This is a genomic window from Rhizobium sp. CB3090 (assembly GCF_029714285.1).
Taxonomy (GTDB): Bacteria; Pseudomonadota; Alphaproteobacteria; order Rhizobiales; family Rhizobiaceae; genus Rhizobium.
The window spans coordinates 620,776-675,765 of sequence record NZ_CP121662.1; the positions used below are offsets into that span (position 1 = coordinate 620,776).

The 54,990-nt window shown below is 60.0% G+C and carries 59 protein-coding genes (2 of these 59 cut by a window edge); 38 read left to right on the top strand and 21 right to left on the bottom strand.

Going from position 1 to position 54,990, the window contains the following annotated elements:
- A protein-coding gene (locus QA646_RS03040) for a cytochrome c (RefSeq protein WP_283057517.1) crosses the window boundary here: on the top strand, positions 1 to 433 show its 3' portion. It extends 11 nt beyond the left edge of the window; 433 of the gene's 444 nt are visible here — the last part of the coding sequence; the start codon falls outside the window, past its left edge; its stop codon occupies positions 431 to 433.
- A 208-nt stretch (positions 434 to 641) separates the two neighbouring features.
- Complete coding sequence (locus QA646_RS03045; protein WP_283057519.1) at positions 642 to 1,556, top strand: cytochrome c; 915 nt, start codon at positions 642 to 644, stop codon at positions 1,554 to 1,556.
- Positions 1,557 to 1,571: 15 nt separating this feature from the next.
- Here the strand turns inward: QA646_RS03045 and QA646_RS03050 are convergent, their stop codons facing one another.
- Complete coding sequence (locus tag QA646_RS03050) at positions 1,572 to 2,351, bottom strand: class I SAM-dependent methyltransferase (RefSeq protein WP_283057521.1); 780 nt, start codon at positions 2,349 to 2,351, stop codon at positions 1,572 to 1,574.
- A 116-nt stretch (positions 2,352 to 2,467) separates the two neighbouring features.
- On the opposite strand from QA646_RS03050, the gene QA646_RS03055 reads away from it, so the two are divergent.
- Positions 2,468 to 3,085, top strand: coding sequence for a C39 family peptidase (locus tag QA646_RS03055; protein ID WP_283058955.1), 618 nt, complete (start codon positions 2,468 to 2,470; stop codon positions 3,083 to 3,085).
- Between the two features lie 37 nt (positions 3,086 to 3,122).
- Here the strand turns inward: QA646_RS03055 and QA646_RS03060 are convergent, their stop codons facing one another.
- Complete coding sequence (locus QA646_RS03060; protein ID WP_283057522.1) at positions 3,123 to 3,611, bottom strand: GNAT family N-acetyltransferase; 489 nt, start codon at positions 3,609 to 3,611, stop codon at positions 3,123 to 3,125.
- Between the two features lie 340 nt (positions 3,612 to 3,951).
- Between QA646_RS03060 and dmeR the strand changes: the two genes are divergently transcribed.
- From dmeR to bla, 3 genes are all read left to right on the top strand, one after another.
- Positions 3,952 to 4,224, top strand: a complete 273-nt coding sequence (dmeR, locus tag QA646_RS03065; protein ID WP_283057525.1) for a Ni(II)/Co(II)-sensing transcriptional repressor DmeR — start codon at positions 3,952 to 3,954, stop codon at positions 4,222 to 4,224.
- Positions 4,225 to 4,261: 37 nt separating this feature from the next.
- Positions 4,262 to 5,239, top strand: coding sequence for a CDF family Co(II)/Ni(II) efflux transporter DmeF (gene dmeF, locus QA646_RS03070; RefSeq protein WP_283057526.1), 978 nt, complete (start codon positions 4,262 to 4,264; stop codon positions 5,237 to 5,239).
- Between the two features lie 85 nt (positions 5,240 to 5,324).
- Positions 5,325 to 6,350 (top strand): class A beta-lactamase, encoded by a 1,026-nt coding sequence (bla, locus tag QA646_RS03075; RefSeq protein ID WP_283057527.1) that lies wholly within the window; start codon positions 5,325 to 5,327, stop codon positions 6,348 to 6,350.
- A gap of 90 nt (positions 6,351 to 6,440) precedes the next feature.
- On the opposite strand, the gene QA646_RS03080 is transcribed toward bla, so the two are convergent.
- Both QA646_RS03080 and QA646_RS03085 read right to left on the bottom strand, forming a co-directional pair.
- Positions 6,441 to 6,968, bottom strand: coding sequence for a hypothetical protein (locus tag QA646_RS03080; RefSeq protein ID WP_283057528.1), 528 nt, complete (start codon positions 6,966 to 6,968; stop codon positions 6,441 to 6,443).
- A 73-nt stretch (positions 6,969 to 7,041) separates the two neighbouring features.
- A complete protein-coding gene (locus tag QA646_RS03085) occupies positions 7,042 to 8,550 on the bottom strand; it encodes a protein adenylyltransferase SelO (protein WP_283057530.1) in 1,509 nt (502 codons plus the stop codon).
- A 103-nt stretch (positions 8,551 to 8,653) separates the two neighbouring features.
- On the opposite strand from QA646_RS03085, the gene QA646_RS03090 reads away from it, so the two are divergent.
- On the top strand, positions 8,654 to 8,914 hold the full coding sequence (locus tag QA646_RS03090) for a type II toxin-antitoxin system ParD family antitoxin (RefSeq protein WP_283057535.1): 261 nt from the start codon (positions 8,654 to 8,656) through the stop codon (positions 8,912 to 8,914).
- Between the two features lie 3 nt (positions 8,915 to 8,917).
- On the top strand, positions 8,918 to 9,229 hold the full coding sequence (locus tag QA646_RS03095) for a type II toxin-antitoxin system RelE/ParE family toxin (RefSeq protein ID WP_283057537.1): 312 nt from the start codon (positions 8,918 to 8,920) through the stop codon (positions 9,227 to 9,229).
- On the opposite strand, the gene QA646_RS03100 is transcribed toward QA646_RS03095, so the two are convergent.
- Positions 9,226 to 9,747 carry a DUF1697 domain-containing protein gene (locus QA646_RS03100; RefSeq protein ID WP_283057538.1) on the bottom strand — a complete coding sequence of 174 codons (522 nt, stop codon included), beginning with the start codon at positions 9,745 to 9,747 and terminating at the stop codon, positions 9,226 to 9,228. The genes QA646_RS03095 and QA646_RS03100 overlap by 4 nt on opposite strands.
- A gap of 23 nt (positions 9,748 to 9,770) precedes the next feature.
- Positions 9,771 to 11,864 carry a S9 family peptidase gene (locus QA646_RS03105; RefSeq protein WP_283057539.1) on the bottom strand — a complete coding sequence of 698 codons (2,094 nt, stop codon included), beginning with the start codon at positions 11,862 to 11,864 and terminating at the stop codon, positions 9,771 to 9,773.
- A gap of 291 nt (positions 11,865 to 12,155) precedes the next feature.
- On the opposite strand from QA646_RS03105, the gene QA646_RS03110 reads away from it, so the two are divergent.
- On the top strand, positions 12,156 to 12,545 hold the full coding sequence (locus QA646_RS03110; RefSeq protein WP_283057540.1) for a DUF930 domain-containing protein: 390 nt from the start codon (positions 12,156 to 12,158) through the stop codon (positions 12,543 to 12,545).
- Positions 12,546 to 12,550: 5 nt separating this feature from the next.
- Here QA646_RS03110 and QA646_RS03115 read toward each other — a convergent pair whose 3' ends face one another.
- Together QA646_RS03115 and QA646_RS03120 are read right to left on the bottom strand one after the other, a co-directional pair.
- The gene (locus QA646_RS03115) at positions 12,551 to 12,883 is read right to left on the bottom strand and encodes a chaperone modulator CbpM (protein ID WP_283057542.1); all 333 of its coding nucleotides are present in this window, start codon (positions 12,881 to 12,883) and stop codon (positions 12,551 to 12,553) included.
- Positions 12,884 to 12,886: 3 nt separating this feature from the next.
- Positions 12,887 to 13,798, bottom strand: a complete 912-nt coding sequence (locus QA646_RS03120) for a DnaJ C-terminal domain-containing protein (protein WP_283057543.1) — start codon at positions 13,796 to 13,798, stop codon at positions 12,887 to 12,889.
- 271 nt (positions 13,799 to 14,069) lie between these two features.
- Here QA646_RS03120 and QA646_RS03125 point away from each other — a divergent pair, with 271 nt between their 5' ends.
- Complete coding sequence (locus QA646_RS03125; RefSeq protein ID WP_283057544.1) at positions 14,070 to 14,864, top strand: polysaccharide deacetylase family protein; 795 nt, start codon at positions 14,070 to 14,072, stop codon at positions 14,862 to 14,864.
- Between the two features lie 27 nt (positions 14,865 to 14,891).
- Here QA646_RS03125 and QA646_RS03130 read toward each other — a convergent pair whose 3' ends face one another.
- The gene (locus QA646_RS03130; RefSeq protein WP_283057545.1) at positions 14,892 to 16,064 is read right to left on the bottom strand and encodes an AI-2E family transporter; all 1,173 of its coding nucleotides are present in this window, start codon (positions 16,062 to 16,064) and stop codon (positions 14,892 to 14,894) included.
- A gap of 99 nt (positions 16,065 to 16,163) precedes the next feature.
- A complete protein-coding gene (locus QA646_RS03135) occupies positions 16,164 to 17,030 on the bottom strand; it encodes a VOC family protein (protein WP_283057546.1) in 867 nt (288 codons plus the stop codon).
- Positions 17,031 to 17,355: 325 nt separating this feature from the next.
- Here QA646_RS03135 and QA646_RS03140 point away from each other — a divergent pair, with 325 nt between their 5' ends.
- Positions 17,356 to 18,018 (top strand): hemolysin III family protein, encoded by a 663-nt coding sequence (locus tag QA646_RS03140; RefSeq protein WP_283057548.1) that lies wholly within the window; start codon positions 17,356 to 17,358, stop codon positions 18,016 to 18,018.
- Here QA646_RS03140 and QA646_RS03145 read toward each other — a convergent pair.
- Positions 17,993 to 18,508 carry a hypothetical protein gene (locus tag QA646_RS03145; protein ID WP_283057549.1) on the bottom strand — a complete coding sequence of 172 codons (516 nt, stop codon included), beginning with the start codon at positions 18,506 to 18,508 and terminating at the stop codon, positions 17,993 to 17,995. The genes QA646_RS03140 and QA646_RS03145 overlap by 26 nt on opposite strands.
- 205 nt (positions 18,509 to 18,713) lie before the next feature.
- Between QA646_RS03145 and QA646_RS03150 the strand changes: the two genes are divergently transcribed.
- The 9 genes from QA646_RS03150 (at position 18,714) to QA646_RS03190 (ending at position 26,374) form a co-directional block, all read left to right on the top strand.
- Positions 18,714 to 19,220: a GNAT family N-acetyltransferase gene (locus QA646_RS03150; RefSeq protein WP_283057550.1), complete on the top strand. Its 507-nt coding sequence runs from the start codon at positions 18,714 to 18,716 to the stop codon at positions 19,218 to 19,220.
- Between the two features lie 262 nt (positions 19,221 to 19,482).
- Entirely contained in the window at positions 19,483 to 21,858 is a 2,376-nt protein-coding gene (locus QA646_RS03155) for a putative monovalent cation/H+ antiporter subunit A (RefSeq protein ID WP_283057551.1), read from the top strand.
- A complete protein-coding gene (locus QA646_RS03160) occupies positions 21,855 to 22,274 on the top strand; it encodes a Na+/H+ antiporter subunit B (RefSeq protein WP_283057552.1) in 420 nt (139 codons plus the stop codon). The genes QA646_RS03155 and QA646_RS03160 overlap by 4 nt, the downstream gene beginning before the upstream one ends.
- Positions 22,274 to 22,651: a Na+/H+ antiporter subunit C gene (locus tag QA646_RS03165; protein WP_283058956.1), complete on the top strand. Its 378-nt coding sequence runs from the start codon at positions 22,274 to 22,276 to the stop codon at positions 22,649 to 22,651. Before QA646_RS03160 ends, QA646_RS03165 begins: the two co-directional genes overlap by 1 nt.
- A 4-nt stretch (positions 22,652 to 22,655) precedes the next feature.
- Positions 22,656 to 24,218 (top strand): Na+/H+ antiporter subunit D, encoded by a 1,563-nt coding sequence (locus QA646_RS03170; protein WP_283057553.1) that lies wholly within the window; start codon positions 22,656 to 22,658, stop codon positions 24,216 to 24,218.
- Positions 24,215 to 24,685, top strand: a complete 471-nt coding sequence (locus tag QA646_RS03175; protein WP_283057555.1) for a Na+/H+ antiporter subunit E — start codon at positions 24,215 to 24,217, stop codon at positions 24,683 to 24,685. The genes QA646_RS03170 and QA646_RS03175 overlap by 4 nt, the downstream gene beginning before the upstream one ends.
- A complete protein-coding gene (locus QA646_RS03180) occupies positions 24,682 to 25,050 on the top strand; it encodes a cation:proton antiporter (RefSeq protein WP_283057557.1) in 369 nt (122 codons plus the stop codon). The genes QA646_RS03175 and QA646_RS03180 overlap by 4 nt, the downstream gene beginning before the upstream one ends.
- On the top strand, positions 25,050 to 25,412 hold the full coding sequence (gene mnhG, locus QA646_RS03185; RefSeq protein ID WP_283057560.1) for a monovalent cation/H(+) antiporter subunit G: 363 nt from the start codon (positions 25,050 to 25,052) through the stop codon (positions 25,410 to 25,412). Before QA646_RS03180 ends, mnhG begins: the two co-directional genes overlap by 1 nt.
- Positions 25,413 to 25,942: 530 nt before the next feature.
- Positions 25,943 to 26,374, top strand: coding sequence for a MucR family transcriptional regulator (locus QA646_RS03190; protein WP_028750805.1), 432 nt, complete (start codon positions 25,943 to 25,945; stop codon positions 26,372 to 26,374).
- A gap of 76 nt (positions 26,375 to 26,450) precedes the next feature.
- Here the strand turns inward: QA646_RS03190 and QA646_RS03195 are convergent, their stop codons facing one another.
- A complete protein-coding gene (locus tag QA646_RS03195; protein WP_283057561.1) occupies positions 26,451 to 26,873 on the bottom strand; it encodes a SufE family protein in 423 nt (140 codons plus the stop codon).
- Positions 26,874 to 27,009: 136 nt separating this feature from the next.
- The gene (locus tag QA646_RS03200) at positions 27,010 to 27,486 is read right to left on the bottom strand and encodes a DUF5330 domain-containing protein (RefSeq protein ID WP_283057562.1); all 477 of its coding nucleotides are present in this window, start codon (positions 27,484 to 27,486) and stop codon (positions 27,010 to 27,012) included.
- A gap of 448 nt (positions 27,487 to 27,934) precedes the next feature.
- Here QA646_RS03200 and QA646_RS03205 point away from each other — a divergent pair, with 448 nt between their 5' ends.
- From QA646_RS03205 to QA646_RS03215, 3 genes are read left to right on the top strand one after another with little or no spacing between them, the layout of a single operon-like run.
- Entirely contained in the window at positions 27,935 to 29,488 is a 1,554-nt protein-coding gene (locus QA646_RS03205) for an ATP-binding protein (protein ID WP_283057563.1), read from the top strand.
- On the top strand, positions 29,460 to 30,509 hold the full coding sequence (locus QA646_RS03210) for a peptidoglycan-binding protein (RefSeq protein ID WP_283057564.1): 1,050 nt from the start codon (positions 29,460 to 29,462) through the stop codon (positions 30,507 to 30,509). The genes QA646_RS03205 and QA646_RS03210 overlap by 29 nt, the downstream gene beginning before the upstream one ends.
- 47 nt (positions 30,510 to 30,556) lie before the next feature.
- Complete coding sequence (locus QA646_RS03215) at positions 30,557 to 30,916, top strand: DUF1491 family protein (protein WP_283057565.1); 360 nt, start codon at positions 30,557 to 30,559, stop codon at positions 30,914 to 30,916.
- Here the strand turns inward: QA646_RS03215 and QA646_RS03220 are convergent.
- The 3 genes from QA646_RS03220 to QA646_RS03230 form a co-directional block, all read right to left on the bottom strand.
- The gene (locus tag QA646_RS03220) at positions 30,913 to 31,434 is read right to left on the bottom strand and encodes a GFA family protein (RefSeq protein WP_283057566.1); all 522 of its coding nucleotides are present in this window, start codon (positions 31,432 to 31,434) and stop codon (positions 30,913 to 30,915) included. The two genes, QA646_RS03215 and QA646_RS03220, sit on opposite strands and share 4 nt — an antisense overlap.
- An 89-nt stretch (positions 31,435 to 31,523) precedes the next feature.
- Positions 31,524 to 32,543 (bottom strand): DUF2336 domain-containing protein, encoded by a 1,020-nt coding sequence (locus QA646_RS03225; protein WP_283057567.1) that lies wholly within the window; start codon positions 32,541 to 32,543, stop codon positions 31,524 to 31,526.
- A gap of 476 nt (positions 32,544 to 33,019) precedes the next feature.
- Positions 33,020 to 33,226, bottom strand: a complete 207-nt coding sequence (locus QA646_RS03230; RefSeq protein WP_283057568.1) for a hypothetical protein — start codon at positions 33,224 to 33,226, stop codon at positions 33,020 to 33,022.
- Between the two features lie 536 nt (positions 33,227 to 33,762).
- Here QA646_RS03230 and QA646_RS03235 point away from each other — a divergent pair.
- The gene (locus tag QA646_RS03235; protein WP_283057570.1) at positions 33,763 to 33,930 is read left to right on the top strand and encodes a hypothetical protein; all 168 of its coding nucleotides are present in this window, start codon (positions 33,763 to 33,765) and stop codon (positions 33,928 to 33,930) included.
- Between the two features lie 113 nt (positions 33,931 to 34,043).
- On the opposite strand, the gene QA646_RS03240 is transcribed toward QA646_RS03235, so the two are convergent.
- The 3 genes from QA646_RS03240 to QA646_RS03250 form a co-directional block, all read right to left on the bottom strand.
- Positions 34,044 to 34,592: a DUF1254 domain-containing protein gene (locus QA646_RS03240; RefSeq protein ID WP_283057571.1), complete on the bottom strand. Its 549-nt coding sequence runs from the start codon at positions 34,590 to 34,592 to the stop codon at positions 34,044 to 34,046.
- Complete coding sequence (locus QA646_RS03245) at positions 34,585 to 35,172, bottom strand: DUF1214 domain-containing protein (protein ID WP_283057572.1); 588 nt, start codon at positions 35,170 to 35,172, stop codon at positions 34,585 to 34,587. The genes QA646_RS03240 and QA646_RS03245 overlap by 8 nt, the downstream gene beginning before the upstream one ends.
- Before the next feature lie 160 nt (positions 35,173 to 35,332).
- The gene (locus QA646_RS03250; protein WP_283057573.1) at positions 35,333 to 37,528 is read right to left on the bottom strand and encodes a transglycosylase domain-containing protein; all 2,196 of its coding nucleotides are present in this window, start codon (positions 37,526 to 37,528) and stop codon (positions 35,333 to 35,335) included.
- Positions 37,529 to 37,798: 270 nt separating this feature from the next.
- Here QA646_RS03250 and QA646_RS03255 point away from each other — a divergent pair, with 270 nt between their 5' ends.
- The gene (locus QA646_RS03255) at positions 37,799 to 38,284 is read left to right on the top strand and encodes a YcgN family cysteine cluster protein (protein WP_283057574.1); all 486 of its coding nucleotides are present in this window, start codon (positions 37,799 to 37,801) and stop codon (positions 38,282 to 38,284) included.
- On the opposite strand, the gene QA646_RS03260 is transcribed toward QA646_RS03255, so the two are convergent.
- On the bottom strand, positions 38,262 to 38,591 hold the full coding sequence (locus tag QA646_RS03260) for an MmcQ/YjbR family DNA-binding protein (protein WP_283057575.1): 330 nt from the start codon (positions 38,589 to 38,591) through the stop codon (positions 38,262 to 38,264). The genes QA646_RS03255 and QA646_RS03260 overlap by 23 nt on opposite strands.
- A 158-nt stretch (positions 38,592 to 38,749) precedes the next feature.
- On the opposite strand from QA646_RS03260, the gene QA646_RS03265 reads away from it, so the two are divergent.
- From QA646_RS03265 to QA646_RS03325, 13 genes are all read left to right on the top strand, one after another.
- Entirely contained in the window at positions 38,750 to 39,058 is a 309-nt protein-coding gene (locus QA646_RS03265) for a Dabb family protein (protein WP_104822444.1), read from the top strand.
- 532 nt (positions 39,059 to 39,590) lie between these two features.
- On the top strand, positions 39,591 to 39,839 hold the full coding sequence (locus QA646_RS03270; RefSeq protein WP_104822445.1) for a hypothetical protein: 249 nt from the start codon (positions 39,591 to 39,593) through the stop codon (positions 39,837 to 39,839).
- Between the two features lie 137 nt (positions 39,840 to 39,976).
- Positions 39,977 to 40,648 carry a response regulator transcription factor gene (locus QA646_RS03275; RefSeq protein WP_283057576.1) on the top strand — a complete coding sequence of 224 codons (672 nt, stop codon included), beginning with the start codon at positions 39,977 to 39,979 and terminating at the stop codon, positions 40,646 to 40,648.
- Positions 40,638 to 42,035, top strand: a complete 1,398-nt coding sequence (locus QA646_RS03280; RefSeq protein ID WP_283057577.1) for a HAMP domain-containing sensor histidine kinase — start codon at positions 40,638 to 40,640, stop codon at positions 42,033 to 42,035. The genes QA646_RS03275 and QA646_RS03280 overlap by 11 nt, the downstream gene beginning before the upstream one ends.
- Before the next feature lie 91 nt (positions 42,036 to 42,126).
- Positions 42,127 to 42,561, top strand: coding sequence for a hypothetical protein (locus QA646_RS03285; RefSeq protein WP_283057578.1), 435 nt, complete (start codon positions 42,127 to 42,129; stop codon positions 42,559 to 42,561).
- 95 nt (positions 42,562 to 42,656) lie between these two features.
- Positions 42,657 to 43,808, top strand: coding sequence for a c-type cytochrome biogenesis protein CcmI (gene ccmI / locus QA646_RS03290; RefSeq protein WP_283057579.1), 1,152 nt, complete (start codon positions 42,657 to 42,659; stop codon positions 43,806 to 43,808).
- Positions 43,805 to 44,254 carry a cytochrome c maturation protein CcmE gene (gene ccmE, locus QA646_RS03295; protein ID WP_283057580.1) on the top strand — a complete coding sequence of 150 codons (450 nt, stop codon included), beginning with the start codon at positions 43,805 to 43,807 and terminating at the stop codon, positions 44,252 to 44,254. Before ccmI ends, ccmE begins: the two co-directional genes overlap by 4 nt.
- A complete protein-coding gene (locus QA646_RS03300) occupies positions 44,251 to 46,239 on the top strand; it encodes a heme lyase CcmF/NrfE family subunit (protein ID WP_283057581.1) in 1,989 nt (662 codons plus the stop codon). Before ccmE ends, QA646_RS03300 begins: the two co-directional genes overlap by 4 nt.
- Positions 46,240 to 46,391: 152 nt before the next feature.
- Complete coding sequence (locus QA646_RS03305) at positions 46,392 to 46,841, top strand: cytochrome c-type biogenesis protein (RefSeq protein ID WP_283058957.1); 450 nt, start codon at positions 46,392 to 46,394, stop codon at positions 46,839 to 46,841.
- Positions 46,842 to 47,017: 176 nt separating this feature from the next.
- The gene (locus tag QA646_RS03310; RefSeq protein ID WP_283057583.1) at positions 47,018 to 48,571 is read left to right on the top strand and encodes a Do family serine endopeptidase; all 1,554 of its coding nucleotides are present in this window, start codon (positions 47,018 to 47,020) and stop codon (positions 48,569 to 48,571) included.
- A 229-nt stretch (positions 48,572 to 48,800) separates the two neighbouring features.
- Positions 48,801 to 49,478: a response regulator transcription factor gene (locus tag QA646_RS03315; RefSeq protein WP_205587436.1), complete on the top strand. Its 678-nt coding sequence runs from the start codon at positions 48,801 to 48,803 to the stop codon at positions 49,476 to 49,478.
- Positions 49,475 to 50,890: an ATP-binding protein gene (locus QA646_RS03320; protein ID WP_283057586.1), complete on the top strand. Its 1,416-nt coding sequence runs from the start codon at positions 49,475 to 49,477 to the stop codon at positions 50,888 to 50,890. Before QA646_RS03315 ends, QA646_RS03320 begins: the two co-directional genes overlap by 4 nt.
- 138 nt (positions 50,891 to 51,028) lie before the next feature.
- Positions 51,029 to 53,989, top strand: a complete 2,961-nt coding sequence (locus tag QA646_RS03325) for a bifunctional [glutamine synthetase] adenylyltransferase/[glutamine synthetase]-adenylyl-L-tyrosine phosphorylase (RefSeq protein WP_283057587.1) — start codon at positions 51,029 to 51,031, stop codon at positions 53,987 to 53,989.
- 1 nt (position 53,990) lies between these two features.
- Here QA646_RS03325 and QA646_RS03330 read toward each other — a convergent pair whose 3' ends face one another.
- A protein-coding gene (locus QA646_RS03330; RefSeq protein WP_283057589.1) for a PAS domain-containing sensor histidine kinase crosses the window boundary here: on the bottom strand, positions 53,991 to 54,990 show its final stretch. The gene runs 1,316 nt beyond the window's last position; the window shows 1,000 of its 2,316 coding nt (coding positions 1,317–2,316); the start codon falls outside the window, past its right edge — the gene reads right to left on this strand; it ends in the stop codon at positions 53,991 to 53,993.

Genomic DNA, 54,990 nt, shown 5'->3' on the forward strand with positions numbered 1-54,990 from the left:
AGCGATTTTGGCTGCGACGGTTTTGGCCGGCGTCGCCTTTGGTTCCGTTATTGCCGCCGATGGCACACATGATTCCCGTATAGCCGTAATGAAGAAGGTCGGCGGTGCTGCGGGCGCTCTCGGCGCCATTGCCAAGGGCACCAAGCCCTATGACGCCGAGGTCGTCAAGGCAGCACTGCAGACGATCGCCGAGAACGCCAAGGCTTTCCCGGAGCATTTTGGTCCGAACAGCGACAAGACCGATGCCGAGGTCAATCCAAAGATCTGGGATAACTTCGATGACTTCAAGGCCAAGGCTGCTAAGCTTTCCGACAACGCCGAGGTCGCGCTTGCGCAGCTCCCGGCCGATCCGGCTGGCGTAGGCGCCACGTTGAAGACTTTGGGCAGCGATTGCGGCGCTTGTCATCAGGCCTACCGCGTCAAGAAGGACTAAGCGGTCGGCGGCATCGTCGGAAAATCGAATCAAGCATCCGCATCGGCCTTGCCGCCGGTGCGGATTTTAATGCATGTCGCGCAAAAGTGTGCGACGGTTTTGCGAAAACGACATGCAAAAACAAGGAGCTAAAGCATGGGAGCGAATCTGAAAGATCGCGACGAGCTTTAGTATTTCTCGATGCACGCTGAATACGGGAGTGCGAGGCATGGTTGCGCGATTTGTCCGGTGGCTTCTCTGTCTTATCGGTCTCGTCATCTTCGGCTTGGGCACCTTCTATGTCGTCACTGCGCCATCACCTTTGCCGGCCAGCCATTGGGCGAATTTGGGCGAGCCCGATATCAAGAACGGTGAACAGGTGTTCTGGGCCGGCGGCTGCACGAGCTGTCATGCCGCGCCGGGCGCCAAGGGAGACGCCAAGCTGGTCCTGTCAGGTGGCCTGGCGCTGAACAGTCCCTTTGGCACCTTCCATGTCCCCAATATCTCGCCGGATGAAAAGGCCGGCCTTGGCGGTTGGACGCTTGCGGAGTTCGGCAATGCGATGAAACGCGGCGTCGGCAAGGACGGCGAGCACCTCTATCCGGCGTTTCCCTACGGCTCCTATACACGCATGAGTGACAAGGACATCAACGACCTCTGGGGTTTCCTGAAGACTTTACCGAAGAGCAGCAACGTCGCACCACCGCATGAACTGCCGTTCCCCTTCGATATCAGACTGACAGTCGGCGGCTGGAAATTCCTCTATTTCAACGATCAGCCGCGCGTGGTCATCGCCAATGCCGACGACAAGATCAAGCGCGGCCAGTATCTGGTGGAAGGTCCCGGCCATTGCGGCGAGTGCCACACCCCGCGCGACGGGCTCGGCGGCTTCGTCAGGGACCAGTGGCTGGCCGGCGCTCCGAACCCGGAAGGCAAGGGCCGCATCCCCGACATCACCCCCGGCTCGAAGTCAATGGGTAGCTGGAGTGCTGGCGACATCGCCAACTACCTGGAGACCGGCTTCACCCCCGATTTCGATTCCGTCGGCGGCTCGATGACCGAAGTCCAGCAGAACATAGCGCGCCTGCCGGCCTCGGACTGTGATGCGATCGCGGCCTACCTGAAGGCGGTGCCGGCGCGGTGAGAAGCGGGCGGCTGGCTACTTCTCTCGCCGCCGCTTTGCCATGTAGAGGTGAGTTTCATAGCGAAGCTCGAACTCTCCGCCATGCATGACGATAACCTCCGCAATCGCAGCAAGCAGAGTTTCCCTTTGTTCGTCCGCTAGAAGCCGATGGCTTGATAGCGTGCGCAGCAGGTCGGTGTAGCTGTCAGCACTATGCATCTGGCTCCAGGGATAGCATCGGTGCGTTGCTGGTTCGAAATATTCGGACTCGCCGAGCAGTTCCGCGAAGGCCCCGTCCGGCAGGTACCATGCTTCCACCGGCGGACTGGAGAGCGATGGCGCATATTGTGAATAGAGACGGGCGAATTCCGCGGCGAGCGGGGATGACGGCGGCATGGGTACATTTCCAAAGACGGCGAGCGTGCCACCCGGCGCGAGCTGTTCGGCAGTCTTGGCAAACCGGACGTCCGGTGCAACCCAGTGAAAGGATTGGGCCGCCATTACAAGCTTGAACGTTTCAGGCTTGCCTGGCCACGCCTCAAAGGTGGTTTCCGCGAAACGTATATTGGGGAATTCAGAGAGATTTTTTCGCGCGATGCCGATCAGTTCCTTGCCGGGTTCAAGCGCAAGGACGGAAAAACCGCGAAGTGCAAAGCCCTGTGTTGCTTGTCCCGTACCGCAGCCGATCTCAAGGATCGTATCTCTCCCGCCCAAACCGGCAAACGCGGCGATGTTATCAAAGATCAGCTCGGGATAGGTCGGGCGAGCTTCGCCATAGAGGGCCGCCACTCCATCAAAAGTGAATCGCTGTTCCAAGGTCAATCCCGCCTGTGGTCCAGTATGAGAGGCCATATTTCTAGCGCATTCCGATTGAACTTTACAGCGCAACCAATTTCGGTTGCAGGGACGGGGAGTGGGCGATCATGGACGGAATGGCAGAGCGCGGGATTCCTTATTTCAGCCAGTGGGAGACGCCCGATATGACGCTGGCCGTGCTGGCGGAAGGGGCGCAGAAAGCGTTGCTGAAAGACCCGCTTTGGGCAGGCTCGGGAGCGGGGGATGTCGAGGACTATGCCCGTTGGGCCGGCAATCTCTGCGGTATGGCCTGCCTGAAAATGGTTCTTGCCGCGCGTACGGGCAAAATCGTGCCGACCGTGGATCTCGCATTGGCATGCAAGGACTATGGCGGCTATGTCGAAGAGCCGGATGGCAAGATCAAGGGGCTGATCTATGCGCCCTTCGTTCCCTTCGTCAAAGACCGGTTCGGTCTGAACGCCAAGGTCGTCACCGGGATTTCGGTCGGAGATATCGGCGATATTCTCCAGCAATGCGAATTCTTCATCGCGTCCGTTCATCATTCGATCCGTTGGCCGGATACAGAGCCGCCGTCGAAGGGCGGACATCTTGTCCTGGTGACCGCGGCTAACTCAGACATGATCCGTTTCCACAATCCTTCCGGTCACGAGGCTGCGACGCGCGAAAACGTGGAAATGCCGCTGGCAACATTTGACCGGTTTTTCGCCGGTCGCGGGATCGCCATCGATCGCTGACGATAGGAAGGTCAACGGCGATCCCGGCGAGCCGTTCTCATGCAAGCGCCTGCAGATAGCGCATGCCGGTGACCGGGCGCGGCTTGAAATCCATTTGTTCGTAGAAGCGATGCGCCTGGACATTGCCAGTCGCGGCGCTGACGGAGAGATAGCCGCAGCCGGCCTTGCGGGCGATGTCGCGAGCGCGGTCGACAAGATGCTGGCCGATGCCATGGCCGCGATGGCCGTCGCGCACGAAGAGATGATGCAGGTCCATGCCGCGTTGACCTTCCTGTGCCCGGTAGAGCGGTACGAGGATGGCGTAGCCGATCAGCCCGCTCTCACCTTCCGCCACCAGCGCCGTGATCCACGGTACCGGGCCGAAGAGATCGCGTTCAAGCTGTTCCGGGGTCGCGGCCGAGGGATCGCCATGATGAGCGGCGAGCAGCCGGATCATATCGTTCAACTCCGGCAAATCGCGCGGATGCGCATTGCGGATGGTGATGACAGGCGGGCGGAGAAGTGAGATTTCGCTATCGTCCAGCATGAGGTTCTGCGTCCTTTTTCGAATATGCCGTCAGGACGCTGCCGATACAACAAAGCCGCCTGACGGCGGCTTGTTGACAATATGATCTGTCCCGGCCGCCCCTTACAGGTACAGCCAAAAATACGAGCGATTATGGAGCGCGTGCGTGATCATGGGCGCATAGATGGTCTGGAATGGCGGATTTGTCAATGGGGAGAGTCGATGCTTACCTCCCACGGGCCAGATCCGACAGGGTCACCATGGGCACGCGTCAGTCTATCGCACCCGTTCATCGCTGAGGGCGGGTTTTCTTTTAGCGGAAATAATACTATACCCCCCTATATTATAAAATGAGGCCGACATGTCCCATACCGTCCGAGAGCAAGCCAAGCTTCTTTCCCGCATCCGTCGCCTCAAGGGGCAGATGGAGGCGGTGGAGAGGGCGTTGGAAGCTGAGCGGCCCTGTGGGGAAATCTTGCAGCTTCTCGCTTCCATCCGCGGCGCCCTGACCGGGCTGACCGGCGAGATACTGGAAGATCACCTGCAGGAGCATGTGCTCCAAGCCGAAAGCGAGCAGGCTCGCCGCCAGGCGGTCGATGAAATATCCGATGTGCTGAAGACCTATCTGCGCTGATCAGAGGCTTTGGGAAATCCAACGGGAGACTGATGTCATGAGTACTTCTTCGGATGCGTTGACGCACAGCCACGTATTCCTGGGCTCCGATCATCGCCGCAACGAACGTCGCGTCTGGCTGGTCATCGCGCTGACGACGGTGATGATGGTGATCGAAATCGGCGCCGGTACGCTGTACGGCTCGATGGCGCTGGTTGCCGATGGCTGGCACATGTCGACGCATGCCAGCGCTTTGCTGATTTCTGCGTTGGCCTATCTTTATGCCCGTCGCCATGCTCACAACGCGCGCTTCACCTTCGGCACCGGTAAGCTCGGCGATCTCGCCGGCTTCGCCAGTGCTATCATCCTCGCTATGATCGCATTGTTGATGGCCTGGGAAAGCTTGCTGCGATTGCAGAATCCGGTGGCGATCAATTTTCACGAAGCGATCGCCATCGCCGTGGTCGGCCTTCTCGTCAATCTCGTCAGCGCCTGGCTGCTGCGCGACGATCACGATCACCACCATCATGGGCATTCCCACGTGCACGGACATGATCATCATCATCACCATGCGCACGACCATCATCATGACCATGATCATGGCGGCAAGGACAACAATCTGCGCTCAGCCTACCTGCACGTCATCGCCGATGCCATGACCTCGGTTCTGGCAATCGTCGCGCTTCTGCTCGGCAGCCGCTTCGGCTGGACTTTTCTCGATCCGCTGATGGGCATTGTCGGCGGCCTGGTGATCCTGCAATGGTCTTTGAGCCTTCTGCGTGCCTCGGGAGCAACCCTGCTCGATTTCATCCCGCCGGGTGAAGACTTGCCGAACGAAATCCGAGAGGTCATCGAAACGGACGCCGACCGCATCACCGATCTGCATGTCTGGCAGGTCGGCCCCGGCCATCATGCGGCAATCGTCGCAGTGGTAACGCCAGAGTCGCGCGATCCTGCCTTCTACAAGGCGCGGCTGGCCGATATTCACGAACTGTCGCACGTCACCGTTGAAGTCACGATCAAAAAAGCAGCGTAACATCTGATGGAAACCGGGTGCGTCAGAGGCTTGCCATATTCCTCGCTTAGCTCAGAATCCGGCTGATTCCGCTGGAGGCTTTCATATGCCCACACCGCTTACCCGCCGCCGCCTCTTGGCAGGCTCGGCGCTGCTTTTCCCCGCCCTGACATTTGGCCCCGAAACCCTCTTTGCGCAGAATGCCAGCGCCAACAAGAGCCCGGACGCAACAGCTCCTGCGCCCGACACGTCCGATACCCAGAATAATTCCGCGGCACCTGACGACAGTCAGGACATGGAAGACGAGCAGGGTCCCGACAATTCTCAGCTCACGGATGATGCTGACAAGCAATTGGCGGATCTGGAAAAGAAGACGGGCGGTCGCCTCGGTGTTTCGGTGCTGGATACCGAGACCAATATTTCGCTTGGGTACCGCGAAGCGGAGCGGTTTGCCTTGTGCAGCACCTATAAGGCGCTTGCGGTCGGTTTCGTTCTCGCCCGCGTCGATCAGGGGGTCGAAAAGCTCGACCGCCGCGTCACCTATGGCAAGGATGTTGTCGTCACCTATTCGCCGGAGACCGAAAAGCATGCCGGCACCGACGGCATGACGATTGCCCAACTCTGCGGTGCGGCAATCACGTTGAGCGACAACACTGCCGGCAATCTGCTGCTTGACAGCTTCGGCGGTCCGGCGGCGCTGACCGCATGGCTGCGTACGACCGGCGACACCGAAACCCGGCTTGATCGCAAGGAGCCCGACGTCAATCAGGCAATCAAGGACGACCCTCGCGACACCACGACGCCGGATTCCATGCTGGATACGATCGGTCTTCTGACGCTCGGCAACACGCTCTCCGAAACCTCGCGCGATCAATTGACGAACTGGCTGGCCAACAACACCACTGGCAATGCCCGCCTGCGCGCCGGCTTGCCGAACGAATGGAAGGTTGGCGACAAGACCGGTACCGGTCAGAACGGCTCTTATGCGGACGTCGCTGTCATCTGGCCTCCCGACCGCGGCCCGATCCTCGTCACTGCCTTTGTCGGTGAAGCAACCGCATCTGCAAAGGATATCGAAGCCGTCTTCGCCGAAGTCGGAAAGATCATTGCGGGCATGGTGGGGATAAAATAACAGCGTCTTGGAATGTGACTCATAAAATCAAGGCGATAGGATTTCGACGTGAATCGGGATCGTATCGCCTTCATGTCATTTCGAGGACGCTCAAGCGATGGTTAAGGCAGCGGCGGCACTATCCGTTTCATCACTGTCGCCGGCTTGACTGTCGATGCCGAGCTGCTGCTTCACTAGTTTGGCGATCTCATCGTTAATCGCCTTCTGCTGGTCGACAGGCAACTTGCGGAAGGACTCCTCCGTCAAGTTGTGCTGCTCCAGGTATTGAGCGCGGATCTTTTCCGCTGGCGTCATGTGGGCCAGCTTGGTGAACTCGTCCACGATATCCTGACTGGACGAATCGCTCGACGAATCCGAACCGTTGATGCTGGGAGCCGTGCCGTAGCTCTGATCGGCGTCGACATCCGATGTCGACGGCGCCGTCTCGCCGGTCTGGTTGAGCCAGAAGCCGGAGGATAAGGAGGAGGGGAGGCCGCTGAATGTGACCGAAGGCGCCCGTGTCTGCTGCTGATCGCTGTCGTCGGGCAGCATGAACGGGGTGCTGTCGTCAGAATCCGTATTCTGTTGGCTCTTTGTCGGGCTGCTGAAAAGGCTCTGGGTGCTATGATGAACTTTCATCGTCATGTCTCCCTATGGGTTGGCGCGACGATGACTCGGTAAACATGTCCAGGGCTTGTGTAGTAAGGCTCTCTTACGTTCCGCAGAATGTTTGCAGCACTCGTTCCGCCGGCTGCGGCGGTTCGGCATAGGGCGCGAAGGCGGGTTGGTCCTCATAGGGCTTTGCGAGCACCGTCAGTAGCGCCTCGAACAGTGAAAAATCCCCATCCTCGATCGCAGCTTCGATCGCCTGTTCGATTCGGTGGTTGCGTGGGATGAATGCCGGGTTCACGCTTCGCATCGCCTGCGCTCGTTCGGCCGGTGCTTGCGGATCGCGGCTCAGCCGCTCGCGCCAGCGTGCGAGCCACGGCTTGGTCGATTCCGGATCCTTGAAGGAAGCTGCAAAAGCCGTTTCATTGGCTTCGCTCTCGGCAAGCGCTGCAAGCCGCCGGAACGCCAAGGTGAAATCCGCCTCCTGCTGCTGCATCAGCGCCAGCAGCGCCTGGATCAGATCGAGATCGCCGTCTTCCTCGGCTACAAGGCCGATCTTGGCGCGCATGCCGGCAAGCCAAGGCGTTTGGAAACGCTCGCCATAGGCCTTGAGCACCGCATTTGCCAGGTCGACGGCCACGTCCTCCGACGGATCGATCAACGGCAGCAGCGTTTCACCGAGCCGGGCGATATTCCATTGGCCGATGCCGGGCTGGTTGGCATAGGCGTAACGGCCCTGCTGATCGATCGAAGAAAAGACGGTTGCCGCATTATAGTGGTCCATGAAGGCGCAGGGACCGTAGTCGATCGTCTCGCCGGAAATGGTCATATTGTCGGTATTCATCACGCCATGGATGAAGCCGACATGCAGCCAGCGGGCGATCAAGGCGGCCTGTCGATCGGATACGGCCTCCAACAGGGTAAGATAGCGGTTTTGTCGGTCCTTGATTTCAGGATAATGCCGGTCGATGACATAGTCGGCGAGGATGCGCACACTGTCTGTATCGCCGCGGGCCGCGAAGAACTGGAATGTGCCGACACGGATATGGCTTGCTGCGACGCGGGTGAAGACCGCGCCAGGCAGCACTCTCTCACGATAAACGGGTTCGCCGGTACTAACCGCCGCCAGTGCCCGCGTTGTCGGAATGCCGAGGGCGTGCATGGCTTCACTGACGATGTATTCGCGCAGGACCGGCCCGAGAGCCGCCCGGCCATCGCCGCGCCGTGAAAACCGTGTTTGTCCGGCGCCCTTGAGCTGAATATCGCGACGCTTGCCGCTGCGGTCGATGATTTCGCCGAGCAGGATCGCCCGTCCATCCCCGAGCTGCGGCACGAAGCCGCCGAACTGGTGACCGGCATAGGCCATCGCGATGGGCTCGGAACCCGGCAGCAGCTTATTGCCCGAGAAGATCGCCGCTCCATCCCGTTCCAGCGCCTCCGCATCGAGCCCGAGTTCACGGGCCAGTGCTGCGTTGAACTTGATCAACTGTGGCGCCGCGACCGGCGTCGGCGCCTGCTCCGCGAAAAATTGCGGCGGCAGGCGTGCATAACTGTTGTCGAACAGGGCCGGCGGTGCCTGAAGCACCGAATTGTCATGCGGAGAAGAGCTCATGCACCTAAGGTAGGGCTGGTGAGGACGCGGTGCAAGACGCTTGCCTGAAGTAGGAAATGATCCTACTTTATCCCACCTTTATATCTTGCACGAGGAGTTCGCCATGAACGAGAAACTGAGCATCTCGCTTCCTAGTGAAATGGTCGCGGCCATCAAGAGCCGCGTCGACGCCGGAGCTTACGCTTCCACGAGTGAGGTTCTACGTGCTGCTGTCCGCGTATGGCTGCGGGAGGAAGAGGAATACCAGGAACGGATCGCGGCAATCCGGCAGAAGGTCAAGGCATCTTTGGATGATCCGAGGCCGAATTTAAGCGGACACGAAGTCAAGCAGCGTCTCGATGCGTTTTTTGACAAGCGTCGCTAAGCCATGGAGCGATTTGCGGTCGAATACCGTCCAGAAGCCGTTGAAAACCTCCTCGACATCGCCGCTTATGTGTTCGAGCGAAGCCAAAATATCAAGACGAGTGAAGGATATCTCGATCGCATCTACAGGCGCTGCGAGAAAATCGGCGATGCTCCGTTTGGTGGGGTTGCTCGAGATGACTTGGGGCTTGGTATTCGCTTAGCCGTCTTCGAGAGGAGCATCGTTATTCTCTACATGGTCGAAGGCAGCACGGTCTGGATCACCAATATCTTTTCCGGCAGCCGAGACTATGAAACGCTTTTATCGGATCGTTAATCCGCCTCCATCTCCCGCGCCATCTCCGCCAACTTCCTCACCGTATTGAGATTCCGCGATGTCCCCGCCTTCAGCGCCGGCAGCTTCAGTTTCGAGCGTCCGGAGCCATCGGGGTAGTGGACGTAGATTTCTTTGTTCGCGACATGCACTTCTTCGCCGCCAGGTGCCAGCAGCTTTTCCAGAACATCGGCAGGTGCGGGTTCTGGAAGGAAGTTGACGAGCAGATAGTTCGGTTTGGCGTGCGGGAAGGGCGAACTGTCCGCGATGGCCTGCAGCTCCCGGCGGCTGCGCAGGAGCACGCCCGGCGATTTGCCCATTTTATGCGCTAGCGCCCCTTCCAGGTCCTTCTGCACGGTCGCCTCGTCCCTGTCCGAACGGAAGAGTACGTTGCCGCTTTGGATATAGGTCTTCACGTCGGTAAAGCCGATCTCCTCGCAAAGCGCTTTCAGCTCCGCCATCGGCAACGCGCCGGTGCCGCCGACATTGACGGCACGCAGCAAAGCGACATAGACCGACATCAGCTCCTCCTCCCGCGGTTTTGCTAGATCTTCCCAGCGACCTTGATGGCGAAGCCATATTCGAAGGCGATTTCTTCCAGGCGCTGGAAGCGACCCGATGCGCCGCCATGGCCGGCATCCATGTTGGTTTTCAGAAGGATCGGCGCATCGCCCGTGGTTTTGTCACGCAGCTTGGCAACCCACTTCGCCGGTTCCCAATAGGTGACGCGCGGATCGGTAAGGCCGCCGAGCGCCAGAATTGGCGGGTAAGGCTTCTCGCCGACGTTGTCATAAGGGCTGTAGGCGGCGATCTGCTCGTACTCTTCCTTGCTGTCGATCGGATTGCCCCATTCCGGCCATTCCGGCGGCGTCAGCGGCAGCGTGTCGTCGAGCATGGTGTTGAGCACATCGACGAAGGGTACGGCGGCGATGATGCCGGCGAATTTCTCCGGCGCCATGTTGGCGACGGCACCCATCAGCATGCCGCCAGCCGAGCCGCCCTCGGCGATGATCTTCGCGTAGGAGGTGAACTTCTCCTGATTCAGATAATCGGCTGCGGCGATGAAGTCCTTGAAGGTATTGGTCTTCTTGTCCATCTTGCCGTCTTCATACCAGGCAAAGCCCTTATCCTTGCCGCCGCGGATATGAGCAATGGCATAGATGAAGCCACGGTCGGCGAGCGACAGGCAATTGGTGTTGAAGCCGGCGGGAATGGTGATGCCGTAGGCGCCATAGCCGTAGAGCAGGCAAGGCGCGGAACCGTCGAGCGGCGTATCCTTGCGATAGAGCAGGGTCACCGGCACCTGTTCGCCGTCCCAGGCGGGAGCGAAGACGCGGCGGGTGACATAGTCGTCCGGATTGTGGCCTGACGGAACCTCCTGCGTCTTCAGCAAGGTGCGCTCGCGCGTCACCATGTTGTAATCATAGAGCTGGCTCGGCGTCGTCATGGAGGAATAGGAGAAGCGAATGACGTCGGTGTCGTATTCGGCCGCGCCTTGCAAACCAAGTGAATAGGCTTCCTCATCGAAGGCGATGGCATGTTCTTCGCCGCTGCGGCGATCGCGGACGATGATCCGCGGCAGGCCGTCCTTGCGTTCCAGCCAGATGAGATGACGGGCATAGGCCATGTGATTGAGGATCAAGGTACCGGGCTTGTGGGCCACGACATCGCGCCAGTTTTCTTTGGCCGGTTTGTCGACCGGCGTTTCCATGATCTTGAAATCCTTGGCATCGCCATCATTGGTGAGGATGTAGAAGACATCGCCGCCTTCCGCCATTTCATACTCGATGCCGGTGTCGCGCGCGGCCACCAGCTTCGGCTCGGCCAAGAGATCCGAGGTCGGAATGATGCGATACTCGCTGGTCTCGTGATCATGGATGTCGATGAAAATGTAGTCGTCGAGCAATGAGCCGCCGACACCCATGAAGAAACCGGAATCCTCCTCTTCATAGACCAGTCGGTCTTCCGATTGCGGTGTGCCGACGATGTGATGGAAGATTTTCGAAGGACGATGGTTCTCGTCCTGCAGCGTATAGAAGAAACTCTTGCCGTCAGGTGCCCAGACGCCGCCGCCGCCGGTATTCTCGATCACGTCGGCGAGGTCTTCGCCGGTTTCCAGATTGCGGACCTTCAGCGTGAAATATTCCGAGCCCTTGTCATCATAGCCCCAGATGCCATGGCTATGATCCGTGGAATGATCGATGCCGGAGAGGCGGAAATAGGATTTTCCCTCGTTTTCCTTGTCGCCATTGAGAAGGAGCTTGCGCTCGCCGCCATTGCGCGCCTCGCGGAAGTAGTGCGGCTGCTCGCCGCCGGTGACATAGAGCGTGCCGTAGGCATAGGGCCCGTCCTTGACCGGTACGGAGCTGTCGTCTTCCTTGATGCGGCCTTTCATTTCGGCAAAGAGCGCTTTCTGCAGCTCTTTCGTATCCGCCATGGCCGCGTTCATATAGGTGTTCTCAGCCTCTAGATGCGCGCGGATTTCGGGATCGAGGATCGATGTGTCCTTGAACATCGCCTGCCAATTGTCGGCGCGCAGCCAAGCGTAATCGTCGCTGCGGCTGATGCCGTGGCGCGTATCCGTGACTGATTTTTTTGCAGCGGCGGGCGGGGTGGGAAGGTTCTTGAATGCAGACACGAGCAGGCTTTCTCCGGGATCAAAGTCGGATACGAGGTGAAGAAGAGATAGAGGGCGCTTGCGCGCTGTTCAAGCAGCAATTACCCGCTCAAGCCTCGAGCAAGCGAATGACAATAAGCTGGGATCCAGTTGATGGAGTCAGAAGCGCTCGCCCACGCTGACTTGCCTTGATGTGACCACATTCTTTAACGAAGTCCGCGTATGTTGCGTCGATAATAATAAGGCGGCCTTACCGCTTTTCTGGTCGAACGGACGCTTCCCAGCCCGCAGTCAAGCAAGGGATCGGTCTTCATGCTGAAATTCTTCGCCATTCTCATCCCGTTGACAGCCATCGCGACATCCGCTTTTGCCGTGGATGCGACCATGAAGAAGGAATTGGAAAAGCTCGATCCCTCCGAGCGGATGGAACAGACCTGCGATGCCGAGGCAATGAAACGGATTCGCACCGAGAATACCGGGTTCAATCCCGATAAGGTTATCGCCTATACGTTCAGCGACCCTGATATGTCCCCGGATTCGATGAATGCTCCCGGCGCGGTCTTTCGCAGCAAGGGAGACTGGTATCATCTCTCCTATAAGTGCACGACAGGCCCGCAGCATATTGACGTGCGCGATCTGAGCTACGAAATCGGCGAGAAGGTGCCGCGCGATAGCTGGCCGAAATACTATCTCTACGATTGATGCCTTCAGCGCCGTCTTTGCCGTTCCAGCCGGTAGAGCTCGGAGAGAACATGCTCTTGCACATCGAGACTTTGGTGACAGACGGCGTCCGTCAGGTCGCGCAGCGTCCCTCTCAGCCCATGAAGCTGATCCACCAGATCCATGACCAGATCGACGCCGGGCTCGTTGACGCCCATCGCGTTGATCAGGTCCAGGATCAGCTGCCCGCGCGCCAAATCGGCTTCGCGGAAACTCCGGCCTTCACCGGTTGTTTCGGGAGCGAGCCAGCCCTGTTCAATCCAGACCTCCAGCACCGCGTTGTCGATCTCGAGGCGCAAACGAAATTCGCTCTCGTTCATGGCTCAGCCTCCCATGGTCTTTCTGGGATCATACGTCTTGCCGGCCTGCCATTCGGAAACGAAGGCCGTAAGCTCTGCGTCCGGCGCATCCGGCAAGACGATCTTCAACGAGACATAGGCATCGCCGCTGTCCTTGCCATGCACCGGCACACCTTTGCCCTTCAGCCGCAAAACCTTGCCGGTGTTGGAGTTCGGTTGAAGGGTAACCGTGACCGGACCGGAAGGTGTGGGCACGCGGATTTTGCCGCCGAGCACCGCCTCCGCAAGCGAAATCGGCACTTCAAGTCGGATATCGTTGCCATCGCGAACGAAGAAGCGGTGCGGGCGCACATGCACCTCGATCAGCGCATCCCCGGATGCGCCGCCACCAAACCCCGGATCGCCCTTGCCACGCAGGCGCAGCGTCTGCCCGTCGCGGGTGCCCGGCGGTATCTGCACGTCGAGCGCCGGTCCGTGCGGTAGGCTGATCTGCTTTTTCGCGCCGTTGATGGCGTCGAGAAAGTCGACCTCCATGGAATAGTGGCGATCCTGACCCTGCATTCCGGATTGGCCTCGGCTGCGACGTGAAAAGAAGCTGGAAAGTATATCGTCGGCATCGCCGAAATCAGCGAAACCGCCCGTGTTGCGGTAAGGGCCGCGCTGGCCCTCGCTCGTCGCGTAGTCGCGATAATAGCTGCGTGGCGGTTGCTCTGCACCGGTGTTGTCGATCTCGCCGCGGTCGAAGCGTGCGCGCTTTTCCTCGTCGCCCAGGATACCGTAGGCCGCGGAAATTTCCTTGAATTTATCCTCGGCTTGTTTGTCGCCGGGGTTCAGATCGGGATGCAGCTTTTTCGCAAGCTTGCGATAGGCGCTCTGAATGTCTTTTTGGGGGGCGTCCCGCTTTACGCCCAGAATATCGTAGGGATCACGGCTCATGGATGTTTCCCTTTGGGAGCACAGGAAAATACGCAGATAGTGATAGGCAGGTATCGGATCAATCGTATCATAAACGATAGTGCATCGTAGCGGCGACCGCGACGGAACGACCACTGGCGCATTTGTGATAAGCTCAGGCGATGTTATAGGCAGGCCGCCATATTTCCGTCGCCTTGCCGGACGATGGCGGGCGCAGTGGCAAGGAGCCTGTGGCAATCATGGACCTTTTCCGACAGACTTCATTTCATCCGATCCGACCGGTGGCTGCCTGATGAACCGTTTTTTGCTGACGTCCGCATTCCTGCTCGCCGCCGTTCCAGCCGCTTTTGCCGCCGAGCCGGCGGTGAAGCCGGTCGTCTGGCCGCAGCTTCCGCCAAAGGCAACGGCTTCGAACGTAAAGCTGGTCGAACCGCATCTGCACGTCAATCGCGCGGGAAAAGGTGCGCCGCGCATCGCTTTGACCTTCGATGCCTGCATGGGCAAGACCGATCCGCGCATTCTCAGCACATTGGTCGATCATCGTATCCCGGCGACGATCTTCGTTACTGCCCGCTGGCTGCGCAGCAACCCCGAAACGCTTGCCGTCTTCCTCGCTCATCCCGACATTTTCGAACTTGAGGATCACGGTCAGAACCACATCCCGGCGGTCGACATTCCAACTATGGTCTATGGCATTCCGGCCGCCGGCTCGCCGCAGGCGGTCGCGCAGGAGGTCAAAGGCGGCGCCGATGCCATGATTGCCGCCGGCATTCCTCAGCCGCATTGGTTCCGGGGCGCGACAGCAAAATATAGCCTTTCGGCCATCGCTCAGATTCGTGGCATGGGCTATCGCATCGCCGGCTATTCCGTCAACGGCGACAGCGGCTCGCTGCTGCCGGCCAAGATGGTGGAAAAACAATACGCCTCCGCTAGGGATGGCGACGTCATCATCTCGCACATCAACCAGCCGACCCATGCCGCAGGCGAGGGTGTCGCCGCGAGTATCCTGGCGCTGAAGGCCAAGGGCGTGCAGTTCGTTCGCCTGCAGGATATCCCCGAGCAGGGGGACGACGACACGACCAACTGAGGCGGTTGGCCGCGGATCGCTGACGCCTCACTCCGGCAGTTGCGGCTGCACCTTTTCGTCCAGGAACAACTCGTTGACCACGGTCATGACGATCAGCGACAGCGGCAGGGCAAGCATCGCGCCGACCGCGCCCCACATCCAGGTCCAGAAAATGATGGCAAGGAAGACGATGAAGGGATTGAGTTCCCATTGCCGGCCCATAACCGATGGAAAAACCAGATTTTCCACGGTGAGATGAACGGAGAAGAAGGCGACAGCGGGGGCAAGACCGAAGATGATATCGTCATGGGTAATGATGCCGGCGATCGCCAGCGCGGTCGTTATCGTCGTAATGCCGACGAACGGAACGAAGCTGGAGAGGAAAGCAAAGATGCCCCAGAGAATCGGCGCGCTCATGCCGCCGACATAGGCGATAACCGTCATGATGACGCCGAGGCCTGCATAAATCAGCGCGGCCGTCGCAAAGTAGAACCCGAGCACCTGCTCCACCCCATTGATGATGCGGATCGCCGTCAGCCGTGATGTCCTGGTGGTGAAGGTCATGATGATCGTCTTGCGCAGGCTGATGCGGCCTGCGAGGAACAGCAGCAGCGCCGCAAAAAAGAGCAGGCCCTGGACGATGGCAGGCGTGAGGCTGTTGGCGAGGATATGCAGGACGTTGGCGCTGTTTTCGAGCAGCACATTCATCGATATTGGCCCGCTTTCGAAGGTTTGAGGCGTAATGTGCAACCATTTGATCCGTTCGAGATAAGGCATCAGCCGATCTACTGTGCGTTGGAAAACGTCAGGCCCCTCCTGGGCGAGCGTCGCCAACGGGCCTGCGAGTGAGTTGATAATCAGGAAGATGACCAGCGCTACCGCCGACGACAACAGAACGGCGTTGAGGATGCGCGGCACGCCGAGCTTGCTCAGTCTTTCTGCAGCCAGCCCCAGGATCATGCCGACGACGACGGCCAGCGTCACGGGAATGAGGATGATCGACATCATGTAGACGCCGGCGAGCGCCAATACCAGAAAGATGCCGATGATCGCCCAGCCCGAGGCGATATCGAGCCCGTCCTTCTCGACGCGTTTTGCGGATGAGCCATTGTCCAACCGCTCGGTGTCTGCCCTTAATGCATCCACCCAGGCGCTGGAACGGCTTTCGCTCGCCGCCGCCAGTCTGCGCGCCTGTTTGCGTATGCCGTTGGCGATATCCATCCCCGATTCCGTGGCCCGAACCCATTGCCTCGATATGCAAACGCGAAAGGCCCGTCCTGGTTCCGGAACGGGCCTTTCAGCGGGCCTATGGATGGGCGCTCAGGCGATCAAATTCAGCCCGATGCCCCAGGGGTCACGCAGCGAAATGCCGCCGTCGCGCTTTTCCGTCTTGATCTGATGGACATCGAGCGCGGCGACTGCCTTGTCGAGCGCGTCCTTGTCGTTAAAACGCAAAGTGTAGTCGGAAAGGCCGGTCATATCTTCGGACCGGACGCCGGCGCCGCGGCTGTTCCAGGTATTGGCCCCGAGATGATGGTGATAGCCGCCAGTTGCGAGGAAGGTCGCACCGGGATAGCGCGCCGCCATCACCTGCATTCCCAGCACGTCGCGATAGAAGGCATTCGCCTCCGCGACGTCGCCGACCTGCAAATGGATATGACCGATCGCCGTACCCTCGGCCATGCCGTCCCAACGATCCTGCGGCGCGCTTTCGTAAAGCTTCTGCAAATCGAGGCGCAGCGTCGCCATTTCGACGGTCCCGTCGCTGTGGAATTTCCATTGCTCGTGCGGCCGGTCTGCATAGATCTCGATGCCGTTTCCCTCGGGATCGGAAAGATAGATCGCCTCGCTGACGATATGGTCGGATGCGCCTTCGAGGGCGACGCCGTTATGTGCCGCGTGGCGCAGCCAACGAGCAAGCTCGATGCGATCGGGCAGCAGAAAGGCGGTATGGAACAGGCCAGCGGCCGTTTGCGGCGCTCGTTTGGCCGCGCGATCGGCCGTAAGAGTCAAAAGCGGCTGACCGGCAACGCCCAGCACCTCACCGTTGGCTGTCTTTTCAATGACCTTCAGGCCCAGCATGCCTTGATAGAAGCGTGACACCAGCGCAAGGTCGGTGACGACAAGGTGCGAATGGCCGACATAGGCGGGGCGGGTCAGTGCATAGGAGGGGGCGGTTTCGGTCATGCGAGTGTTCCAACCTCAATATTCTGTGAGAGGGCAGCGGCGCGGCGGCGAGAGCGCCGCCAATGGCAGGGCCTGAGAGCTTTCGTCGGTTGATGTGCCTCTTCAGGATTGTCTGGCCCGCCGTACTTGGCTTAGATATGGCAAATTCTGATTGTTCACAGAAGATCAGAAATTGCGGATTGAGCGTTCGCTGCTTGTTGACGGCTGCGTGATCGGCCATCTCGCCATTTACGAAGATTTACCTATATGCCCGTTCCACCCGGTTGTCTCCATCTCCCCGAGGTGCGACGATCAACGTGAGCGCGACCAATGGGAACACGCATGCATGCCCGAAGGGATCCGTTGGGCCTATGATCGATATGAAGTGATCGTTGACAGCATCGTCAACGGCATCGGCGTGGTCTTGGCTTTGATCGGCGCGACCGTGTTGATTTTCTATGCGACGGTATGGAGCTCCGATGGCGAGATTGCCGCAGCCTGGATCTATGGCGTCGGCCTTGTTCTGACGCTGGCGATGTCCTTCGCCTACAATGTATGGCCGGTGTCGCAGACGAAGTGGGTCCTGCGACGTTTCGATCACTCGGCCATTTTCGTTTTGATAGCCGCCACCTATACGCCGTTCCTGGAGCGCGGCGCCGAGGATCCGTTGCTGTTTGCGATGCTGATTGCCATCTGGGTTTTCGCCGGGTTCGGCATCGTGCTGAAATGCGTTTTCCCCGGGCGGTATGACCGGCTGGCTATCCTGCTTTATCTTGCCATGGGCTGGAGCGGCGTGGTGGTGGCGAGGCCCGTTTCTCTGCATATACCATTTGCGTCGATGCTGCTGATCGTGATCGGTGGCGTCATCTATTCGCTTGGCGTGATTTTCCACGTCTGGGAGAAGTTGCGTTTTCAGAACGCCATCTGGCACGGCTTCGTACTTGCCGCTGCCGCCGTGCATTATTCGGCGGTGCTGACCTGTTTCAGCCTGTCACCGGAAAACTTTTGACGATCTGGGTCGTCCTCGTACATTTCCTCGTCGGTTGCAGGCTGCGCACCAGACGCATAACGACGGCGTCAAAACGCTGCATGTCCGTCTTGGGATAGTCCATCTGGAAGAAGGCGGCGGCGCCATTGCAGAGGGCGACGCCGCGCACATAGACGATGCGGCCTTGCCTCGTGCCCGAGAAGCTGATGCCGCGCGAGGTGGATTTCGAATAGGAGATCTGCCAGCCCTCGTTCCTGGCGAGTGCGACGCGGGTATTCGCTTCCGTCGAGAAGTCGCCATCGAGGATATTGGTGCCGAAAACAAGCAGCCGCGCCGACTGATCGGTCGGCGTCAAGGTCAGTCCGTCGCCATTGTCCGAACGGGCCGAAAGACGGAATTCCGGCGGCAGTTCGATCGTATAGCCGAACCGCGCGTTGTCGTACGACCACCAGTCGGTGGCCAGCGCCGGCGCGGCGGAAAAGAGCAGGAGGGCGGTCAGGCGCGCGAGCATTGCGGTTTCCGGGAGGCGGGATCTGCAAACCAGCTATGAATAGCGCATTTTTCAGCAGAAATTCCATAGTGATTCTGAAAATGATTAGAAAATAACTTAGACTCGTTACGGTTTCATTGCGAGCCATGCAGGAATCGCAGATTTACTTCACTAGTATCGCGGAGTATGCCGCATCTGTACCTTAAAACAACTGGACAATGTGACTATGGATCAAGCCGTGCTGCTTCGCGATGCCACCGAGGCTGATCTGCCTGCGATTTGTGAGATCTACAATGACGCGGTCTTGCACACGACAGCGATCTGGAACGATACGCTGGTTGACGTCGACAACCGGACAGAATGGCTCAAAGCGCGCAAGGCGAAGGGCTTTCCGGTCGTTGTTGCGGAAAAGGATGGCAAGGTCGCCGGCTATGCCTCCTACGGCGATTGGCGCGCCTTCGACGGCTACCGCCATACGGTCGAAAACTCCGTCTATGTCGACAAGGATCACCGCGGCCTCGGCATCGGCGAAGGCTTGTTGCGCGAGCTCGTCGCCCGTGCCGCCAGCGGCAATGTCCACGTCATGATCGCTGCCATCGAGGCCGGCAACACCACCTCCATCCGCCTGCATGAAAAGCTCGGCTTCCGCATCGTCGGTCGGTTTTCGGAAGTCGGCACCAAATTCGGCCGCTGGCTGGATCTGACCTGCATGGAGCTGCGCATAGCGGCCTGAGCTGGTCTACCCGCCTATTCCCCTGCCTCGAACAGGAGAGATCATTGATGCGATAGCGCCGTCCGTTGGTGGCGGCCATCGGAGAGGTGGCCGAGATGGGCTTTGCAGGCGTTCAATTATCCGAGCGTGCTGCCGAACATGATTCCGGTGGTTTACCCCTCGGTTTTTCTCGCGCGGGGCTTGAGGCAATCCAGCCTTTAGCCTATCCCAATGAAGACTTTCGGCTTTGCCGGGTTCCGCAATTGTTCAGCAGGGAGAAGACATGGCCAGTGTCACCGGCCTGACATTCCTGGCTTTGTGTCTGCCCTTCCTCGGTGCGATCATCGCGCCCGCCGCCGTCCGCTATCTCGGCCACAATGCGGCCTGGCCGCTGGCGCTTTTCCCGGTACTCGCCTTTCTGCATTTTGCGGGTTTTCTTCCCGGCATTGTCGCCGGCCATAATGTCCAGGATGGCCTCGACTGGGTGCCAAGCCTCGGCTTGCGCTTCTCCTGGCTGATCGACGGCCTGTCGCTGACATTCGCACTGCTGATCACCGGCATCGGGGCGCTGATCGTGCTTTATGCCGGCGGCTATCTCAAGGGACATGTAGACCAAGGCAGATTCTTCTCCTTCATCTTCCTGTTCATGGGGTCGATGCTCGGGCTCGTCGTGTCGGACAGTTTTCTGACGCTGTTCGTGTTTTGGGAACTGACCTCCATCACTTCCTTCCTCCTGATTGGCTTCGATCATCAGCGTCAGGCCGCGCGGCGTGCTGCATTGCAGGCACTGGTCGTTACCGGCGGGGGAGGGCTTTTGCTGCTCGCGGGCCTGTTGTTGATCTGGCAGATCACCGGCGCCGCTGACATGTCCGGTCTGTTGCGGGCCGGCGGCGCACTGCGGGAAAGTCCGCTTTATTTTACCGCGCTGATCCTGGTGCTCGGGGGTGCCTTTACCAAGTCTGCACAGTTTCCCTTCCATTTCTGGCTGCCGAACGCCATGGAGGCGCCGACGCCCGTGTCGGCCTATCTGCATTCCGCAACCATGGTGAAGGCCGGCGTCTATCTCTTGATGAGGCTCAACCCGGCGATGGGCGGCACCGCGGCCTGGGAGACGATTCTGCCGGTCTTCGGTGGCATGACATTGATGGTCGGGACGCTGCTCGCCATCCGCCAGACCGATCTGAAGCTGAAGCTCGCCTATACGACTGTCTCCTCCCTCGGATTGCTGGTGTTGCTTATAGGCTTCGGCTCCGATCATGCGATCGAGGCGGCGGTGCTCTATCTGGTGGCGCATTCGCTGTTCAAAGGCGCGCTGTTCATGGTGGCCGGCATCGTCGATCATGAGACGGGCACGCGCGACATCACCCGTCTTGGCGGCCTGCGCGACGCCATGCCGTTGACCTTTGCCGCCGCTCTGGCGGCAGCAATTTCCATGGGCGGCTTGCCGCCCGCCGTCGGGTTCCTCGCGAAGGAGGAGATTTATGCTGCGCTAACCCAATCCTCTCCTTGGCCGCGCGTGCTGATGATCGTTGCGATTGCCGGCAATGCCCTGATGTTCGCCATCGCCTTCGCCGTGGCGCTCAAGCCTTTCATCGGCGCGCGCGTGGAGACGCCGAAACATCCGCATGAGGCGCCGCCGCTGCTCTGGCTCGGCCCCGTTCTGCTCGCCATTCTCGGTCTAGCCGCTGCCATGGTCTCGGGTTTTTGGCACACTTATGTATCCTCGCCGATGGCAAGTGCCGTCGGCGGCAAGGCGATGCAGATATCGATCTCGCTCGTTCCACATTTTGGTGTGCCTTTGGCGCTCTCCGCCTTGACCATACTGATCGGCACCTTCGTCTATTGGAAGTTCGGTCGCGCCCGCTTTTTCATGGCGGTGGTGTTGCGCAAACTCGGCCCGGGACCGGATCACGGCTTCGATGCTTTCATCTCGGGGTTGGTGCGTCTTTCACATACCGTATCCCGCTTTCTGCAGCCCGGCCGGTTGGAGATTTACGTCACAGTCACCTTCCTTTGCGTTGCCGCAATGCTGCTGACGCCGCCGGTGCTCTATGGCGAACTGCCCGCTATCCCATCATGGCCGGATATGCAGTGGCATGAAGCGGCGATTTTCCTCATCGCCGTCATCGGTCTTGCGGCCGTCATTGCTGCCCGTGATCGGCTGACGGCGATCGTTTCGCTCGGCATTCAAGGTTTTGCCGTCGCCGTCATCTTCCTGCTCTTCGGTGCGCCGGATCTGTCCTTCACGCAGTTCATGGTCGAGACCCTCTCCGTCGTCATCCTGGCGCTGGTGATGACGCGGCTGCGCCTGTCGGCCGCCGATCGCCGTTCGCCGTTGCAGATGCTGTTTCATGGAGCGCTTGCCATCGCCTGCGGCCTCGGTTTCGGATTGCTGCTCTTGAAGGTCACGCAAGCACCCTTCGACGCGGCGTTGACGGTGTTCTTCAACCACTATTCCAAGCTGATCGCCCATGGCGCCAACGTCGTCAACGTGATCATCGTCGACTTCCGCGGCACGGACACGCTCGGCGAGATCGCCGTCGTTACCATTACCGGCCTTGCCATTCTGGCGCTGATCCGCATCCGCGCCGGCGGTGAGCGCAAGCTTGCCGCCAACGACCCCGACGTGAAAGAGACGATGGAGACCGATCGTCCATGAACACCGTCATTTTCCGGACTGCTGCGCCATTTTTGACCGCCTTGATGCTGCTCTTCTCCGTCTTCGTGCTGCTGCGTGGTCATAATGAACCTGGCGGTGGCTTCATCGGTGGGTTGATCGCGGCGTCCGCACTGGCGATCTATGGCATTGCTTGCGGCGTAACGGCGGTGCGCCGGGCCATCATCTTTCATCCGCTGACGATTGCCGGTTTCGGTCTGCTGGCATCGACGGCTGCCGGCTTGCTGTCGATCTTCTCGGGCGTGCCCTTTATGACCGGGCTATGGATCTATCCGCATCTCTTCGGCGTCGAGGTGCCGCTTTCGAGTGTCATGTTGTTCGATGCCGGGGTCTATCTGGTCGTTGTCGGCGCCATCACCTCGATCGCGCTGGCGCTCGAGGAGCGGGAGGTGGAATGATGGAGGTGGTCTTTGCGACGCTCGTCGGCCTGTTCTTCGCCGCCGCGATCTATCTGATGCTGTCGAAGTTTTCGATCCGCATCATGCTCGGCATCGCAATCCTCGGCAACGCCGTCAACCTGCTGCTGTTTACGGCCGGCCGAGTGACGCCCGAAGTGCCGCCGATCATTCCGGCCGGCGCCGATATGCTCGATGCGAACGCCGCCAATCCGCTGCCGCAGGCTCTCATCCTGACGGCAATCGTCATATCTTTTTCTTTCCTCGCCTTCCTGCTGGTGCTGACCTATCGGGCTTATCAAGACCTCAAGACCGACAATACCGGTGAAATGCGGCTGGCAGAACCGGAAGAGCGGCCGTTGCCGCCTTTGGGATATTGACCACATGGCAGCGCCGACCAACACCGCTCTCGATCTTTCCGCCGCCCTGGTGACAGCGCCGGTGCAAGCAAGTCACTGGCTGGTCATCCTGCCGGTGGCCCTGTGTATCGGCCTCGGCGCAATTTTGATGATGTTGCGCGACCGGACCGCACTGCACGGCTGGATCGCCATTCCCGGCCTGGCCCTGCTGGTGCTGATCGATGCGGCTTTGCTTTATAAGGTAGCGGTGGACGGGCCGGTGACCATGGTCATGGGCCGCTGGCTGCCGCCTTTCGGCATTGCCTTCAGCGCCGACCTTCTCGGCGCAGTCATGGCGCTGGCGGCGGCAATCGTGGCTCTGGCAGCGAGCCTCTATGCACTTGGCGAGATTACGACCAGCGGTCGTCGCTACGGCTTCTTTCCATTTCTCATGCTCTTACTTGCCGGCGTCAGCGGCGCATTTCTGACCGGCGATATCTTCAATCTCTATGTCTGGTTCGAAGTCCTGTTGATTTCCTCGTTCGGCCTGCTGATCCTCGGCTCGGAGCGTGAGCAGATCGACGGCGCTTTGAAATATGCGGTGCTGAACCTCATTGCCACGACGCTGTTTCTCGTTTCTGTCGGCTGCCTCTATGCCGTCTTCGGCACGCTCAACATGGCCGATATCGCGATGAAGGCGAGGGTGCCCGGCAATCCGGCACCATTGATGACGCTTGCCGGCTTGTTCCTCCTCGCGTTCGGCATGAAGGCCGCGGCATTCCCGGTCAATTTCTGGCTGCCGGCGTCCTACCATACGCCGCGCATTACCGTTTCGGCGCTTTTTGCCGGCCTGCTGACCAAGGTTGGCATCTATGCCCTGATCAGGGTTTTGGTGATGCTGCTGCCTGTCGAGCACGCCGGGCTGGGCCCGATCACCGCGATCGTTGCCATTGCGACCATGCTGGCCGGCGTGCTCGGCGCGCTCGGCGAAAGCGATATCCGCCGCCTGTTCGGCTATGTCGTCATTTCCGGTATCGGCACCATGCTTGCCGGCGTCGCGCTTGGCAGTGCCGGCGGTCTCAGCGGCACGATCTTCTATGCGCTGCATTCCATGGTGCTGATGACAGCGCTTTATCTGCTGAGCGGCCAGGTGGCCAGGCTTGGTGGCGGCTTCTCGCTCGCCGCACTCGGCGGGCTTTACCGACAAAATAGCTGGTTCGCCGGTCTGTCGCTGGTGCTGTTTTTCGCCGCTTGCGGCCTGCCGCCATTTTCCGGCTTCTGGCCCAAGGTCATTCTGGTGAAGGCGGCGCTAGACGCGGGCGCCTGGTGGATTGCCGCTGCGATCCTGTTGACCGGCTTTCTCACCACCATAGTCTTTGGCCGCATCTTTCTGCTGGCCTATTGGCGCCCAGGATCGGCACAGGATATTGCCGTGCCGCAGCCGATCGCCTGGCACGCCGGCTTGCCGCTGGCCGCTCTTGCCGCCTTGATCATAGGATTTGGTCTGTTTCCCGAGCGTCTGTTGCACCTGACGCAGCTTGCTGCCGGTGGCCTCGAAGACCCCTCGGCCTACCTGCATTCCGTCTTTCCGGAAGGAGCGGCCCAATGATCATGTTCGTCTTCAACCTGCTGCTCGCCATCGTCTGGGTCGCCGTCACCGGCAGCGCCTCTTTTCTCAATCTCGTTTTTGGCTTCGCCCTCTCGGCGCTCGCCCTGGCAACCGTACGCGGGTCCTACGGCGCACTCTATCTCGGGCGTATCGGGCGGATTTTGATGCTGTTGCTGCTGTTCCTACGCGAACTCGCCAAATCGGCGTGGGCGGTTGCGGTAACCGTCATGAGCCCGAAAATGGATGTGAAACCCGGCATCTTCGCCTTTCCGCTGACCGTCGACCGCGATTTCGAGATCACTCTGCTTGCCAATCTCATCACCCTGACGCCCGGCACGCTTTCGGTCGACGTTTCCGACGACCGAAAGACGCTCTACGTGCATGCGCTCGACTGCTCCGATCCGGAGGCGGTGAAACGCAGCATAACCGAGGGTTTCGAGCGCCGAATCATGGAGGCTTTCCGATGATTGCCGCTTCCATCGTCTCCGCCGCTGCCATGGTGTCGCTCGCTATTCTCAGCTTGGCCTTCCTGCTCACCGTCTTTCGTGTGGTGATCGGTCCGACTTTGCCCGACCGGGTGCTTGCGCTCGACATGCTGGCGGCGCTCGCCATCGGCTTCATCGCCGTCATAGCCATCAAGACCGGCTTCACACTTTATATTGATATCGCCATCGCGCTCGGTCTTGTCGGTTTTCTCGCAACCGTGGCCTTTGCCCGGTTCATCCTGACCAACGGCGCTTCGGATCAGGCCGAACGGCAGCCGTCTGCGGCGACTGTGGGCGAGAAGAAGCAGGTTCGCAAGGATGGCCGTCGCAAGAAGGGAGGGCGGTAATGGAACTTGTCGCTGCCATCATCGTCGCCTTCCTGCTCCTGGTGGGCGCGCTGTTTTCACTGATCGCGTCGATCGGTATGGTCCGCCTGCCGGATCTCTATAGCCGCATGCACGCCGCTTCGAAGGCGGGCACCGTCGGTTCCGGCCTGTTGCTGCTTGCAGTCGGTGTTCATTCGCAGGATCTGCCGATATTGGCGCGGGCACTGGCCGGTTTCGTATTTTTCGTCTTGACCGCGCCGATTTCCGCCCATCTTCTCGCACGTGCCGCCCACAAGGCCGGTCACCGCCTGATGCCACCATCCGTCCGCGATGATCTTTCGAAAGGACTGGTGAAGCGGCGTTCATACAAAATGAAAAGCTAACAAACGCTTGGATTGCCACAAAAGTGAATAGAAATTCTCGTCGTTAGTTACCTATTTTTAATAGATGAGAATTTTGCAAAGAAATGATAGAATTAAAAACTGGACATTTGGAGAAAGAGTGGTAATCCAGATTCAAGTAGAGTTCTGATGTTGAGTTATCTCAACCGGCTTTAAGTGCCCGATGCTTTGATCTTTCTTTCAAACAACGACGGGCAAAACTTTCTTCCGGTTAAGGATTGGCGGACCTACCTCCGTCATCACTGATTCTATCGTCAGACGGTATAAAAACGGGTTTCGTTGCACGAAGTCTAGGGGTGGATTTCGTATTGCGGGCAATTTGGCATGAAATGCCCCGTTTTTTGCTGATGCTGCTACGAATATGGGCAATGCCGTTCGCGGTGTGTCCAGTGCATGCGCTTTGAAAATCAGGGCGGTTTTCGAAGGATTATGCGCAAATTCTAAAGTTATGCTGTGTTATGTGCTCCTTTGAGGCATAGCGCAGTAGGCAAGCCGATGAACAGGAGAACAAAATGACAGATACGGCCCTTGGCAATGGCCAGGATTTGCTGGTTGAGCTAACCGCCGACATCGTGGCGGCGTATGTCAGCAATCATGTAGTCCCGGTCAGCGACCTTCCGAATCTGATTTCCGACGTACATTCCGCCTTGAGCAACACCTCGGCGCCGGCTCCTGCCGTTACCGTGGTTGAAAAGCAGAAGCCGGCCGTATCCGTTCGTAAATCGGTACAGGATGATCAGATCACCTGCCTGGAATGCGGCGGCAGCTTCAAGTCGTTGAAGCGCCACCTGATGACCCATCACGGTCTTTCGCCTGAAGAATATCGTGAGAAGTGGGATTTGGCGGCTGACTACCCGATGGTTGCGCCCGCCTATGCAGAAGCCCGTTCGCGTCTCGCGAAGGAGATGGGTCTTGGCCAGCGCCGCAAGCGCGGTAGCCGATAAGTTCCTGAGCCAACGACAGATCGATAAAAAAACCCGGTGTCGAGCCGGGTTTTTCGTATCGCCGGCGTGGCAGGATTTATGCCGCGGCGCGTACTCTCGCCTCTTCGCGGATACGCTTGATCATCGAGCGCAATCCGTTGGCGCGCTGCGAGGAAAGATGTTCGACGAGGCCGATCTTGCCGAAGACGTCGAGGGCATCGAGCGCGGCGATCTCGGAGGCCTGCTTGTCGGAATAGGTGGCAAGCACGATCGCCACCAGCCCGCGCACGATATGCGCATCCGAATCACCTTCGAAGGTCAGGATCGGATTTTCCGGATCGCCCGCAGCGTGGGTCACGAGCCAGACCTGACTGGCACAGCCCTGCACCTTGTTTTCCAGCGTCCGTTTCTCTTCCGGCAAATCCGGCAGCGCCTTGCCCAGCTCGATCACATAGCGATAGCGATCCTCCCAGTCGTCCAGGAAGGAGAAATCCTCAATGATCTGCTCAAGCCTCGCCATCATGCCCGTCCAATTGTCTATTTGCTTGGATATAGGTGAAAAGGCCGATGATTTGAACCCATGACAAAAAAGAACGCCGCGAGCGATGGCGGGCTCACGGCGCATAAGTGGAGGCAGGCATCGATGGAAGCGGAGATCAGGTGCGCGGTTTCGGCATCGGCACCGGAACATAAGGCGGCAGCCTGACCGTGCCGGTAACGACCGCATCGGCCGTCTCGGTGTTGAGGGTACGCTTGGCGGGCATTGGCTGTGCCACAGCCGCAGCCTGTTCACGGTTGACAACGGGGACAGACGCAGCCTGGCTGGCAGCCGCCTCTTCGCCGGACTTGTCGTCCTTGAAGTGCTGGCCGAGGAGATCGTAGGCGACGCGGGCGCCGTCACGAGCCTGATATCCGAGCGCAGTCAGCGTTTCGCCGCCTTTCAGGCAGACATCGGGTTTCTCCGTGCACATGGCGCCGACATATTGCATGACGCCGCTTGCGGCCGAAAAGGCATCGGAAATCTGTACTTTCGGTTCGTCGGCCGATCGCGGAGCGCCATCGGGCTTGGCGAAGATCGGCAGGAACATGAGAACCAGTGAAAACCAGAACCCTGCTCTAATGAGAAACCACATTGTCTTGCCATCCTCTATTTCGTTCGGTCTTGCTGCCGATCGGACGCGTTTGCCTGATGTGCTCAGACCTTATTCGACAGAGGACAACACCGCTTTTCAAAACTTGGATGCATTTTCGGCAAATTTGATTCAAATTGTAGCAATCGGCATTTCACGCACATTTGCATCGAATTGTAGCGATTGCTGTTAAGTATGTCTCGGCCGATCTGCCTGATATCCCGGGCCTTGCGGGCGCCGACATCGGCACAAAGGTTAACGTGTGACGGAAATCTAAATAAAATCCGCTGCTTACCCGCTGTTAACCACAAAAACCAAAGGTCTTGCGATGTGCGTCAAAACGAGATTTTCGGGCTTTTTCGACGGATCCGCGCCCCCGTCCTTTATTGTTTCCTTAAGTCGCCAAGGCCTATTGTGCGGTTGAATAACTGACCGTTGTACGGGTTTTGGTGTGCGCGTATTGAGTAACATTGCTGGCAGGGCTGGAGCCCTCGTGGACCGGGCAGGCGGAAGCTGGCTTTCCCGGACAAGCGGGAACGGTGAGGTCCGTGGACAGGAGCTGGCGATCCTGCGCCGGCTCGCGCTCGCCTCCTCTGCGGCTCTTGTCGTCGTTCCAACGGGGCTGTCCTTCATTACCAGTCCCGCCGTGGCGCTGCCGGTTGGCGTTGCTACCGTCTGCGCCGGCTTCCTGTTTTCCGCCGTCGGCAGCATTGCCCTGTCGCGCCTGCGTCCGGCCTCCCTGCCGGTCGAGGCCGTCGTTGTCGAGCATCGTGATCTGATGCTGGAGGCGGCTTGTGGTCTTGTACTCCTGTTCGATCCGCAGGGCAGCGTCACCGCTGTCGGCGGCCGCGATCGCGCCGAATTCCTGAGCTGGATGCGCGATCCCTCCGGCCGCGGTTTTGTCGAACAGGTTCATGTTTCCGATCGCATCCTCTTTCTGCAGGCGGTCGATATGCTTCGCCAGGGCAGTGAGGCCCTCGGCGTCGATTTGCGCCTGGAACGCTCGGCCGTTCTGGAAGGCAATGACCAGTTCGTCCATATCCGCATGGAAATGAGTGCGCGACGCGACAGCGAAGGCCGGTTGACCGGCATTGTCAGCCAGTCGCGTGATATTTCTTACGATCAGCAGCTTCGCGAGCAGGCTGCACGCAAGGCGGCGGAGGCGGAATCGGCCAATGACGCCAAGTCGCGGTTCCTCGCTGCCGTCAGCCATGAACTGCGAACGCCGCTCAATGCCATCCTCGGCTTTTCCGATATCCTCAGCGGCGAATATTTCGGCAAACTCGAGAATAATCGCCAGCGCGAATATGTCGGCCTGATCCGCCAGTCCGGAGCGCACCTGCTCTCCGTGGTCAACACCATGCTCGACATGAGCAAGATCGAGGCCGGCCGTTACGAACTTCTGCTCGAGCCTTTCCCCATCGAAGCCTCCATCGGCACTTGCGAAGCGATGCTGGCCCTGCAGGCAAAGGAAAAGGGATTGACGTTGACGAGCCGGGTGCAGCGTGGGCTTGGCGATATCGTCGCCGATCAGCGCGCCATCCAGCAGATACTCATCAATCTTGTCGGCAACGCCATCAAGTTCACCGATGCGGGCGGTGCCGTCACCATAGATGCGGCAATGACCGACGGAATGTTGAAGCTCTCGGTCAGCGACACCGGCATCGGCATCGCTACCGAAAGGCTCGCCTCGCTCGGCCAGCCTTTCGTGCAGATCCAGAACGATTATACTCGCCGCTACGCCGGCACTGGGCTGGGCCTGTCGCTGGTCAAGGGGCTTGTGGCGCTGCATGGCGGCAGTTTCGCTATCGCCAGTGCGCCAGGTGAGGGCACTGTCATCACGATCCTTATCCCGTTCGACGGCTCCGGTGCCGTGACGGTGCAACAGCCTGTGGATGTCAACCGCACGGTCGATTTTCCGCCACGTCTGAAACATAATCTGGAGATGAGCGAGAAGCGCAAAGAGGAAGAGGTGAATGGCCCCGCAAAAGCGAAAATCGCCTAAGGGAAAGGGGAGGGGCAAGCGCAAGCAGCCCGGCCTTGCTTCCCGAGGAGCGGTTGCCGTTGGCAGCCTTGGCCTGCGCGGTGCCGGCGCGCTGGGTGGCCTCGGCGTGCGTGGTGTCGGCGCCTTGGCTACCCTGTGCGGCGGCGTTGTCGGCCGCCATCCGGCGGTCGCTGCCGGCGTCGCAATCTTTCTCGCGGTCTTTGGTTTCGTGACTGCCAATGCACTCTGGTATCAGCCGGGCACGCACCCATCGCCATTGCTGCGCACGCGCGACCCCAACTCTCCCTATCAGATCCCCGGCCGAAAAGCCTTCCTGCATGCGCAGCAGGCCGATACCGGCAACGTCACCACGTTCCGCATCGAGCGGCAGGACGCGGCAACCGTGAATGCCGCTTCGTCCGCACCGGTTCAAACCGCCAGCCTGCCGGCAACGCAAGCGCCGGCTGGGGCCACCGTGGCACCGTCGAAGTTGGTTGCCGATGTGCAGGCCGAACTGATCCGCCGTGGCCTTTATGACGGTGCAGCCGACGGTGTCACCGGATCGCGCACGACAGCCGCCATCCTGTTCTTCCAGGAAGCGTCCGGCCTGGCGCAGACCGGCGTCGCAAGCCCGGAGCTGCTGGCTGCGCTGAAGGCCAATGATATCGGCACCCGCGCCCTCGCCTCCGCCCCTGGCAAAACGACGGTTGCGGCCGTCCCAGCGGAACGGCCTATCAATGTCTCGGCCAAGGCTTCCACCATCGATCCCGTCGCGGCAGCCATTCAGAGCGCGGAGAAGGATATCAGGACGGGCGCCGCTCCCAGAAGCGCGCCAAGCGACGCGGTCAATACCGTCAACATGGTGATGCAGATCCAGAAGGGCCTCAGCAATATCGCCTACAGCAATGTCAGCGTCGACGGCGTTGCCGGCGAACAGACCAAAGCCGCCATCCGCCGGTTCCAGAAACACTATCGGCTGCCGGAAACCGGCGAGCCCGACTTGGCAGTCCTGAAGAAATTGCAGGACATCGGCGCGCTTTAATCCTTCCCTTGATTGCTTCGCTTTCGACCGGCCGCTATAGCTCAACCATGAGATTGCGCAGCGACATCTTCGTTTCCGCCCTGACCCGCCGTCTTTTTGCCCGCGGCGATTTTGCCGCTGTGGAGCACAAGGGCGCGGAGGAGGCGGGGGCAATCTTCATTCGCCAGCGTTTTCGCGATGGACTGGAAACACTCTATGCCCCGGCTCCGCAAAGCTTCTTCGACGAAGAGGAGAGCGGGGCGCGCCTGTTCGAAGTTCGTCTAGAGCGCAAGGAACCGGAAGATATCAGGCAGACGCTGGACCGTGAGCTGAAGTTCGACCCCGATCTCTGGATTATCGAGCTGGAGACCGACGATATTGCGGATATCGTACCGCTCGCGAATCTGAAAAATCGCGATGCGCTTTAGGACCGGCGGTCCTTCGAGCCCGTTCCCTGCGGCCACTCGCTGGTGTCATGATCGGGGTGCTGCCGGTTCGACGCGATGATGCGGGGCAGGTATCCGTTCGGATCGACCGCATAGGTCGGCTGATCTCCCGGGAGTACATGCAGGCTGGAATACCAGGAGACCCTGCTCTCGTTGCCATATTGAACAACCGGCGGCACGCGGTCGGGTTGGTCGAAGGTTCCGGAGAGAATGCCTATGTCTTCGGACTCCGGGTATTCGAAAATCATCGGCGTGCCGCAATCCCCGCAAAAACCGCGGCGTGCCATGGCGGAGCTGTGAAACCAGGAAAGCGTGCCCCGCGTCACCCGAAACGCTGTCTTCATGACAGGGCAGATGACGGCAAACGGACCGCCGACCGCTTTCTGGCACATTCGGCAATGGCACACATGAACGTTTTCAGGGGGAAGATCGCAGGCAAAGCGAATGGCGCCGCATTGGCAGCCGCCGGTCAACGAATGGGCACTCGTATCATCGTTCATGTCGCTATTTCGCGTGTAGAGTCGGCAGGCTGGTTGCAATGCTAACACGCATTGGGAAGAGGGAACATGCCAAAAACTTATGGACTAGATCAACGTGACCGGCTGACGACACGCAATTCGCGGATCGGACTTGCCCTGGGGCCGAAAAGCGGCGCTGCAGGCTTCTGTTCGGGCGGCAGATAGGTATAGCGGTCGGCGCGGCGCCAGGCCTCGACACGGGCCTGACTTTCCTCCGCATCGATGCTGTCGAGCACCAACCAGGCGCGGCTGACGGTGCCATGCTGTTCGGCCAGATGCGGATAGAAGCGTTCCAACGCATAGACGGCATCGGCAAAGCCCATGCCCAGGCTCGTCAGCGTCACCGCCAGTTGCTGGCCTGATGTATCGATCATGATGCGCTCGGCAAGCCAGCGGCTGGCGGAAAGCGCGTCGGCGAGCGTGGCGGCAAATTGCTGCGCCTCGCGCTCACGGGCGAAACGCACCAGCAACGCTTCCTGCACATCGGAAAGGCTGCGCAGACCCAGACGGTCATTATCGTCACGGCCGAGACGGCGGGCGACCTGCTTGATTTTCTGTCTTAGGGCTTCTTCACGGGCGAGGCGCTCGGCCTCGATATTTGCGGCGCTCGGTTCCGGCCCTTGGGCCGGAGCGGGAACAGGCGTCGAGGTCCCCGATAGGGTCATGCCGCGTTCTGGCTCGGCCTGGTGCAGGCTGACAAGGGCATCGATGACTTTCGGAGATAGCGACGGCCGGCGGACGATCGCTTTCGCATGCGCGGCGCCCTGCGTACGGGCGATGGTAATCAGCGTATCGTCATCGATCGCTTGCGAACTCGTCAGAAACGGGGCGGCAATGGCAATCGGCTGGCAGCCGATAAAAAGGGAAACGGCTGGCGGCACGGTCGCGCATTGTGAGAGTGCGGCGACTGCCTGACGTTTTGCTTCCTCGGATGAGGCCTGGAAAAGGGGGGTGAAGAGCTCGGCAAACTGGCGAAGCTCCGATTTCGATGGATGAGCAAGACCCTCGAAACTGGTGACCGTCGCCATCAGAACCACATCCTTCTTGCGGACTGTCGCAGGCTCTTCGAGATCTCGAAACCGGTCACGCACGCCAACACCCATACTGATACGCGAAACAAAAAAGACGGGAACCGGATCGGCAAATCCATGCGACGCAGCCTCTTTCTTTGGCCGAGCCGGATCGCGCTTAGGTTCTCGCGAGCGCAATCGGCAATAGCTATCGAAACGGGCGTGGACACGGTCGTCCTGATCTGGCTTTTTCGGAAGAGTAAGGGGCGCAGAGTTAACGGTTGGTGAAAACTTTATTAAAATCCAAATAAAAATTGCGCGTTAAGCTTGCGCCGGGGCAGTGGTCGAATTTTCGCCGGACTGCCTGTGTTTGCGGCCACTCAATGTTTGAGGAAACTGCTTTGCCGCTACCCGCTGGCGATCGAGATCAACTTATGAGGGATTAAAAGGTTCGCCCTCGGAATGCGAAGTTGCGCCCGGGGAGAATTCGACAACCCAAGGCCGACGTTTTAAAGAGAGAAGGTCTCGGAACTTCGTCCCGCAGCGTCAGCAAGGGCTCAGAGCCCCTTATGCTCCCGCAGGGCCGCCAGCAGTCTTTCGGAGGTATTGTAGCCGGATTGAAACAGGCCGATCGCCGCCGTTGCCGCGAACTGCGCCTCGGTGCTTTTGATATCGATCCGCTTCTCCAGGCACCACTTGTCCAGCGCGCCGCGCAGCACGATAATGTCCTCCGGAGAGAAGAAGGAATTGGTCGTCGCTGACATCGCCCGCCCTCAGTTTCGCCCTCTACAATACGTTAAATTTTTGTTGCCGCAAATAATATTTGCATGACACTTTTCTGCAACACTCAGGGCCGGGCTGTGATTGCGAATAATGGGCTATATCTACCTAACAATATGATTCTACAACGTTTTATTGGTAAGGTGACTCTAGAAATTTTTACATCGAACATGAAACCAAATCCGCTTTCCCAGCGTTAGATGATCACGGTGCCGCGAGAGCCGAGGAAGTGCCGAAGGAAGGCGCGGCGATGATTAGCATTCTGTTAACTACAGTATGTCTCAATTCGGGTGATAACGGCGATTTGCAGAGTTTAGTCGCATGATTATTCGCATGGCCGCCATAGTTAGGCGTCCATGTCACGGTGTCTGGGGAATGCCGTGAGAATGGCGTGAATGCCCTTTGGTCAGAGCCGCAGGAGGTGGCGAAGACTTTGGGGAACGCCAGCCCGCTTGGGAATAGCGGGCAGGGTGAAATTAGTCGCAACTTCATCCGTCTCGAGCCGTAAATGGAGACGAGAATGGCAGAGATTATATCCCTCTTGGATCGAAGATCGCGGTTGCCGCTGCGGCCCCAGAAGGAGCCGGTCGAGGCGAAGATTCTTTTATTTACCGGCGTGCGCTACGAGCGCCTTGACGTGAGCTCTCATCGCCCCGGAACGGGATCGAAGCGGGCGAAAGGCAAGTAGTGGTTCGGCACGACCTCGCCGGAGCGGTTTCGGCATCGTGGCCGGAGCCACCATGCGCGTGCTGTCCAATCGCCGGTTCTCACCGACCCGGCCTCCAGCTTCGCGATTAAATCCTAATGTCCGTCAAACACATCGCATCCGGCTTCCGACAGGAAGTTCCGGGCGGCGTCATCGAAACTCGCCTGCGGCGCCATTGTGCGCAACACGACATAGCCCTCCGCGCGCGGCACCTCGACCAGGATCGATTGTGCGAGTGATGGAGGCAAGGCCTTGCGGATACCCGTGAGTTGGATCGGCGAGGCGAGCAGCAAATCCAGCACGCCGCCGACCGAAGTGCGGTCGCTCATGCTGAAGACCTCGTTCGATGCCGCGTCATAGACCGACAGCGACCAGAACGGCACCTTTCCCTTAGCCGTCAGCCGGACTGGTTGAGTCCCGATGTCGAAGGCGCAGACGGCCGTGCGGATATAGGGGTCGCTGTTGGAGAGCCCTGCGTCGTCATCCTTGTAATCGAGCATATAGAAGTGGTTTTCATCGCCCTCATCCTCAACGCGGGTATAGGCGTCGCGGTCGGAAAAATGCGGCAGGGAGAGGATGATGATGACATGCAGGAGCGTGGCGCCAAGCAGGCCGGTCAGAATGGCGAAGACGATCCTAAACATGGCCGCACCCGATTTTCTCGAGCTTCGGCATGGAAAGATCGATAAGACCGGAATTGCCCGCTGCAGGTGAATCCAAGAGCGTCCACACCAAACGGAAGCTGCCGGAAGCGGGCAGCGCCAGCCAATTGCCCGCCCGTGCATCCGGCGAAACGGTAATAGTGAAGCTCGAATCCGGATTGCGCAGCACGATCCAGGAATTGAGCGCAGACGGCCGGCCGGGAGATTCGCCAAGCGGCTCGCCGTTATCGCCCGCAATGAACAACGTCCACAGCCGCGCCGGCGGCGTCTGACCGCGGATGCGATAGCTGCATGCCGCCGTCAGCCGCGCGCCGGAATCATCGTCGGAGGCGGTGAACACCAGCCCCTCCGCAGTGCCATAAAGCAACCGCCCAGCGCGGGCACGATGCGATTTGGCATAGGGATCGGCGTCGACCGTCTGCATTTCCGGAAAAGCCTGCCAGGCGCCTAGCTTGATCGCGCCGAAACCGGAGGTCGCATCCAACGCAAAAAGCGTAAATACGATCCCTCCGCCAAAAGCGATCATCAACGAAAGCGCGACAAGAAGGGGAACCCGGAACACTCTAAGATCGTCCTCGTGACCAATCAGAGGGCGATTTATCCCTGATTCTGATGGGCGGGGAAAGGGCAGGCGATTGTTTGCCGAACTTGCCGCACCAAAAGGAGCGGCGGTAACAGGTCGGTTCGGAGTTGGCGAGCATAAAGGCGCGGGCAGCCCGATTTCACTCCGCCGTCGCCACTTTCTGCGCGGCAAGCGGCGCCGCCGCCTTCAGCTTCTCGCCGATATCGCGCAAGATCCTCGTGGAATCCACCGATAGCGAGCGGGGCCGGATGAGCGGGGGCAAGGCGTTGTCGTCGGGCGTTGCAGCTTTTTTTTCAGCCACGGTCTGCGGCTTTTGCACCGGGAAGGGATTGTCGATGCCGGGGATCGGCTTCAGCACGATGCCCTGGTGGGCATAGTCCATGATCTTCTTGAAGGTCATAGCCGGCAGCGTGCCGCCCGTCATGTTGTTGGTCGAGGTGTAGTCGTCGTTGCCGAACCAGACAGCGCAGGTGTAATTGCCGGTGAAGCCGATGAACCAGGCGTCGCGATAGGCTTGCGTCGTACCGGTCTTGCCACCGACGACGATGCCGTGGTCAAGAGCCGCCCTGCGGCCCGTGCCGATCACCGGGATCTGTGTCAGCATCTGGTTCATATAGGAGGTGGCTTTTTCGCTGAGCACTCGTTTGGCCGGCGGCTCATCGCGATTGAAATCGTAGAGCACCTTGCCGTCGTAGCTCATGATTTGAGCGATGCCATGGCGGCGTGACTGCATGCCGTCCGCCGGGAAAACGGCATAGGCGGTTGCCTGATCGAGTACGGTCACTTCCGAGGTGCCGATCGGAATCGTCTTGTCGTTGCGGATCGGCGTTTCCACACCCAGGTTCTTCGCCATGTCGCGGATCGGCTGGATGCCGAATTTCTCCTTGGCGAGGCGAACTGGAATGGTGTTGATCGACTGCGCGATCGCCTGCGTCAGCGTCACCTTGCCTTCGTAGCGGTTTTCGTAGTTGTGCGGGCTCCAGTTGCCCCAAGTGATCGGTGCGTCGACGATGGTCGACGTTGGCGTCATGCCGTTCTCCATGGCGACGGAATAGGTGTAGATCTTGAAGGACGAGCCCGGCTGGCGCAGCGCCTTTGTGGCGCGGTTGAACTGGCTTTCGCCGTAGTCCCGGCCGCCGACCATGGCACGCACCGCGCCGCCGTTTTCGATCATGACGCTTGCGCCCTGGCTGGCGTGATAGCGCTCGCCGTATTCCATCAGGCTGGATTCGACTGAATCCTCTGCCGCTTTCTGCAGGCCCATGTCGATGGTCGTGCGGACGATCAGCGAACGCTCGGGGAAGTGGACAGCCAGCCGTTGCACCTCGTCGAAGGCCCAATCGAGGAAGAAATCCGGGGATTCGATCTGGGCGCGATCAACGACGGAGGCAGGGTTGCGTCTGGCGGCGATGACTTGTCCCTCGGTCATCAGACCGCTTTGCACGAGATTGGTAAGAACATCGTTGGCGCGGGCGCGTGCTGCCGGCAGATTGACATGCGGCGCATATTTCGCCGGCGCCTTGAACAGACCCGCGAGCATCGCCGCTTCGGCGAGGTTGACGTCAGTGATGCTCTTGCCGAAATAGAACTGCGCTGCCGCGGCGGCACCGAAAGTTCCGCCGCCCATGTAGGTGCGATCGAGATAGAGGCTTAGGATCTGCTTCTTGGAAAGATTGGCCTCCAGCCAGATCGCCAGGAAGGCTTCCTTGATCTTGCGGTCGATCGAGCGCTCGTTGCTGAGAAAGATATTCTTGGCAAGCTGTTGCGTCAGCGTGGAGCCGCCCTGAACGACGCCGCCGGCCTGCGCGTTGACGGTCAGCGCCCGGAACAGGCCGAAGACGTCGATGCCGAAATGGTCGAAGAAGCGCCGATCCTCCGTCGCCAGAACCGCCTTGATGAAATAGTCCGGCAATTGATCCACCGGCACGGAATTCTCGTGAATGATGCCGCGATGGCCGATGACATTGCCGTAACGATCGAGGAAGGTCACGGCGAAATTGCCGCGGTTGCGCCAATCTCCTTGCGTGGCTTCGAAAGCAGGCGCGGCGAGCACGAGCATGACGATGGAACCCGCCGTACCGAGCGTCAGCCCTTCACCGAGCAGTTCGAACAGGATGCGTCTCCAGCCGTGAGGGCGAAAACGGCGGAAAAAAATGGTAATGTCTTCCCAGAGTTCGGCGAGGCGAAAGCCTGCATTCCACAGGGTAGAGTCGATCCAGGAATCGATGCGCAGAAAAAAATGCCGCTTCCGGCGCGGCCGCTGCTCCGCTTGGCCTTCCGGCTGTGCATCGGGCTTGGTCTCTGTCCCGTTCTCTGGGTTGGATGGGTCTGACACGCTCTACTTCCCGACCGCTTTGCCGCTTTGCGCGTTCCCCCTACAGCGCCGCGTGTCGCCTGTGACGCGCAAAGGTCGCTGTAGCACTTTAAATCTGCTGCATAATTTTATCCTTAAATCGATTCCGGTTTAAGGAATTATGCAGAAGGAGACGCAAAGCCTATCCTCTCATAGATTGGCGGATTGAATAATTGGTTGATTTAGGGAAAAGAACAAGGGACATGCATGCCGCAGCTCGCATTTCCCTCGCGAGCGGCGAGGACGACTATGATGGACGACATACCTTTCTGGAAAAGCAAGACCCTGACGGAGATGAGCACACCCGAATGGGAAAGCCTGTGTGACGGCTGTGGTCTCTGTTGTCTTAACAAGCTCGAGGAGTGGGATTCGGGCGACGTCTATTTCACGTCCATCCGCTGCAAGTTGATGGACGGCGAAAGCTGTCGCTGCACCAGCTACCCGAACCGCTGGGATTTCGTGCCCGACTGCGTGCAACTGACGCCGGAAAAAGTTCCGGAGCTGGAATGGTTGCCGCCTACATGCGCCTATCGCCTCGTCAACGAGGGGCGTGATCTCTACTGGTGGCATCCGCTGATATCGGGCGATCCGGAAACGGTGCATATCGCCCGCGTTTCGGCACGCGGCCGCACGGTCAGCGAAAACGATGTCGATCTCGATGATTTCGAGGAATATATCGTCGATTGGCCGTTGACCGTCGAAGAGGACATGGAAGCTAGTCCCCCGGCAAAGCCATAGATTTCGGGGCCACGTTTCGCCAGCCCTGCCGCACGAGCCCGTATATTATGTCATCATCCAGCATATGGTGGAAAAGCCGTGTCCAGCCCTTGAGCCCCCAGGCGCCCGGCACGGCGAGAATATGCTGCGGTATGGTTGCCAGCACCATCTGCTGCTGGTCGGGCGTCAGCTTGACGACGCAGAATTCCGGGCCCGGAAGCGTCAGGTAAATTTTCCCGCGAACGCGAAAATCCCGGTTTCCAAAATGCGAGCTCTCCACCGTTTCCGGCAGGCTGTGCGCAAAGGAAATGAGGTCGTCGTCGGTCATGATCCAAAGATTAACATACAAGCGAAGTGCGCTGTAGGCACCCGCGTCGCTCCGCCTCGTGCGACGAAACGGCCGCCCACCGAGGCCGGCTCCTCGTTGAAATGAGCGGGTGCGCATGATATCGCGCGGTGCCTTCGCCAATGCATGGGAGCCTCCGCGTGATCCGTCATATCGTCTTCTTCACCGTTCCCGATCGCGCCAATCTCGAAGCCGTACGGTCCGGCCTGTCGATCCTGACGGCTATTCCGCATGCCCGCCTGCTCGAGATCGGAACGAATGTGAAGACCGATCAGCTCGGCACCGATGTCGACCTTGTCGTCTATGGCGAATTCGACGATGAGGCGGCCTTGGCGGCCTACAAGGCGCATCCGAACTATCAGCTTTCCATCGAGCGCGTTCGCCCGTTGCGTGAAATGCGGATTGCGGCGGACTATGAGAGCACGACGGCGGTACGGAAGCCCGTTTAGCAAAGTGCTTCGCTAGAAGAATAGCTATTCGTCAATCTTTTTGAGAGGCTGGGCAGTCTCGCGGAATCAAGTTCACCGCATCCGGATTCATCGCGCGAAGTTTCTGACTCAACTTCTCACGCCCTGGACTCAATGCTCGAAAACATGGCGCGAAGCGATTCGAAAGACTCAAGAAAACCGCTGTGCTTTACGTGCGCAAATACGGGAAGGCCGGTTGCGTCGGCCCGATAGAGTATCGCCGCTTATCGCGAGCTTATGCGCTGATGATAATCAAGATAGATTAAAATTGACTGACTTTTGTCGTGCGCGCCTTCAATGCGGGTTCGGTGACTGAGATTGGAGCGTTTGGCGAGCCGCTGCCGTCGCATCGCCGATATCGTCGCAGGCAGGTCGAATGAACACAAAGGCTTAAAGGGAATGGACGCCGGCCCGCACGTTCTGCGCGTGGAAAATTACGCCCCATTCATTTGCCATTCAGGCGCGTTTGGGTAAATATTTGCTCAAGTTAATGTCCCCGTGGGAAGTCTCGAGCATGGCATCATTTTTGAGCATAGCAGCAGCGGCCGCCATCATGGCCGGCTCGGCTGTTCTGCCGACGCCGACGCCGACCCTGGTGGCGCGTGCGAACAGCGATTGCAGCGAGGCCGCCGCCGAAGTGGTTGCAAAGACAGGGGGGCAGCTTCTTTCCGCACAGCCCTCAGGCGACAGCTGCGTCATCACCGTTCTCGTCCAGGGCAACGGCCAGCGGCCGCGCAAGGTGACGATGAAGGTGCCGATGTAGGTGGAAACACGTTCACACCGATGCACAAAGGGACTCTCTAACGCTTTGAATCTCAGCTAAAATCTTTATGGCCGAGCGATTCCACCCCGGCCTGATTTGCAGTACTATTTCTCGAACCGGGGAAATTGGGTCGAAAGATGCGCATTCTTATAGTCGAAGACGATGTCAATTTGAATCGGCAGCTTGCCGAAGCTCTGAAAGAGGCAGGCTATGTGGTCGATACCGCCTTCGACGGCGAGGAGGGGCATTTTCTCGGTGAGACCGAGCCCTATGACGCCATCATTCTCGATATCGGCTTGCCGGAGATGGACGGGATCACCGTGCTGGAGAAATGGCGCGGTGCGGGCCGGGGGACGCCGGTGCTGATCCTGACGGCTCGTGACCGCTGGAGTGACAAGGTCGCCGGCATCGATGCGGGCGCCGACGATTATGTCGCAAAGCCTTTTCACGTAGAAGAGGTGTTGGCCCGCATCCGGGCGTTGATCCGCCGCGCCGCCGGTCATTCGTCCTCTGAAATCATCTGCGGTCCCGTGCGCCTCGATACCAAGAGCTCGAAGGCCACCGTCGACGGCAAACCGCTGAAGCTGACCTCGCACGAGTACAGGCTGCTTGCCTATCTCATGCATCACAAGGGCGAAGTCGTCTCGCGAACGGAGCTGGTCGAGCACATGTATGACCAGGATTTCGACCGCGATTCCAATACGATTGAAGTTTTCGTCGGCCGCCTGCGCAAGAAGATGGGCGTCGACCTGATCGAAACAGTGCGGGGTCTCGGCTATCGTATCCAAGCGCCGACCAATGCGAATTAAGTCACTCACCGCCCGCGTCCTGTTGTTGACCACACTCTGGTCCGCCGTGGCGTTGGTGGTGATCGGCCTCGTCATCTCCAATATCTATCGCAAGAGCGCCGAACGCGGTTTTCAGGACCTGCTGCGGGCGCAGCTCTATAACGTCATCAACTCCGTGACGATCGGTGACCAGGGCGCGCTGTCGGGCAGTCCGCAGCTTGGCGACCTGCGTTTCGCTCAGCCGAAGACCGGCTGGTACTGGATGGTCGAGCCGCTCGGCACCTATACGGCGACGCCATTGGTCTCGCCCTCGCTCGGCGCGTCGAGCCTGCCCGTTCTCTCGGTCCTGGAAGCGCCTTTCGACAAGAATTACGAGCGTTACTACATCGTCACCGACGCCTTCGGAAACCAGGTGCAGGTCGCCGAGACCGAGGTCGTGCTCGATACCGACGGACGCGCCGCGCGCTTCCGCGTCACCGGCAACGTCGCTGTGGTGGAGGACGATGTCCGCAATTTCTCCCACAGCCTCTATTTCGCGCTCGTCGGTTTCGGCGTCGGCAGTCTCATCGTCAACGCCCTCGCCATTCTCTACGGCTTGATGCCTCTCGATAAGGCGCGTGGGGCTCTGGAGCGCATCCGCGCTGGTGAGAGCGAACGATTGCATGGCGATTTCCCGCGCGAAATCCTGCCGCTCGCCAATGAGGTCAATGCCCTTATCGACAGCAACCGCCGTATCGTGGAGCGGGCGCGCATGCAGGTCGGCAACCTTGCCCATTCGCTGAAGACGCCGATCGCGGTTTTGCTGAACGAGTCCCGCGTGCTGGAACGCTCGCATGGCGACCTCGTCAAAAACCAGGCCGAGGTCATGCAGGGGCAGGTGCAATCCTATCTAAACCGTGCCCGGATCGCCGCGCAGCGCGAATCCGTGCTTGCCCGCACTGACGCGGAGCCGGCGCTGGAGCGGCTGGTGCGCGTCATGCGGCGGCTCAATGCCGATAAGGAATTCGAGCTTTCCGTTTCGCCGAACCTGTCGCTCGCCATGGAGCAGCAGGATCTGGAGGAAACGGTCGGCAATCTCCTGGAAAATGCCGCGCGTTTTGCCGAGCGTAAGGTGCGCGTTGCCGCCAACGAAGCGCCGGCCGACGTGAAGGGCATCGATCCGGCGCGGCGCCATTGGGTGGAACTGGTGGTCGAGGACGATGGGCCGGGCCTGGAGCCGGATCAGATCCGCGAGGCGATGAAGCGCGGCCGCCGGCTGGATGAAAGCAAGCCGGGCACCGGTCTCGGCCTGTCGATCGTCAGCGAGATCACCAATGAATATCAGGGGCGGTTCGAGCTGTCCCGCGGCACTTGGGGCGGACTTCGCGCCAGCCTAATTCTACCGGGGGTAACAAAGGATGTTGCTTGATGCGCGGCATGATGCCAGAAAGGCGGTGTGCGCCATGGTGATGCTGCATCGCAGTACCTCTAGTTTTGCTCGTTGATACTGGTTCGGTTGTATGAAGCTTCGTACTTTTTTTCTGATTGCTCCGTCCTTTGTTGCCGTCACCGCCCTTTCCGGCTGCTCGACCACGAGCGGCAAAGGCGGCGTCACGGGCTTTTTCTCGTCCTCCGACAAACCGGCAGCCTCGGCGCGTTACATCGCGGCGTTGGAGGGCGGCATCGTCGGCCGTACAGGCATCAAGCTCAGCGACAATGACAAGCAACGGGCGCTGGAAGCGGAATATCGGGCGCTGGAAACCGCACCGCTCGGCCAACCCGTCGCCTGGTCCGGCAGGAACGTCAGCGGCCAGGTCGTGGCCGCCGCTCCCTATCAGGTCGGTTCGCAAAATTGCCGCCAATACACCCATACCATCACGGTCGACGACAAGCCGACCCAGGCGAGGGGCGCTGCCTGCCGCAACGACGACGGCACCTGGACGCCGCTGAACTAGTTCCGCACTCTGGAAATCGCGGCTAAACGCCTCAAATCTTCGTCAGCGGGGCTTTCACGGTTGGAATAAGCGCCCCGTTAAAGTATTGGGCGTCTATGCTGTTCTGGATTCTCGTGGCCGTTCTGACGGCCGTTGTCGGTGCCGTCCTGCTCTATCCCCTTTTGCGTGGAGCAAAGGTGGCTGACGACGGTCGTGCCGGCGAAGCTGCCGTCTATCGCGATCAACTTCGGGAGCTGGATCGCGATCTCGCGGGCGGCCTGATTTCCCCCGAAGAGGCCGGCTATGCTCGCGCCGAAATCGGTCGCCGCCTTCTTGCCGTCTCGAATGCCAGACCGAGCGCCACCGAGAAGCCGGTGGGCGGCCATTACTTTTCTCAGGCCTTCATTATCATCCTGCTGCCGGTTATCTGCCTCTGTCTCTATCTTGCCGTGGGCAATCCCGGCCTGCCGTCGCAGCCGCTGCAAGCGCGCCTCGATCATCCCGGCAACGATCTCGCCATCTCGATCGTCAAGGTGGAGCAGCATCTGGCGCAGCATCCGGATGACGGCAAGGGTTGGGAAGTGCTTGCGCCGATCTACCTGAAGACCAACCGCATCGGCGACGCCGAACTCGCCTATCGCAATGTCATCCGCCTCCTCGGCCCTAATGCCGAGCGGCTTGGCAACCTTGGCGAAATCCTGATCATGAAGGCTGACGGCGTCGTGACGGCGGAGGCGCGCAGCTCATTGCAGCAATCCCTTGCGCTCGAGCCGAACAATCCCCGTGCGCTCTTCTATCTCGCGCTTGCGTTGGAGCAGGACGGCAAGACGGCGGAGGCAAAGACGGCCTTCGAGGCGCTGGCGCAGCAATCGCCTCCCGATGCGCCCTGGATGGTTGCCGTCAATGACCATATCGCCAAGAACGGCGGCGCGGCCGCTATGGCGGCGGCAGGGTCGGCCAATACCAATGCGCCCGGAAACCCGACCAGCGAGCAGGTTGCCGCCGCCGATACGATGAACGCTGGCGATCGTCAGCAGATGATCCGCGGCATGGTCGCGAGCCTCGACGCCAAGCTTAGGGAAGACCCGAAGAATTTCGAAGGATGGATGCGGCTGATCCGCTCCTATGCCGTGCTGAACGACAAGGATCGCGCCGCGGCTGCGCTAAAGCGCGGCTTGCAGGCCTTCCCAGCCGATGGCGACGAAGGCAAGCAGCTTCTGTCACTGGCGAAGGAGCTTGGATTGCCGACGGAGGTGACGCAGCAATGACCCGCAAGCAGAAACGTCTGGCCGTCATTGCCGGCGGCATGAGCTTCATCGCCGCCGCCGTGCTGCTCGTTCTCTTCGCCTTCAGCCAATCGGTCGCCTATTTCTATATGCCGGCCGACCTCGCCAAGAATCCGGTCAGCGCCGGTACGCTGATCCGCCTCGGCGGCCTCGTCGGTCGGGGCAGCCTGGTGCGCGGCCAGGGAACGCAGGTTCAGTTTTCCGTCACCGACGGCACGGACGCGATCAAAGTCAAATATAATGGTATCCTGCCGGATCTCTTTCGCGAGGGGCAGGGGGTGGTCACCGAAGGCAGATTCGAGCCCGGCAGCGACGTCTTTGTTGCCGACAGTGTGCTTGCCAAGCATGACGAGCGCTATATGCCGAAGGAAGTCGCCGACAAGCTGAAGGCGGACGGCGTCTGGAAAGGCGAGGAAGCAAGCCAATGATCATCGAGCTCGGACACTATGCGCTGGTGCTGGCGCTCGCGACCGCGATCATCGTCTCGATCATCCCGGTCATCGGCGCACGGCGGGGAGAATTGTCGATGATGGACATCGCGCCGGTCGGCGCCGTCGTCATGTTCGCGCTGGTTGCCTTTTCCTTCGGCGTTTTGACCTATGCCTATGTCGTCTCCGATTTTTCGGTACTGAACGTCTGGGAGAATTCCCATTCGCTGATGCCGCTGATCTTCAAGATTTCCGGCGTCTGGGGCAATCACGAAGGATCGATGATGCTCTGGCTGCTAATCCTGGTGCTATTCAGCGCCCTAGTGGCGCTGTTCGGGCGCAATCTACCGGATACGTTGCGCGCCAACGTGCTCGCGGTGCAGTCCTGGATTTCGGCCGCCTTTCTGATCTTCATCCTTTTGACCTCCAATCCGTTTCTCCGTCTCAATCCGGCGCCTGCCGAAGGCAAGGACCTCAATCCGGTGCTGCAGGATATCGGCCTGGCGATCCATCCGCCGCTGCTTTATCTCGGCTATGTCGGCTTCTCGGTCTGCTTTTCCTTCGCCGTCGCCGCTTTGCTCGAGGGCCGTATCGATGCCGCCTGGGCGCGCTGGGTTCGCCCCTGGACGCTGGCGGCCTGGACCTTTCTGACGCTCGGCATCGCCATGGGCTCTTACTGGGCCTATTACGAACTCGGCTGGGGCGGCTGGTGGTTCTGGGACCCGGTGGAGAACGCCTCCTTCATGCCGTGGCTTGCCGGCACGGCACTCCTGCATTCGGCGCTCGTCATGGAAAAGCGCGATGCTCTGAAGATCTGGACGGTGCTGCTGGCGATCCTGACCTTTTCGCTGTCGCTGATGGGCACCTTCCTGGTGCGCTCCGGCGTGCTGACTTCTGTGCATGCCTTTGCCAGCGATCCGACGCGTGGCGTCTTCATCCTGTGCATCCTGTTGTTCTTCATCGGCGGTGCCCTGACGCTGTTTGCCTTCCGCGCTCCGCGGCTTGCCGCCGGCGGCCTGTTCGCGCCGATCTCGCGTGAGGGATCGCTGGTGCTGAACAACCTCATCCTGACGGTTGCCTGCGGCACGGTGCTGACGGGCACGCTTTATCCGCTGGCGCTGGAGACGCTGACCGGCGACAAGATTTCCGTCGGGCCGCCCTTCTTCAACATGACATTCGGACTGCTGATGACGCCGATCCTGATTGCGGTTCCCTTCGGGCCGCTGCTTGCCTGGAAGCGCGGCGATCTGCTCGGCGTGCTGCAGCGGCTCTATGTCGCCGCCGGCCTTGCCCTGGTCGCAGGTCTGGTCCTGTTCTACATGCGCCATGGCGGACCGGTGCTTGCCGTCTTCGGCCTGGCCGCCGGCTTCTTCCTGCTCTTCGGCGCCGTCACCGATCTCTGGTATCGCACGGGGATCGGCAAGGTGGCAGGGAATGTCGCGTGGCGGCGTCTGACCGGTCTGCCGCGTTCGGCGTTCGGGACGGCGCTCGCCCATGCCGGGCTGGGCATCACCGTGCTCGGCATCGTCGCGGTCACGACATTCCAGTTGGAAAACATCACCGAGATGAAGCCGGGCGGCACGGCCGAGCTTGGCGGGTATACGCTGCGCTTCGACGGAATTCAGCCGGGTGTCGGCCCGAACTACACCGAGGATCGCGCCCAGTTTACAGTCAGCCGCGGCGGCGTCACTGTTGCCAATGTCTCCTCCGCCAAGCGGCTCTTCACCGCCGGCCGCACCGCCACGACCGAGGCCGGCATTCTGACGCTCGGCCTTAACCAGCTTTACGTCTCGCTCGGCGATCCCAGCAAGGATGGCGGCATTGTAGTGCGCATCTGGTGGAAGCCGTTCATCATCTGCATCTGGGGCGGCGCCATCGTCATGGCACTGGGCGGCTTCGTCTCGCTCAGCGACCGCCGCCTGCGCATCGGCGCGCCGAGCCGCAGGGCAACTCCGGTCCGTCCGGCAATGGAGGCGGCGGAGTGAGCGGGTATAGCGACATCCCCTTCTCCCCTCGGGGAGAAGGTGCCCGAAGGGCGGATGAGGGGGGCTCTCCACACGGCAACAGCGTCTATAACGCCCCCTCAACCCGCGCTGCGCGCGACCTTCTCCCCGCCGGGGAGAAGGTAAAAGCGCTTATGCGCCTGCTCATCCTCTTCGTCCTCTTGCTAGCTCCGATCTCAGCCTTTGCTGTCAATCCCGATGAGGTGCTGCCCGACAAGGCCCTCGAATCAAGGGCGCGGACGATCTCGGCCGAATTGCGCTGCATGGTTTGCCAGAACCAGTCGATCGACGATTCCAATGCCGATCTTGCCCGCGATCTGCGCCTGCTGGTACGCAAGCGCCTCCTCAACGGCGATACCGATCAGCAGGTGCTCGATTATATCGTCTCACGCTACGGCGAGTTCGTGCTGCTGAAGCCACGCTTCGGCGAAAAGACGTTGTTGCTCTGGGGCGCGCCGGTTGCCCTCTTCGTCTTAGGGGGGCTCGCTCTCATCGTCTATGCCCGCCGCCGAGCCGGCAAGCCGACGGGCACGCGGCTGACGGCAGAGGAAGAAGCACGTCTGAACGACCTCCTCGGCAAGTGATGCCGTACGACGGGTTGCCTTTACCCTATCGAAAACATTCCGCTACATTACGAATTTTTCATGGGTCGGACAGTTCGCCGTAAGGTCGGAAGTCCTATATCTTTCCCATAATCCATCACCGCCGGTTCTATCGGCAAAAGAAAAAATCGGACGAGAGAAGAAAAGGTAACTCGCATATGTTCAGGAATATCAAGGACGCTTTGTCCCGTAGCACCGCTATGAAAGCTTCTGTCGTCGCCGGCCTCGCAGTCGCTGCTCTCGCCACCGGCGTTCCGGCTGAAATCAGCCGCTCCTATGCCGATGCCGTCAATGTCCAGGCTCCGCAGGTTCCGAGCTTCGCCAATGTCGTCGACGCCGTATCTCCGGCAGTCGTTTCCGTTCGCGTCGAATCCCGCATCAATCCAGTTGCTGAACAAGATGATTCCTTCGGCCTCGGCCGTGGCTTCGACGAACTGCCGGATGATCATCCGCTGAAGAAGTTCTTCAAGCAGTTCGAACAGCAGCAAGGCCATAATCAGCAACAGGGCCAGCAGAAAGGCCAGCCGGACAACAAGGGTCGCTTGCGCCCGGTTGCCCAGGGCTCCGGCTTCTTCATTTCCGAAGACGGTTACCTCGTCACCAACAATCACGTCGTTTCCGATGGTGCGGCCTTTGTCGTCGTCCTCAATGATGGCACCGAACTCGATGCGAAGCTGATCGGCAAGGATCCGCGCACCGACCTCGCCGTGCTGAAGGTCGATGGCAAGGGTAAGAAGTTCACCTATGTCAATTGGGCGGATGACGACAAGGTTCGCGTCGGCGACTGGGTCGTTGCCGTCGGCAACCCCTTTGGCCTTGGCGGTACGGTGACCGCCGGCATCGTCTCGGCTCGTGGCCGCGATATCGGCTCCGGTCCGTATGACGACTTCATTCAGGTCGATGCGGCCGTGAACCGTGGCAACTCGGGCGGCCCGACCTTCAACCTCAACGGCCAGGTTGTCGGCATCAACACCGCCATCTTCTCGCCGTCGGGCGGCAGCGTCGGCATCGCCTTCGCAATACCCGCCAACACCGCCAAGAACGTCGTCGCCGATCTGATCAAGACAGGTACCGTGTCGCGCGGTTGGCTAGGCGTGCAGATCCAGCCGGTAACCAAGGATATTGCCGAATCCCTCGGTCTGTCCGAACCGAGCGGTGCGCTTGTCGTATCCCCGCAGGACGGCTCTCCGGGCCAGAAGGCAGGCATCAAGAACGGCGACGTCGTAACCGCCGTCAATGGCGATCCGGTCAAAGACCCACGCGATCTCGCCCGCCGTATCGGCGCAATGCAGCCGGGTTCCAAGGTCGATATCTCGCTGTGGCGTAACGGCAAGGCTCAGTCAGTCACCGTCGAACTCGGCACGCTGCCGGCCGACCAGAACCAGGCTTCGAGCGACGACAACTCGCAGCCGTCTCAGCCGCAGCAGCCGTCCTCGGAAAAGGCACTTGCCGATCTTGGCCTCACTGTCGGTCCGTCCGATGATGGCAAGGGTGTCGCGATCACGGCCGTCGATCCGGACTCTGACGCCGCTGACAAGGGCGTGAAGGAAGGCGAGAAGATCACCTCGGTCAACAACCAGCAGGTCTCCAACGCCGGTGACATCGCCAAGGTTATCGACCAGGCGAAGAAGGACGGCCGCACCCGCGCGCTGTTCCAGATCCAGTCCAATGACGGCAGCCGCTTCGTCGCACTGCCGATCACTGCAGGCTGATTTTTCGGCCAATTGAGTGCATTGGGAGCCGCGCAGGCCACGGCTTGCGCGGCTTCATTGTTTCCAGGGCATGGCCCAAAAGATGTGCGACGATTTTTTCGTGCAGGACCATGGCTTATCGACGAATTGCTTTCAAGGCAGGTAGAAGATGACAACCACTGGCCAACATGCTGTGAACTCCTCCGATTCCGGTTGTGCTGAGGCATTATCGACGGGTAATGTCGCCCACATGAAGATTTTGATCATCGAAGACGATCTCGAGGCTGCCGCCTATCTCACCAAGGCGTTTCGCGAGGCCGGTATTGTCGCGGACCATGCGAGCGACGGTGAGAGCGGCCTCTTCATGGCTACCGAGAATGTCTACGATGTCGCCATCATCGATCGCATGCTGCCGCGCCGTGATGGTCTTTCCGTCATCAGCGAGCTGCGTCGCAAGGGCGTGCATACGCCGGTTCTCATTCTCTCAGCTCTCGGCCAGGTCGACGACCGCGTCACCGGCCTGCGTGCCGGCGGCGACGACTATCTGCCGAAGCCCTACGCGTTCAGCGAATTGCTCGCCCGCGTCGAAGTTCTCGGCCGCCGCAAGGGCACGCCCGAACAGGATGTGCTCTATCGTGTCGGCGATCTGGAGCTCGACCGGCTGTCGCATGAGGTTCGCCGCGGCGGCAAGGAGATCCTTCTGCAACCGCGAGAGTTCCGCCTGCTCGAATATCTGATGAAGAATGCCGGCCAGGTGGTGACGCGCACCATGCTTCTCGAAAACGTCTGGGATTACCATTTCGATCCTCAGACGAACGTGATCGACGTGCACGTCTCGCGCCTGCGTTCGAAGATCGAAAAAGACTTCAGCCAGCCGCTGTTGAAGACGATCCGCGGCGCCGGCTACATGATCAAGGACGAGGGATGAGCCGCTTTCGCGTTCTCTTCAAGTCTACTGCAGTTCGTCTGTCCGCCCTTTACATCCTCCTCTTTGCGCTCTGCGCCGCCACGCTCGTCTTCTACGTAACGGCCATGTCGGAGCGGTTGCTGACCGAGCAGATCCGCGATGCCGTGCAGCAGGAGGTTAATCAGGTCAAGCGAGCTTATGATGTCGGCGGCCTGAACCTGCTGCTGCGCACGATGGAACGCCGCGCCCGCCAGCCGGGCGCCAATCTTTATGTCATTGCCAGTCCCTCCGGCGATATTCTCGCCGGCAACGTCGCGTCGGTACAACCCGGCGTCCTCGGCGAAGCCGGTTGGACGGAATTGCCCTTCATCTATGAACGCTACACCGACACCGGCACCGATCCCGAACGACGGCATCTGGCGATCGCCAATATCTTTCTTCTCGACAACGGCCTACGCATCCTGATCGGCCGCGACCTTGGCGAGCCGGAGCGATTCCGGGTGCTCGTGCGGCAGGCCTTGATGCTGGCGCTGGCGATCATGGGCCTCGGCGCGCTCGTCATCTGGTTCGGCATCGGCCGTAATGCGCTGAAGCGCATCGATCGCATGACCGACGCCAGCCGCAAGATCATGGCCGGCGATCTCTCGCAGCGGCTGCCGGTGGGCGGCTCCGGCGATGAATTCGACCGCATGTCGGCATCGCTGAACTCCATGCTGGAGCGTATCGAGAAACTGAACGAAGGCTTACGGCAGGTCTCCGACAACATCGCCCATGATTTGAAGACGCCGCTGACGCGGCTGCGCAACAAGGCGGCGGATGCGCTCGACAATGCCGGCAGCGAAGGGCGCCGTGTTGCGCTGGAAGGCATCATCGGCGAGTCCGACCAATTGATCCGCACATTCAATGCGCTGCTGATGATCTCCCGCGTCGAAGCCGGTTCCGTCGCCGCCGAGATGACCGGCGTCGACCTCTCCTCCATCGTTGCGGACACGGCCGAGCTTTATGAGCCGCTGGCCGAGGAGGCGGGGCTGACGCTGACGACCGATATCGAGTCCGATGTCGAGGTGCAGGGCAATCGTGAGCTGATCGGCCAAGCGATTTTCAACCTGATCGACAATGCCGTCAAATATGCCTCGGGTTGCCCCGGCAAACAGGCGATCGTGTTGAAACTCTCGCGGACGCCCGATGCCGTGAACCTCGCCGTCGCGGACCACGGTCCGGGCATTCCTGCCCACCAGCGGACGGAAGTGGTCAAACGCTTCATTCGCCTGGATGAAAGCCGCTCGAAGCCTGGCACCGGCCTCGGTCTTGCCCTGGTGGAAGCCGTTATGGAGCTACATGGCGGCCGGCTGGAACTTTCCGATACCGACCCGGCCAGCCCTGACGCACGTGGCCTGACGGTAACCATGATCTTCCCCACGCAGGAACAATAGATTAATCCTGCCCTACCGGATTGCTTCATGCATGATCTCGATATCGGTTTCCGATCTTAGAGATCATGTAGGTTCAAGATGTTACTGCGTGCCTTGCACGTCCGATAGGACTGACGGGCGCTGTAGGAGGAGAGCTGCATGACGACGACGGAAAGCGACTTTCTGCAGGATGTTCCGCCCGGGCGGCTCCGCCCGCTCAATCAGACGGAGCTGAAGGCGACGCTTGCCGACCTCAAGGATATCGCCGCATCGGAACCGGCAATTGCCGCTCTTCTCAATAGCGACGGTCCCCTGCGCGACTTTATTGTCGCCGCGCTGACACTCTCGCCCTATCTCCGCGAAACGGCCAATCTCGACCCGGCGCTCCTAGTCGCAGCCATCAGCAAACCGCTGTCGCCGCAGATTGAGGTTCTGGTGGCCGAGGCCCGCCGTGCCTGGTTGCCGGCGCAGGACGGCGCGGCCCCGCCTGCGGAATCCGAGGTCATGAGCCGCCTGCGCATTGCCAAACGTCGCGCATCATTCCTGATCGCGCTTGCCGATCTCGCCCGCATTTTCGACGGAAGAAGGACCACGCGCTGGCTGAGCGCCCTTGCCGAAGCCTCGATTTCGGCAGCGATCGATCATCTGCTTTTATCATCGCACGAGGCCGGCAAGATTGTCGTCCGCGACCCTTGCACACCGAGCAGCGGCTCCGGCCTCATCGTGCTGGGTATGGGCAAGCTCGGCGCCGAGGAGCTGAATTATTCCTCTGACATCGACCTGGTCGTTTTCTTCGATGAAATGGCAGGCATCGTTCCCAATCCCGAGGATGCGATGGACATTTTCCCGCGGCTGATGCGCCGTCTGGTACGCATCCTGCAGGAGCGCACGGCCGACGGTTACGTCTTTCGCACCGATCTCCGCCTGCGTCCCGACCCGGGGTCCACGCCGCTTGCCATCCCCGTCGATGCGGCGATGATCTATTACGAGGGCAGGGGGCAGAATTGGGAGCGTGCCGCCTTCATCAAGGCGCGCGCCGTCGGCGGGGACATCGCCGCAGGCCAAGCCTTCATCCGCGACCTCGTGCCCTTCGTTTTTCGCAAATATCTCGATTACGCGGCGATAGCGGACATCCATTCGATCAAACGGCAGATCCACGCGCACAAGGGTCATGGTGCGATTGCTGTGAAGGGCCACAACGTCAAGCTTGGCCGCGGCGGCATCCGCGAGATTGAATTCTTCGTGCAGACACAGCAGTTGATCGCCGGCGGCCGCATGCCGGCGCTGCGCGGCCGCGCCACTGAGGGAACGTTGGCGGAGCTGACGAAAGCGAAATGGATAGACGCGGAAACGCGCGATGAACTGACGGAGGCCTATTGGTTTCTGCGCGATGTCGAACATCGCATCCAGATGGTGCGTGACGAACAGACGCATCTGCTTCCTGAAACGGACGCCGAGCTGAAGCGCATCGCCTTCATGATGGGCTTTTCCGATCTATCCAGCTTTTCCGAGGCCCTGGTTGCCACGCTGAAGACAGTGGAGCGGCGCTATGCCCGTCTGTTCGAGCAGGAGACCAAGCTTTCGACCGGGACTGGCAACCTCGTGTTCACCGGTCAGGGCGACGATCCCGATACGCTGAAGACATTGCACCGCCTCGGCTTCGAGCGTCCTTCCGATATCTCTCATGTTATCCGTACATGGCACTACGGCCGCTATCGCGCCACGCAATCGGTCGAGGCGCGCGAGCGATTGACCGAATTGACGCCGGAATTGCTGCGCGTGTTCGGCGAGAGCAAGCGGGCCGACGAAGCGCTGCTTCGCTTCGACAGTTTCATCTCGGGCCTACCGGCGGGCATCCAGCTTTTCTCGCTGCTGAGCACAAATCCCGCACTGCTCTCGCTCATCGTCAACATCATGTCATCGGCGCCGCGGCTTGCGGAAATCATCGCCGCCAAGCCGCATGTCTTCGACGGCATGTTGGACCCGGGCCTGATGGCGGAGCTGCCGACACGCGATTACTTGGCCGAACGGATCAACAGTTTTCTGGCATCGGCGGGGCATTACGAGGAGGTGCTGGACCGGCTGCGCATCTTCGCCTCGGAACAGCGCTTTCTGATCGGCATTCGTCTGCTGACGGGCGCCATCGCCGGCGCCATGGCTGCCCGTGCCTTCACCCATCTTGCCGATCTGATCGTCGAGGCAGCCTTGAAGGCGGTGATGAAGGAGATCCAGGCCGCCCACGGCGGTTATCCTGGCGGCCGCGTGGCCGTCGTCGGGATGGGCAAACTCGGCAGCTTCGAGCTTACCGCAGGTTCGGACATCGATATCATCCTGCTGTACGACTATGACGACGACGCCGGCGAATCCACGGGGCCGAAGCCGCTCGACGCGACGCGCTATTTTACCCGCATCACCCAGCGGTTGATGGCGGCGCTCTCCGCGCCGACGGCAGAAGGCGTGCTATACGAAGTCGACATGCGCCTGCGCCCGTCCGGCAATAAGGGTCCGGTCGCAACACGCATCAACTCCTTCGAAAAATATCAGCGCGGCGAGGCCTGGACCTGGGAGCATATGGCACTGTCCCGCGCGCGCCTGATCTGCGGCGATGAGGACCTCGTGTTGAATGCGGAGCGGATCATCGGCGAGGTACTCTCGGCAAAGCGTGATGTTCCCAAGGTTGCCAAGGATGTCGCGGAAATGCGAGGGTTGATCGAAGAGGAAAAGCCGCCCGTCAGCATTTGGCACCTGAAGCTCATCCCCGGCGGCCTGATCGATATCGAATTCATCGCGCAATATCTGCGGCTGATCGCGCCCTCCCGCGGTGTCGGGATCGACGCGAATGGTCTGAGCACCGGCGAGGCGCTGAAACTGCTCGGCGGCAGCCTGTTGGATCGCAACGATCTCGACCTCTGCCTGGAGGCGCTGCATCTCTATACCGAATTGTCGCAATTGATCCGGCTTTGTGTCGACGGGCCGTTCGATCCGGACAAGGCCCCTTCGGGACTGATCGAACTGGTTTGCCGCGCCGGCGATTGCCCCGACATCAAGACGCTGGAAGCGGAACTGAAGCGACTTTCGAAAGCGGTGCGGAAAATCTTCCAGTCGGTCGTGAGAGCGTAGCTCAGCCCCGGTCGGGAATCCGAATGGCAATCACGGTGCCGATGCCTTCACTTGAGCGGATGCGCATGCGGCCGCGATGCAGCGTCGTCAGCGATCGCGAAATGGCAAGCCCAAGCCCCGAGCCTCCCTTGCTCTTGGCGTATTGGTTTTGCACTTGCTCGAACGGTTGACCGATCTTGCCGAGCGCCGACTTCGGAATCCCGATGCCGGTGTCGGCGATCGTCAGCATCACTGCGTCATCCACCTTGCGCGTGCGCACCGCGATGCGGCCGCCGTCATTGGTGAACTTGACGGCATTGGAGAGGAGATTGAGCAGGATCTGCTTCATGGCGCGGCGATCGGCCGTCAGCTTGATGCCGGAGGAGATGCGCTGTTCGACGACGATATTCTTGTAGGCGGCCGGAATGGCGGTAAAGCGCAAGCATTCCTCGATGAGCGGCGCAAGATCGATCCGTTCGCAGGAGAGCTTGAGGTGGCCCGCCTCGATTTTCGACATGTCGAGAATGTCGTTGATGACGTTCAGCAGATGCTTGCCACTGTCGTGGATATCCTTGGCATATTCATTGTATTTAGCCGAGCCCAGTGGACCGAACATCTGATCCTGCAGAATTTCGGAGAAGCCGAGGATGGCGTTGAGCGGCGTGCGCAGCTCATGCGACATATTGGCGAGGAATTCTGATTTGGCCTTGTTGGCCGCTTCGGCGCGTTCCTTTTCCGCGAGATAGTTGGTGTTGGCGGTCGAAAGCTCCGCCTTCTGCCGCTCCAGAATCTGCCGGGAGGCGGAAAGATCGTTGATCGTTGCCATCAGCCGGCGCTCGGATTCGCGCAGGCGCTCCTGGTTGCGCTTCAACTGGGTGATGTCAGTGCCGACGGAAACCAGGCCGCCGTCACGGGTGCGGCGTTCGTTGATCTGCAGCCAACGCTCATCGGCTAGCTGCACTTCCGTCGTTTGTGAATGGTTGGAGCGGCCGGGATCGACAATGCGCCGTTCGATAACCGGG

Excerpts from the sequence above, each read along its gene's own strand:
- ccmE (WP_283057580.1), top strand. The coding sequence starts at position 43,805 with ATGACCCGCAAGCAGAAACGTCTGGCCGTCATTGCCGGCGGCATGAGC.
- QA646_RS03100 (WP_283057538.1), bottom strand. The coding sequence starts at position 9,747 with ATGTCGGTCTATGTCGCTTTGCTGCGTGCCGTCAATGTCGGCGGCACC.
- dmeR (WP_283057525.1), top strand. The coding sequence starts at position 3,952 with ATGTCCCATACCGTCCGAGAGCAAGCCAAGCTTCTTTCCCGCATCCGT.
- QA646_RS03130 (WP_283057545.1), bottom strand. The coding sequence starts at position 16,064 with ATGGATATCGCCAACGGCATACGCAAACAGGCGCGCAGACTGGCGGCG.
- QA646_RS03230 (WP_283057568.1), bottom strand. The coding sequence starts at position 33,226 with ATGTCAGCGACGACCAATTCCTTCTTCTCTCCGGAGGACATTATCGTG.
- QA646_RS03170 (WP_283057553.1), top strand. The coding sequence starts at position 22,656 with ATGGCAGCGCCGACCAACACCGCTCTCGATCTTTCCGCCGCCCTGGTG.
- QA646_RS03150 (WP_283057550.1), top strand. The coding sequence starts at position 18,714 with ATGGATCAAGCCGTGCTGCTTCGCGATGCCACCGAGGCTGATCTGCCT.
- QA646_RS03160 (WP_283057552.1), top strand. The coding sequence starts at position 21,855 with ATGAACACCGTCATTTTCCGGACTGCTGCGCCATTTTTGACCGCCTTG.
- QA646_RS03320 (WP_283057586.1), top strand. The coding sequence starts at position 49,475 with ATGAGCCGCTTTCGCGTTCTCTTCAAGTCTACTGCAGTTCGTCTGTCC.
- QA646_RS03235 (WP_283057570.1), top strand. The coding sequence starts at position 33,763 with ATGGCAGAGATTATATCCCTCTTGGATCGAAGATCGCGGTTGCCGCTG.
- QA646_RS03280 (WP_283057577.1), top strand. The coding sequence starts at position 40,638 with ATGCGAATTAAGTCACTCACCGCCCGCGTCCTGTTGTTGACCACACTC.
- QA646_RS03285 (WP_283057578.1), top strand. The coding sequence starts at position 42,127 with ATGAAGCTTCGTACTTTTTTTCTGATTGCTCCGTCCTTTGTTGCCGTC.
- QA646_RS03210 (WP_283057564.1), top strand. The coding sequence starts at position 29,460 with ATGGCCCCGCAAAAGCGAAAATCGCCTAAGGGAAAGGGGAGGGGCAAG.
- QA646_RS03145 (WP_283057549.1), bottom strand. The coding sequence starts at position 18,508 with ATGCTCGCGCGCCTGACCGCCCTCCTGCTCTTTTCCGCCGCGCCGGCG.
- QA646_RS03325 (WP_283057587.1), top strand. The coding sequence starts at position 51,029 with ATGACGACGACGGAAAGCGACTTTCTGCAGGATGTTCCGCCCGGGCGG.
- QA646_RS03045 (WP_283057519.1), top strand. The coding sequence starts at position 642 with ATGGTTGCGCGATTTGTCCGGTGGCTTCTCTGTCTTATCGGTCTCGTC.
- QA646_RS03315 (WP_205587436.1), top strand. The coding sequence starts at position 48,801 with ATGAAGATTTTGATCATCGAAGACGATCTCGAGGCTGCCGCCTATCTC.
- QA646_RS03260 (WP_283057575.1), bottom strand. The coding sequence starts at position 38,591 with ATGACCGACGACGACCTCATTTCCTTTGCGCACAGCCTGCCGGAAACG.
- QA646_RS03240 (WP_283057571.1), bottom strand. The coding sequence starts at position 34,592 with ATGTTTAGGATCGTCTTCGCCATTCTGACCGGCCTGCTTGGCGCCACG.
- QA646_RS03060 (WP_283057522.1), bottom strand. The coding sequence starts at position 3,611 with ATGCTGGACGATAGCGAAATCTCACTTCTCCGCCCGCCTGTCATCACC.
- QA646_RS03120 (WP_283057543.1), bottom strand. The coding sequence starts at position 13,798 with ATGAGCCGTGATCCCTACGATATTCTGGGCGTAAAGCGGGACGCCCCC.
- QA646_RS03090 (WP_283057535.1), top strand. The coding sequence starts at position 8,654 with ATGAACGAGAAACTGAGCATCTCGCTTCCTAGTGAAATGGTCGCGGCC.
- QA646_RS03115 (WP_283057542.1), bottom strand. The coding sequence starts at position 12,883 with ATGAACGAGAGCGAATTTCGTTTGCGCCTCGAGATCGACAACGCGGTG.
- QA646_RS03220 (WP_283057566.1), bottom strand. The coding sequence starts at position 31,434 with ATGAACGATGATACGAGTGCCCATTCGTTGACCGGCGGCTGCCAATGC.
- dmeF (WP_283057526.1), top strand. The coding sequence starts at position 4,262 with ATGAGTACTTCTTCGGATGCGTTGACGCACAGCCACGTATTCCTGGGC.
- QA646_RS03175 (WP_283057555.1), top strand. The coding sequence starts at position 24,215 with ATGATCATGTTCGTCTTCAACCTGCTGCTCGCCATCGTCTGGGTCGCC.
- mnhG (WP_283057560.1), top strand. The coding sequence starts at position 25,050 with ATGGAACTTGTCGCTGCCATCATCGTCGCCTTCCTGCTCCTGGTGGGC.
- bla (WP_283057527.1), top strand. The coding sequence starts at position 5,325 with ATGCCCACACCGCTTACCCGCCGCCGCCTCTTGGCAGGCTCGGCGCTG.
- ccmI (WP_283057579.1), top strand. The coding sequence starts at position 42,657 with ATGCTGTTCTGGATTCTCGTGGCCGTTCTGACGGCCGTTGTCGGTGCC.
- QA646_RS03095 (WP_283057537.1), top strand. The coding sequence starts at position 8,918 with ATGGAGCGATTTGCGGTCGAATACCGTCCAGAAGCCGTTGAAAACCTC.
- QA646_RS03140 (WP_283057548.1), top strand. The coding sequence starts at position 17,356 with ATGCCCGAAGGGATCCGTTGGGCCTATGATCGATATGAAGTGATCGTT.
- QA646_RS03080 (WP_283057528.1), bottom strand. The coding sequence starts at position 6,968 with ATGAAAGTTCATCATAGCACCCAGAGCCTTTTCAGCAGCCCGACAAAG.
- QA646_RS03190 (WP_028750805.1), top strand. The coding sequence starts at position 25,943 with ATGACAGATACGGCCCTTGGCAATGGCCAGGATTTGCTGGTTGAGCTA.
- QA646_RS03055 (WP_283058955.1), top strand. The coding sequence starts at position 2,468 with ATGGCAGAGCGCGGGATTCCTTATTTCAGCCAGTGGGAGACGCCCGAT.
- QA646_RS03180 (WP_283057557.1), top strand. The coding sequence starts at position 24,682 with ATGATTGCCGCTTCCATCGTCTCCGCCGCTGCCATGGTGTCGCTCGCT.
- QA646_RS03300 (WP_283057581.1), top strand. The coding sequence starts at position 44,251 with ATGATCATCGAGCTCGGACACTATGCGCTGGTGCTGGCGCTCGCGACC.
- QA646_RS03215 (WP_283057565.1), top strand. The coding sequence starts at position 30,557 with ATGAGATTGCGCAGCGACATCTTCGTTTCCGCCCTGACCCGCCGTCTT.
- QA646_RS03310 (WP_283057583.1), top strand. The coding sequence starts at position 47,018 with ATGTTCAGGAATATCAAGGACGCTTTGTCCCGTAGCACCGCTATGAAA.
- QA646_RS03275 (WP_283057576.1), top strand. The coding sequence starts at position 39,977 with ATGCGCATTCTTATAGTCGAAGACGATGTCAATTTGAATCGGCAGCTT.
- QA646_RS03165 (WP_283058956.1), top strand. The coding sequence starts at position 22,274 with ATGGAGGTGGTCTTTGCGACGCTCGTCGGCCTGTTCTTCGCCGCCGCG.
- QA646_RS03135 (WP_283057546.1), bottom strand. The coding sequence starts at position 17,030 with ATGACCGAAACCGCCCCCTCCTATGCACTGACCCGCCCCGCCTATGTC.
- QA646_RS03195 (WP_283057561.1), bottom strand. The coding sequence starts at position 26,873 with ATGGCGAGGCTTGAGCAGATCATTGAGGATTTCTCCTTCCTGGACGAC.
- QA646_RS03110 (WP_283057540.1), top strand. The coding sequence starts at position 12,156 with ATGCTGAAATTCTTCGCCATTCTCATCCCGTTGACAGCCATCGCGACA.
- QA646_RS03270 (WP_104822445.1), top strand. The coding sequence starts at position 39,591 with ATGGCATCATTTTTGAGCATAGCAGCAGCGGCCGCCATCATGGCCGGC.
- QA646_RS03125 (WP_283057544.1), top strand. The coding sequence starts at position 14,070 with ATGAACCGTTTTTTGCTGACGTCCGCATTCCTGCTCGCCGCCGTTCCA.
- QA646_RS03305 (WP_283058957.1), top strand. The coding sequence starts at position 46,392 with ATGCGCCTGCTCATCCTCTTCGTCCTCTTGCTAGCTCCGATCTCAGCC.
- QA646_RS03200 (WP_283057562.1), bottom strand. The coding sequence starts at position 27,486 with ATGTGGTTTCTCATTAGAGCAGGGTTCTGGTTTTCACTGGTTCTCATG.
- QA646_RS03155 (WP_283057551.1), top strand. The coding sequence starts at position 19,483 with ATGGCCAGTGTCACCGGCCTGACATTCCTGGCTTTGTGTCTGCCCTTC.
- QA646_RS03085 (WP_283057530.1), bottom strand. The coding sequence starts at position 8,550 with ATGAGCTCTTCTCCGCATGACAATTCGGTGCTTCAGGCACCGCCGGCC.
- QA646_RS03255 (WP_283057574.1), top strand. The coding sequence starts at position 37,799 with ATGGACGACATACCTTTCTGGAAAAGCAAGACCCTGACGGAGATGAGC.